We start from the raw sequence: 55155 nt of genomic DNA on the forward strand, positions 1-55155 counted from the left end.
GGCCGCCATATTCCTCCGGCACCGTCACGCCGAGCAGGCCCGCATCGCCCATCTCGCGGAAGATCGACGGATCGGTCTTTTCCTCCATATAGGCCTGCTCGATGCGCGGCGCGAGCTTGTCAGCGGCAAAGGCCGCCGCCGCGTCGCGGATCATGCGCTCGTCTTCGGAAAGCTGATCCTCGAACAGGAAAGGGTCGTCCCAGACGAAGGCTTGTCTGTCGCCGGCCATGCTATGGGTCTCCACATTCATCCAACCCGGCGACTTATCCATCGCCGGGCCAGGAAAATCAAACGAAAGCGAGTAGACCAAGCCGCATTTCAGGCGGCGCTCACTTGCGTTTCAGAGCATCCGCCAAAGCGGCCCCGAACGCGCCCTGCGAGGCAGCCTGCGGAGCCTGCCGCATCGGCGGCATGCGGCCCTTGCCGCCGGCATCGCGCGCGGCAGGCCTTGCCGGCGCACCGCCGCCATGCTTGCGCATGGAAAGCCCGATGCGCTTGCGCTTGATGTCGACCTCAACCACGCGCACCTTGACCACGTCGCCGGCCTTCACCACCTCGTGCGCGTCCTTCACGAAACGGTCGGCAAGCTGCGAGACATGCACCAGCCCGTCTTGGTGCACGCCGATGTCGACGAAGGCGCCGAAGGCGGCGACATTGGTGACGGTTCCTTCCAGCAGCATGCCGGGCTTCAGGTCCTTGATGTCGTCCACGCCGTCGGCAAACGTCGCCGTCTTGAAGCCGGGGCGCGGGTCGCGGCCGGGCTTCTCCAGTTCCGCGATGATGTCGCGCACCGTCGGCAGGCCGAAGCGCTCGTCCACGAACACGCGCGGGTCGAGCGCCTTGAGCGCCGCGGCGTCGCCCATCAGCGCATGCACGTCGCGGCCGCAGGCGGCGACGATCTTCTTGGCCACGCCATAGGCTTCCGGGTGGACGGACGAAGCATCGAGCGGCTCCGCGCCGTCGCGGATGCGCAGGAAGCCGGCGCATTGCTCGAAGGCGCGCGGGCCAAGGCGCGACACTTTCAGCAATTCGCTGCGGCTGGCGAAGGGGCCGATCGCATCGCGATGCGCCACGATCGCCTCGGCCAGCGACGCGCCAAGGCCGGACACGCGCGCCAGCAGCGGCGCGGACGCCGTGTTGAGGTCGACGCCGACGGCGTTCACCGCATCCTCGACCACCGCCTCCAGCGAGCGGCCAAGCCGGTACTGGTCGACATCGTGCTGGTACTGGCCGACGCCGATGGATTTCGGCTCGATCTTGACCAGTTCCGCCAGCGGGTCCTGCAAGCGCCGGGCGATGGAAACCGCCCCGCGCAGCGACACGTCGAGATCGGGAAATTCCGCCGCGGCGGTGGCCGAGGCGGAATAGACGGAAGCGCCCGCCTCGCTGACCACGACCTTGAGCGGCTTTTTCGCCCCGTCCTCGAACGGCATGTCGGCCAGGAGTTCGGCCACCAGCTTCTCGGTCTCGCGGCTGGCGGTGCCGTTGCCGATGGAGATCAGTTCCACCTTATGCGCGCGGATCAGTCTCGCCAGTTCCGCCTGCGCGCCGCGCAGATCGTTCTTGGGCTGGAACGGATAGACGGTGGTCGTCGCCACCAGCTTGCCGGTGCCGTCCACCACCGCGACCTTGACCCCGGTGCGAATGCCGGGGTCGAGCCCCATCGTCGGGCGCGAACCCGCGGGCGCGGCCAGCAGCAGGTCCTTCAGGTTGCGCGCGAACACCTGGATCGCCTCGTCCTCGGCGCGCTCGCGCAATTCCCGCATCAGGTCGAGCGAAAGGTGCAGCGACAGCTTCACCCGCCATGTCCAGCCGGCCACTTCCATCAGCCAGCGGTCGCCCGGCAACTGCCGGCCGATGGCGTAGGCGTCGGCGATCATGCGCTCCACCGGCTTGACCGGCGAGGCGTCGTCGGCATCGACCTCGATGTCGAGCGACAGCACGTCCTCGTTGCGGCCGCGCAGCATGGCGAGCGCCCTGTGCCCGGCCACCGTTGCCCAGCGCTCGGCATGGTCGAAATAGTCGGAGAATTTCGCCCCCGCCTCCTGCTTGCCGTCGACGACGCGCGAGCGCAGGAAGGCGCGGTCCTTCATATAGGCGCGCAGCCTGCCGACCAGATCGGCATTTTCGGCGAACTGTTCGGAGAGAATGTCGCGCGCGCCCTCCAGCGCCGCCTTCGCGTCAGGCACGTCATCGGTGAGGTAGGCGGCCGCCAATTCCGCCGGCACCGCCGCGCGGTCGGCGAGAATGGCCTCCGCCAACGGTCCCAGCCCGCGCTCGCGCGCGATCTCGGCCTTGGTCCGCCGCTTCGGCTTGTAGGGAAGGTAGATGTCCTCGAGTTCCGCCTTGGTCGCCGCCGCCGCGATCCTGGTTTCGAGCTCTTCCGTGAGCTTTCCCTGCTCGCGGATCGAGCCGAGGATGGTGTCGCGCCGCGCATCCAGTTCGCGCAGATAGGCGAGCCGCTCGTCGAGCAGGCGAAGCTGCGTGTCGTCCAGCCCGCCCGTGACCTCCTTGCGATAGCGCGCCACGAACGGCACCGTCGCGCCCTCGTCCAGAAGGCCGATCGCGGCGGAAACCTGCTCCGCGCGGGCGTTGATCTCGGTGGCGATCAGGGCGGCGATGCGGGCGGTCGCGGGGCTCGTTGCAGTGCTCATGAAAACTCGCTGTTGTCAGGGGCCGCGACCATAAACGCCGCTTCGCCAGGGTCCAACCCCATGGATGCAGCCACCCCCGGAGTCCACAGGAAACCCGGCGGATGTCCGCCCCGCAAAGCGTCGAAGTCGAGGATGCTCGCGTTCGGAGTCATATCGTTAACATTTCGTTAAATGTTGTTTGATGTCGGATTCGAGTGCGGGTAAATTAAGCCGAATCAGCCGGTCCGTGGGGGGCACGGCTGCCACCAGCAAGCCCGGCGACACGCTCTTCCGGCTGCCAGGGTCTGGCGTCTTGCCTCCTTTCGGTTACTGACCTGATCCGGTGCGGTCCCGCACCGCGTGTACCATCGTAACGTGATGCGTAAGGGGGTTCGTTGCCGTGATGCGGCACCGGGCATGGGCAGTGATTCTGACTCGATGAAGAAATGAACGGTTCAACCGCGCCAGTCGAAGCCGACCCGCTCAGCAAGGGGACTTCCCGCCTTTCGTCCCGTGGCGACGTCACCGCATTCCTCATGGAATTGTGCGCCGAGATCGGCGCCGACAACTACATGCTCGTCGCCGTCGTCCATGAGCAGGACAGCAACGACGCGCGCATCCTCTGCTCGAACTGGATTTTCGATGCCATCGAACTCGCCGGCAAGCCGCTGATCGCAACGCTGGCGCAGGGGTCGCTGACCGCGGCACCCGGCACCCGACCGCAGCCGCTGGTGACGGACGGCGCGCCGGACACCGACGGCCTGGTCACCGGCGAGGAAGCGCGCCTGCTCGCCGTGCTGGGTCACGCGGAAGTCTATTCGCTGCGCCTCGACGTCGGCCGCCAGCGCCTGTTCTGCCTGTTCTCGTCGGGGAAAGCCGGCAGCATCGATCCGGTCGGCGTCATGCGGGCGCAGCTGAAATGCTGCTACGCGCTGTCGCTGGCCCCGCACCTCTTGGCGCAGGCCTCAATGCGCGACCCGCTTTCCGACCGCGAGCGCGAATGCCTGTTCTGGGTGTCGGAAGGCAAGACCACCGACGAGGTCGCCGTCATCCTCGGCGTCTCCTCCAACACCGTCAACAGCTACATCACCCACGCGATCCAGAAGTTCTCGGCGGCCAACCGGGCGATGGCGATCGCGACCGCGATCAGGAGCGGCATCATTTGACCCACGCCCTTGCCAGCCATGCCGACATCAGGGAAGCCGCCGCTGACCTGTTCAGCCAGGACCGCAACCCCTTCGGCGCCTTTTCCATCGGTTCGCGGACCCACCGGGTGGCCACCATCCCCGATGCGGTGCGGCTTTGCCGCTGGATCGCGATGGATATCAACGCGACCGGCTTCGGCCTGTTCTTCGCCAGCCCGTCGGCCGAACGGGACCGGCTGGTCGCCTGCTTCGACAGCGACTATCCGAGCGTCTCGGTGGCGACGAAATTCATGTCGGGCGCGGGCGGCGAGGACATGGTGCGCCACACCCGCATCTCGACGCAGCCGTGCTGGTGGAGCGACGACGGCGTGCCCGGCTCCGATGCGGCCTTCCGCACCCTTGCCTGGGTCGACAGGACGGCGCCGCTGGTGCCCGGCACCACCGGCATCGCCTTTCCCGTCCATGCCGATCGCGGCCAGTGTGGATTGGCGGTGTTCTTCGGGCCGCACATCGCCTTGCAGCAGGATCAGCTTTACGAAATTCATGCCCGCTGCTTCACGCTGTTTGCCGGCGTGGCGCTGATCCGGCCCGGCGACGCGGGTCGCTCCAGGGCCATCTCGAAGCGCGAACTGGAATGCCTGAAGCTGACCGCCAACGGCTACACCAGCGAAGCCATCGCGAAGCTGCTGAAGCTGTCGGTGCACACCGCCAACCAGTATCTCACCCAATGCGCCCAGAAGCTCAACGCCGTCAGCCGCACCCAGGCGGTGGCCAAGGCGCTGCGGCTCGGCCTGATCGAGTAGGATGGAACCGTCCGGAGATCGGCTTGGGCCGTCCCCCCTTCGGCTGGCCTATCTCACCTTTTCCGGCTTGCGGATGCGCGCCCGCTCGATGGCGGCCTGCAGCAGGGCGGTATTGCGGGACGGGTCCTCGTCCGGCTGCTCGAACGAGACGTAGTTGACCACGACCGACGCCTCATGCTCGGTGAGCGTCAACTGGAAATAGACGGTGATGCCGGGCGGCCTCAGTTCGAGGTCCAGCACGATCCGCGGCTGCCCGCTCCAGTCGACATGCGCCTCGCCGCCATGGCCCAGCCGCAGCATGCCCGGCAGGAAGAACAGTTCGGCCGCCGAATCGACGATATCCGAAAGACAGGCGAAGTGCTCCAGCCGGATGAAGGCGATATAGTCGGCCACCTCGACGAAGCGGAGTTCCCGCACCACCGGTTCGATGGCCCCGGCGACGATGACTTCGCGCGAATCGGCATAAGGCTGTCGGTTCATTCAGCGGTGGACCATCCGTTCATGTTAGCTGCCGACGCTCCGATTTCCTTGAGTAGACGACCCGTACGAGCTCGGCGACAGCCTGGTAGAATTGCGACGGGATCACACTATCCACCGAAACTTGCTTGTACATGGAACGGGCGAGCGCCACGTCCTCGAAGACGGGAATGCCGTGCTCCGCCGCGATCTCGCGGATCTTCAGCGCCACCAGATCCTGCCCCTTGGCGAGCACGAGGGGGGCGGAGTCTTCCTCGCGTACATATTTGAGGGCGATGGAGAAGTGGGTCGGGTTGGCGATAACCAGGGTTGCGCGCGGTACCGCCGCCATCATGCGCCGGCGCGAGCGGTCGCGCGCCAGCGAGCGCAGGCGTGAGCGCACGATCGGGTCGCCTTCGGACTGCTTCAGTTCGTCCTTCACCTCCTGCTTGCTCATGCGCATGTCGCGCTTCCAGCTGAAGCGCGACCAGACGAGGTCGGCGCTGGCGATCAGCGCCATGACGAAGACGATGGCGACCAGGATGTCGACGCCGATACTGCGGATGACCATCGCGAATTCGAGCGGGTTGGTCATCATGCCGGCCAGCAGCCGGCGGTGGTCCTGCGACAGCGTGAACACCAGCACGACGCTCGCGAAGCCGACCTTGGCCAGCGACTTCAGGAATTCGACGAAGCCCTGCAGGCCGAACAGCCGGTTCCAGCCCTTGGCGAGCGAAATGCGCGAAAGCTGCGGCCGGATGCGCTCGCCGACGAACTGCGGCACGTTCTGGAACACGGAGGCCCCGACGCCGGCGATCACCAGCAACGCGAGCAGGCTCGTCACCGCCTGCGCGATCGCCATCATCACCGACTTGTAGAGTTCGATGACGTCGGTCTCGGTGTCGAGCGGCCAGGCTTCCGGCTTCTCCAGGAACACCGACAGGAACAGGCCGAGATCGACGAAGGCGTCGCGGGCGTAAAAGACGGTGTAGATCAAGATGGCGAGGAAGGAGGCCAGAAGAGCGGTCTCACGCGAGTTGGGCAGCTTGCCCTGCTCGATGGTGTCGCGAACCTTCTTCTCGGTCGCTTCCTCGGTCTTTGAGTCCTTGTCGACCGGATCGGCCATGGCTCAGCCGAAGCTCAGGCCGCTTCGGCAGGCTGCGTCGCCGGCAGGTCGAAGGCGCCTTCGCGCGCCATGCGGATCGCGGTGGCGGCGATCTCCTTGCGGGCCTGGAGGATGTCCTTTTGCTGGACGTTCTGCGAACCCTGCCCGAGTTCGGATTCGATCATGCGGCGCGAGCGCGCGCCGATCGAGGAAAGCGCGGCTTCGACCACCTGGGGCTCGGCCCCGCGCAGCGCCACCGTCACCAGTTCGCTCGACAGGCCGTCGAACAGCGCCACGCGCGCCTTCTGGTCGAGCAGCAGCACGTCCTCGAAGGCGAAAAGCCGCGCCTTGATCGCCGCCAGGTCGGGGATGCCCGAGCTTTCCATGTCCCGCATGACCTCTTCGAGCTCGGACTTGTCCATCTCGTTGAGCATGCTGGCGACGCGCGCCTGCCCGGCGGCATTGTCCTTGGACGAGGTTTCGGCCAGCACATGGGTGCGCAACTGGCTTTCCACGATCCGCGTCGCCGTCTCGGGAACATTGGTCAGCGTGACCATGCGGGCGATGATGACGTTGCGCTGCGGGTTTTCCAGCGTCAGCAGCACCTTGGCGGCAGCCGCCGGTGACAGTTTCGACAGCACCATGGCCGCCGTCTGCGCATGTTCGCGCGACAGGAAGGTCCCGAGCCGGGAGGGGTCGAGTTTCTCGAGCTCGGGCCAGATCGGCGGCGCGCCGGCGGCGACTTCCGGCTTCTTGCCGCCCATGAGGGCGTTCATTTCTTCCGCCGACAGCGATTCGTTGAGGATGGTGTCCATCTTGTCGGCGGAATCGAGCAGTCCCGCGCCCTCGGTGAACTCGGCCTCGAACTCGGCGACGATGCGCTCGAGATCGGCCTGCGGAATGGTGCGCAGCAACCGCGCGCCCTCGATCAGCGCCTTCAGTTCCTCCTGCTTGAAGAATTTCAGCAGCCGGCTGGCCGACGGCTTGCCCATCGCCACCAGGATGGCGGCGGCCTTCTGCGGCCGCGTCAGCGTCAGCGGCTGGCTCATGCCGGTCCTCCGCAATCATGGATACGCCGTCCTGCATGGGCTACCCCCGCCCCTAGCCCCTCCCCGCAAGGGGGAGGGGAATCCTGAGGCGCCATTCCGCAATCGAGCTTCGGTCGCGGGAGCGGTGCGGAATAGGTGTCCCCCTCCCCCTTGTGGGGACGGGTTAGGGGTGGGGGTATGAAGCCAGCGGCCAGCCGCATCGTCAGGCGCTCTTTGCGGTGGCGACGATCTCGGTCAGGCGGATGCCGAAGCGCGAGGGGTCGTTGTCGAGCACGGTGATTTCGCCGCGCGCGATGCGGCGGCCGTTGACCACGACGTCGACCGGCTCGCCGATGCGGCGGTCGAGCGCCACCGTCGAGCCCTTCTGCAACGCCATCAGTTCCGACACCGGCATCTCGGTGCTGCCGAGCACGATCTGTACTTCGACGGGAATGTTCATGATGATGCTGGAATTGGCCCCTGCCCCGGCGCGGGAAGCGGCTTCCGGCCGTCTCTGCTCTTCCTTGAGCACGCCGCGCAGTTCCTCGATCGCCCGGTCGAGCTGCTCGTCGGGCATGTCGGTGCCGGCATCCGCTTCGGTCTGGCTCATGCGTCGTCTCCAAGTCGCCTGTCAGCCGGGCAAAAGCCCGTCGATAAAGTCCTGTCCGGCATCGAAGGGATGCCTCACCCGAACGGTGTAGTTCTGCCCGAGCTTGCCGAATTCGCACACGAACAGCGTCTGGCCACGCGCCGAAAGCCGCGCCTGCGTCTGTGCGGCCTCGTCCAGTTCGATGACCTGCCCTTCCTCGAAAGTGGCGAGATCGGCGAGCGTCAGCCGCGACAGCGGCATCGTCGCCTCCAGCGTCACGGTCGAGCGCATGACTTCCTCGGAGAAGCGGTCACGCCATTCGGAGGCCGGCGCCCCTTCTCTTGCCGCCATGCCGGTATCGCCGCGATGCTTCAACAGCACGCGCTGCGGCATCGTCAGCGCCATCGTGCCGCGCGAGGCCGGCGTCGCCAGCGAGAAGCAGACCCGCACAGCCGGCCCGTCACGCAGGATGCGCCGCGCCATGTCCTTGCCGGTGATGGCCAGAGGCAGCGGCAGCTTGAATTCGAAGGCGCGCGGTCCCGACCCATTCATCGCCTGCGCCACCTGCTCGAACACCATCGTCGCGACGTCGATCTCGAGCGGCGACAGATCGCGCTCGATCGGCGGCACCGGCTCCTGCGGATCGCCGCCGAACAGTGTGCCGACCACGACGGCGAGCCCGTCATTGTCGATCGACAGCACCAGCGCATCCGGCGACGAGGCGGAGGCCGCGATCGTCATGGCATGGTTGGCCGCATCCGGGCGCGCCTCGACGAAACGGCAAAGCTCGATGCTGGCGACCTCGATGGCGAGCGGGGTCGCCATGCTTTCTTCCAGCCCGCGCATGATGGCCGGCACGCTACGCTCGGCCAGCGCCCGGGCGGCGGCTTCCACCTGCTCGGGCTCGCCGGTATCGCCGACCAGCCGCTCGACGATTGATGCGCGCGTATCGGCGGGGCTGGCCGGGCTCGTCATGCTCTATATCCGCTCGCGACCGGCATCATGACGTCACGCGGCCTGCTTTTCGGGGGCGCCGGTGTTCATGGTGCTCTGCTCGACGGCATCGATCGAGGGACGGTCGTGGGACGAGATCGTCTTGCGGCCGAATTCGATCGCCACCTGCGGCAGCGAGCCGTTCATGTAGGCCAGCAGCGTCTGCTTGACGATGACGTAGAGCCGGTTGTTCTTTTCACGGATGTTCTTCATCTTGGCCGCGATCGGCCCGACCACCGCATAGGAAAGAAAGATGCCGAGGAAAGTGCCGACCAGCGCCGCGCCGATCAGCTCGCCGAGCACTTCGGGCGACTGGTCGAGCGCGCCCATCGCCTTGACCACGCCGAGCACCGCCGCGACGATGCCGAGCGCCGGCAGGCCGTCGCCCACCGCCACCATGGCGTGATAGGACTTCAGCTTCTCGCTGCGGATTGTCTGGATTTCCTCGTCCATCAGCGCCTCGATCTCGTGCGAGCGGGCGTTGCCGATGATAATGATGCGGCAGTAGTCGCAGATGAAATTCCGGAGGTCGACGTTCTTCATGACCGTCGGAAAGACCTGGAAGATCGCCGATTCCTCGGCATTGTCGATATGCGCCTCGACCTCGCTGCGCGACTTGGAGCGCAGTTCGCGCATCAGCGCGTGCAGGACGCCGAGCGTCTCGAGATAATCCTGCTCCTTCGGCACCGAGCCCTTCAGCGCCTCGACGATCCCCCTGCCGGTGTCCTTCACCGTCTTCATCGAGTTGGCGACGATGAAGGTTCCGAGCGCCGCGCCGCAGATGACGATGGCTTCGTAGGGCTGGATCAGGACGCGCAGATGCCCGCCCATGGCCATGAAGCCGCCAAGGACGCAGCCGAGCGTCACCACCAGTCCGATCAGAATGCCCACGGCCGCCCTTTCGAAGTCAAATCAGCAGTCCAGTGCCATCCACTAGCGCGCCTGCCTTGTGTGAGGCTTGAATCCGCCGCGCAGGCGTGCCGATTCAGCTTCGCGCAAGGAAGTCGGCCTATCTTGCCGGGCTGAAGCCGGGCGGAGATGCGCCATGTTGAACACCTATACGAGCTATCAGCTGATCGCTCGCGACATCCCGAGGGCGATCGGCCAGGTCCAGACGCAACCGGCGGTGAAGCGCGAAACCGACTATTACCTCGCCAATATCGGCAAGGTGAAAACCGTCGACGATTTCGTCAACGACCAGCGCCTGTTCAGCTACGCGATGAAGGCCTTCGGCCTCGGCGATATGACCTACGCCAAGGCCTTCATGGTCAAGGCACTCAAGGAAGGCGTCACCGACCCCAACAGTTTCGCCAACAAGCTGACCGACAAGCGCTATGCGCAGTTCGTCGCCGCCTTCAACTTCACGAAGCTCGGCGAAAGCGCGACGACCTATAATCCGGCCCAACAAGGGATTACCCAGAACTACGTGCTCCAGGTCGGCCTCGGAGGCGTGCAGGACGGGTTCACCGACTACCGGAACGAAACCGCCTACTACCTGACCAACATCTCGTCGGTGAAGTCGATCGACGACCTGATGGGCAACGAGCGCCTGCTCACCTATGCGATGGCGGCGTTCGGGCTCGACGCCGTGACCGAGCCGCCCGAACGCGTGCGCGCGATGCTCGAGGGCGGCGTCAGCGACCCCGGCAGCCCCGCCAACCAGTTGCCCGACAAGAAATACGCGGCTTTCGTCGCCGCCTTCAATTTCGTCGAGCATGGCGACCAGACGACCGCCAGCGACGATGTCCAGGTCGCGGTGCCGAAGGGCTACATGGCCGGCACCGGACTGGTGCTGCCGAAAGTCTCGGCCGACTACATCAAGGCCGAGGCCGATTATTATGCGAAGAACATCGGCAACGTGAAATCGATCGACGGCCTGATGAAGGATCAGCGCCTGCTGTCCTTCGCCATGGCCGCCTACGGGCTCGACGCCTCGACCGAAACGCCGCAGACGATCCGCGCAATGCTGGAAGGCGGCGTCGGCGACCCCGAAAGCCCCGCGAATAAGCTTGCCGACAAGAGCTACGCCAATTTCGTCTCCGCCTTCGACTTCGCCGGGTTCGGCGACCAGGCGACGACGCGCGACGAGGTGCTGAAGCTGACGCCGAAGCTTTACGTCTCCGAATCCCAGTTGGGCCTGATCCGGCCCAACAAGGCCTATATCCAGGCCGAGACAGCCTACTACACGGCCAACATCGTCCATGTGAAATCCATCGACGACCTGTTTGCCGACAGCAGGCTCTATAATTACGCGCTTGCCTCCTACGGCCTCGATCCGGCGAAAGAGGACAAGAACCTCATCCGCCGTGTGCTGGAAGGCGGCATCCGCGACCCCGACAGCGTCGCCAACAAGATGGACAACAAGGTCTATGCCGGCCTGGCCACCGCCTTCAACTTCGAGCAGTATGGCGAGGCCGCGACCACCTACGTGCCGGCACGGCAGGGCACCGTCGACAAATACATGCGCCAGACGTTGGAGGAAAACGCCGGCAAGACCAACGAGGGCGTGCGCCTGGCGCTGAACTTCCAGCGCAAGGCCGGCGACATCACCAACTGGTATGACGTGCTGGCCGACAAGGCGCTGGCCAGCGTGGTGCGCACCGCGCTCGGCCTGCCCGATTCCTTCGCCACTGCCGATATCGACAAGCAGGCGGCCCTGTTCGAGAGCAAACTCGACATCGCCGATTTCACCGACCCGGTGAGGCTTTCCAAGTTCCTCAGCCGTTTCACCACTCTTTACGAAATCGACCATCCGACATCGAGCGCGCAGACCTCGGTCAGCGTCCTGTTCGCCCAGCCGACCGCCATCGGCATCTCGACCGATCTGATGATCGCCATGCAGAATCTGAGGTACTGAAGGCCGATGCAGGACAGTCTCTACGTTTCGCTTTCCGCCCAGATCGCGCTCGAGCGCCGGCTCGATACCATCGCCGACAACGTCGCCAACGCCTCGACCGTCGGTTTCCGCGCCACCGGGGTGAAATTCGAGGACGTCGTTACCGGCACCGGGCAGAAGGCGGTTTCCTTTGCATCTTCCGGCAACACCTATCTTTCCACCCGCCACGGCTCGCTGACGGAAACCGGCAACCCGTTCGACTTCGCCATCCAGGGCGACGCCTGGTTCGGCATCGAGACGCCGGCAGGCACGGTGATGACCCGCGACGGCCGCTTCTCGATGAACGAGAACGGCGAGTTGCGATCGATCGAAGGCTACCGCGTGCTCGACGCCGGCGGCGCGCCGATCCAACTCGACCCGCGCGGCGGCCCGCCCAGGGCCAGCGCTGACGGGTCGCTGCGCCAGGGCGACCACATGGTCGGCGCGATCGGCCTGTTCACCTTCGAGCCCGGCGCGAATTTCGTCCGCTTCGGCAATTCCGGCATCGTTCCGGCACGCGAGCCCGAGCCGGTGGTCGACCGCGCCGATGCCGGCGTGGCGCAAGGCTTCGTCGAGGAATCCAACGTCAATCCCGTGCAGGAAATGACCCGGCTGATCATGGTCCAGCGCGCCTTCGAGAACACGGCGGCGCTGATACGCCAGGCGACGGCGTCCAGCGACGACGCCATCAAGACGCTCGGCTCCAAGTAGCGCCGGCGCGATGGGTCCGGCAAACTCCCCCGTGCGGGCGGGCGAACCGCCATCCGCCGACGAGCCGGAAGGCTCGCTGGCGACGCTCGAGCGCCTGTGGACCCGCTTCCGCGACGATACGACGCTGCTGCGCCACGGCGGCCGCATCGCCGAGGTGTCGGCCACCCACTACAAGGTAAGCGGCCTCTCGCAGGTCGCCCGGCTCGGCGACATCGTCGAACACCGCAGCCATGCCGGGACCCGCAGCGGCGAGATCGTCCAGATCGCGCGCGACGAGGTCGTGGTCGCCCCCTTCGAGCGCAGCGCCGACGCAGGCATCGGCGACGCCGTCTTCCGCCGCGGGCCGTTCACGGTCGAGCCGCACGCCAGTTGGCGCGGCCGCGTCATCGACGCGCTCGCCCGCCCCATCGACGGCGGACCGCCGCTTGTGCGCAGCGGCACCGGGGACGGCGACGGCAGCGCCACGCCGGGGGCGCTCGCCCGCCAGCGCGTCGGCACCGCCTTTTCGACCGGCGTGCGCGTCATCGACATCTTCACGCCGCTATGTTTCGGCCAGCGGCTCGGTGTCTTCGCCGGCTCAGGCGTCGGCAAGTCGACGCTGCTCGCCATGCTCGCCGGCGCCGATGCCTTCGACACGGTGGTCGTGGCGCTGATCGGCGAGCGTGGCCGCGAGGTGCGCGAATTCCTCGAGGACACGATCGGCCAATCGATGGCCAAGACCGTCGCTGTGGTCGCCACCAGCGACGAGAGCGCCATGATGCGGCGGCGCGCGCCCGACACCGCCATGCGGGTTGCCGAACACTTCCGCGACCAGGGCCAGCGCGTGCTGCTGGTGCTGGATTCGATCACCCGTTTCGCCCATGCGCTGCGCGAAGTGGCGACGGGAACGGGCGAGCCACCGGTGGCGCGCGGCTATCCGGCATCCGTCTTCACCGACCTGCCCAAGCTGCTCGAACGCGCCGGTCCGGGCGCCGAGGGAAAGGGCTCCATCACCGCCATCATCTCGGTGCTGATCGACGGCGACGACCACAACGACCCCGTCGCCGATTGCGTGCGCGGCATCCTCGACGGCCATGTCGTGCTCGACCGCGGGATCGCCGAGCAGGGCCGCTATCCGCCGGTCAATCCGCTGTCGTCCATCTCCCGGCTTGCCGGCAAGGCGTGGTCGCCGGAACAGCGCGTGCTGGTGACCAGGTTGAAATCGATGATCTCCCGCTTTGAGGATACGCGCGATATCCGGCTGCTCGGAGCCTACCAGGGCGGCGCCGATGCCGAACTGGACCTCGCCGTGCGCCAGGTTCCCCTGATCTACGAAGCGCTCACGCAGTCGCCGAAAGACCCGCCGTCGGCGGACCCGTTCGCGGATCTGGCGCACCACCTGAGAGGCAACCAGAATGCCGGCTCCTGATCCCGAACGGCAACGCACCGAGCGCCTGCTGCACGAAATGCTCGACGAGGCGCATGCCGCCCAGAACGCGGCCGAGGAGAGCCGCAAGTCGCTTTTGCAGGGGTTGTTTTCGCCAAGGCAGGACGGCGAAGCGAGCCGGGAGAACCCGAAACCTCGGCAGGGTGCGCTCGCGGCGCCGTCGCAATGGCCGCGCCCGCCGCAGGCTCAGTTTCCCAAGCCGGAAAGCAAGGCCGGCCGGCGCAGCGACCTGGTGGTGGCGGCCCTCGGCGTCGCCCTCGGACTGATCTGCGCGCTGTTTCCCTGGTACATTTTCTATAACGACGTCCGCTTCACCACCCACGGCCTTTATGTGGGCGGCACCGGCGAGCGTGGCGGACGCATCGTCAACCCCAACCCGGCGGCCGGCAGCACCGGCCCGGAAACCGCCCAGGACCGATTGCCGCAAAATCTCGACCTATTCGCCACCGGAACGCCGGCCGAGGAGCGCGAGGACCCGGCCAAGGCGCCCGGCCTCGACCAGCAGCCTTTTCCGGCCGATACCAGCTTCCGCCTCGTCCACGTCGCCAACGGCCGCGCCATGATCGAGGACGACGCCGGCCTGTGGATCGTGCAGCCGGGGTCGACCTTGCCGGACAACAGCAAGGTCGCCACCATCGAACGGCGCGGCGGCAAATGGGTGCTGGTCACCAGCACCAACACGGTCATCGAGCCAACTCGATAGCGTCCGCGCGCAAGGCCCGCGCAAGACTGGCACCGTAATCTTCGGCAGTTGCCCGGAGATTCTCATGGAGCCCGTCACCCTTTTCGATCTTGCCAGCAAGCAGGCCGAGTGGCTTGCCGTGCGCCAGTCGTCCGTTGCCGGCAACATCGCCAACGCCAACACCCCCGGCTACACCGCAACCGACGTCGTGCCGTTCGAAAAGGTGCTCGACCAGACGAGCGTATCGCTGCGCGCCACCCAGTCTGGCCATCTCGGCTTCGGCGCCAGCGAGGCCGGCTTTGCCGTCAGGCCGCAGGAATTCGACGGCGCGGTCATGCCCTCGAAGAACACCGTGGTGCTGGAAGACGAACTGCTGAAGGCCGGCGAGGTGCGCCGCGCCTTCGAACTCAACACGGCCATCGTCAAGGCATTCCACGCCATGGTGATGACTGCGGTGAAGGGCTGACCATGGACGCCCTGACCGCCGCCCTCAAGGTTGCCGCTTCCGGCCTCGGCGCCCAGTCGGAGCGCTTGCGCGTCGTCTCCGAAAACCTCGCCAACGCCCAGTCCACGGGCACGACCGCCGGCTCCGACCCCTACCGGCGCAAGACCATCAGCTTCGTTTCCGAACTCGACCGCGCCTCCGGCGTGTCGCTGGTCGGCATCAATGCGATCGATCGCGACCATTCCGCCTTTCCCGTCGAGTTCCAGCCCGGCAACGAGGCGGCCGACGAAAAGGGCTACGTCAAGATGCCCAACGTCAACCCGCTGATCGAAATGGCCGACATGCAGGAGGCCAACCGCTCCTACGAGGCCAATCTGCAGGTCATCAAGCAGGCCCGCGACCTCATTTCCATGACCATCGACCTGATGAGGAGCTGACATGGTTGGAGGCATCGGGATCGGCGGCATCGGCGCCCTTCAGTTCAAGCCGGCACTCGGCGGCGCGGACGGCGCGACCAACCTGTTGCAAGGCGGCGCGGCAGCAACACCCGCGGCCGGCGGCGACGTCGCCGCTTCCTTCGCCGACGCGCTGAGCCAGGCCGCGTCGAAGACGGTCGGCACGCTCGAAAACGCCGAGAAGATGTCGATCCAGGCGCTCAAGGGCGACGCCGACACCCGCCAGGTGGTCGATGCGGTGATGGACGCCCAGCAGGCGCTGCAGACCGCCGTCGCCATCCGCGACAAGATCGTCTCCGCCTATCTCGAAGTCAGCCGCATGGCCATCTGAGGAATTTCCCGTGAAAGCACTCGCCATCGCCGCCACCGGCATGAACGCCCAGCAGACCAACCTGGAAGTCATCGCCAACAACATCGCCAACATCAACACCACCGGCTACAAGCGGGCGCGCGCCGAGTTCTCCGACCTGCTCTACCAGGTCGACCGCACGCAGGGCGTGCCGAACCGCGCCAACACCTCGATCGTGCCGGAAGGCGTCTCGATCGGCCTCGGCGTCAAGACCACCGCGGTGCGCAACGTCCACACCCAGGGGCAACTGGCCAATACCGGCAACAGCTTCGACCTCGCGCTGACCGGCAAGGGCTGGTTCCAGATCGAAGCCGCCGACGGCTCGACGCTCTACAGCCGCGCCGGCGCCTTCAACACCAACGCCGAAGGCCAGCTGGTGACGGTCGACGGCGCCAACGTCGTCCCCGCGATCATGGTGCCGCAGGACGCCGTCGAGGTCATCGTCAACAAGACCGGGCAGGTGTTCGCGCGCGTCGACGGCCAGATTGACCTGCAGAACATCGGCCAGCTGACGCTCGCCAACTTCGCCAACGAAGCGGGCCTTGCCCCGCTCGGCGACAACCTGTTCCAGGAAACGACGGCATCCGGCCCCGCCAATATCGGCGTTCCCGGCGACCCCGGCTTCGCCACGATCGAGCAGGGTTATCTGGAATCCTCCAATGTCGATCCGGTCAAGGAAATCACCGATCTGATCTCGGCGCAGCGCGCCTACGAGATGAATTCCAAGGTCATCCAGGCCGCCGACGACATGGCCTCCGTCGTTTCCAAGAACATCCGGTAACAGGCCGTGTCGCTGTCGCCCCTACGCCCCTTCCTGCTGTGCGCCGCCCTCGCCGCCGCGCTGGCCGGCGTCTGCGCGCCGGCATTCGGAGAGGAGACCGTGGTTGCGGCGAGCCAGCCGGCGGGAGAGGTCGTGCTCATCCCCGACCGCGTCATCTATCCGGGCGAGACCATCGCGCCCGGCGCGCTGAAGGAAGTGACGCTCGTTCCCGGCAAGAAGAAACCCGATGCGGTCGCCACCCGCTTGGAGGAGCTGGACGGCAAGATCGCCAAGCGCACGCTGCTGCCCGGCCACTACATTCCGGTCAACGCCATCCGCGCGCCGTGGCTGGTCGAACAGGGCGCGCCGGTGCAGGTCATCTTCGCCGCCGGCGCGCTGACCATCTCGGCCGCCGCCGTCACGCTCGAACCGGGCTCGGCCGGCGATCTCGTCAAGGTGCGCAACGTCGACAGCGGCAAGATCTTTTCCGGCACGGTGATGGCCGACGGCACCATCCGGATCGGCGCGTCATGAAGCGGACCCTGATCCTCGCCCTCGCCGCGACCATCTTTTGCCTGCAACCAGCCGTCGCCGACGGGTTGTCGGCCAAGGCCAGGCGCGAACTGGCGGCCAAAGGCTTCGACGACCCCAACTACGACGCCAAGACCACGGCGCGCATGTTCCAGGTGTCCACCCGGCCGAGCTCGCTGCCGCCGGGCCAGGTCGCCTCGCGCATCAAGGACATCGCCCAGTTGCAGAGCGCGCGCGACAATCAGCTCGTCGGTTACGGTCTGGTGATCGGCCTGCAGGGCTCGGGTGACTCGTTGCGCAACTCGCCCTTCACAGAGCAGTCGATCCGCGCCATGCTGGAAAACCTCGGCATCGCCACCCAGGGCGGCAGCGCGCGTGCCAAGAATGTTGCCGCCGTCATCGTTACCGCCAACATGCCGCCCTTCGTGCAATCGGGCGCGCGCATCGATATCGACGTCTCCTCGATGGGCGACGCCTCCTCGCTTGCCGGCGGCACGCTGATCATGACCCCGCTGAAGGCGGCGGACGGCCAGATCTATGCCGTCGGCCAGGGTTCGGTCATCGTCTCCGGCTTCAACGCGCAAGGGCAGGCTGAGCAGTTGACCCAGGGCGTGCCGACCTCCGGGCGCGTGCCCAACGGCGCCATCGTCGAGCGCGCGGTCGAGGCCGAGTTCGGCGACCAGCAGGTGCTGACGCTGCAACTGCGCAATCCGGATTTCTCCACCGCCGTGCGCATCGCGGATGCCATCAACGACTATACCGGCCAGCGCTTCGGCGTACGCGTGGCGGCCGAGCGGGACGCGCGCACCGTCTCCGTCAAGAAGCCGAAGAACATCGCCGCCGCCCGCTTCTATGCCGAGATCGAGAATCTCGTCGTCGAATCCGACGCCCCGGCCCGCGTCGTCATCGACGAGCGTACCGGCACCATCGTCATCGGCAACGAGGTCCGGATTTCGCGCGTCGCCATCAGTCACGGCACGTTGACCGTGCGCATCACCGAAGCGCCGCGCGTGGTGCAGCCGGAGCCGTTCTCGAAGGGCGAAACCGCGGTCGAACCCTATACCGCGATCGACGCGAGCCAACCCAACGCGCGCGTCGCCGTGCTCGACGGGCCGAACCTCGAAACGCTGGTTTCCGGCCTGAACCGCCTCGGCGTCAAGCCGGACGGCATCATCGCCATCCTCCAGGGCATCAAGTCGGCCGGCGCGCTGCAAGCCGATCTGGTGGTGCAATGAGGAGCCTGCCGATGATCGCGGGGCAATTGCATGGCAAGTTCAGTGGGCTTCATACCCCCACCCCTGACCCCTCCCCACAAGGGGGAGGGGGATCCGGAGAGGCGTCCACCAGGTTCCCCTCCCCCTTGTGGGGAGGGGCTAGGGGTGGGGGTAGACTGCCCGTCCTCGCGCTCGCCGCCCTGCTCGGCACGGCGACGCTGGCGTTGGCCGACGAGACCGTCCGCCAGGTCCTGCCCGGCGCGCCGGCCGCTCCGGCGGCAGGGGAACTGACGAGGGTGCAGGCTCCCGCGGCAGGCACGTCCCCCTCGGGCGACGAAAGCGAGATCGAGCGCTTCTGCTCCAATATCGCCGACGCCGCCCGCGACCGCCGCTACGCGTTGCAGGCCGCCGAACTGAAACAGTTGCAGGCCGACATCGATGCCCGCATGAAAGCGCTCGACGCCAAGAAGACGGAATACGAAACCTGGCTCAAGCGGCGCGAGGTGTTTCTGGCCCGCGCGCAGGACAGCGTGGTCAAGATCTACGCCGGCATGAAACCGGATGCCGCGGCCGAGCGGCTGGCGATCGTCAACGCCGAGCTCGCCGCCGCCATCCTGATGAAGCTCGACACGCGCAAGGCCAGCGTCATCCTCAACGAGATGGACAACAAGGCAGCCGCCACGCTTACCGGCATCATGGCCAGCGCCGCCCGCAGGACAGACCCGTCATGATCCGCAAGACGCTTTTCCTCCTGGCTGCGATGACGCTCTCCGGCTGCGCATCCGACCTCCGGGAAGTGGGCAAGGAACCGGCGCTGTCCCCGGTCGGCGCCGGCATCGAGGGCGGCAGCGCCTCGGTCTACCAGTACCCGCAGACGCCGGCGGCGCCGGTGCGCAAGTTCTCGCTGTGGGACGACCGCCAGAGCAAGCTGTTCACAGATCCGCGCGCCCTGCGCGCGGGCGACATCCTGACCGTCCGCATCAGGATCAACGACCGCGCCAAGTTCAAGAACCAGAACGACCGCAGCCGCACGGCCTCGCGCTCGCTGGGCTTCGGCGCCGACCTCGGCTGGGACCAGTATTCGACCAGCGGGAAGGGCAAGGGCACGCTCGATTCCAGCACCAAGACCAATGCCGACGGCGCCACCGAGCGTTCCGAGTCGATCGACCTCAACGTCGCCGCCGTCGTCACCGACGTGCTGCCCAACGGCAATTTGATGATCAAGGGGTCGCAGGAGGTGCGCGTCAACGCCGAGTTGAGGATCCTCACCATCGCCGGCATCGTACGCCCCTCCGACATCGGCGCCGAAAACACCATCTCCTATGAACGCATCGCCGAGGCCCGCATTTCCTATGGCGGACGCGGCCGCATCAGCGAGGTCCAGCAACCGGCCTACGGCCAGCAGGTGCTTGACCAGGTGCTTCCTTTCTGACGATGGCGAAGGGACGCGCGGCCGTGGCAACCATGGAAGACACTCCTGCCTCAAAGGGGCCGTCGCCCGTCATCCAGGGCGCTATCTTCGTAGCCATGACGGTCGCGGCACTCGGCATCGGCTGGTTCGCCGGCTCCTACCTGAAGGGCTCGGAAGCGCCGCCGAGCGTTCCAGCCGCGGAGGCAAGTCAGGGCCAGGCCGCCCCGGCCAAGGACAGCGACGCCGATCCGAACGCCGGGCCGCTCCTGGTGCCGATCGCCCCCATGACCACCAACCTCGCTTCGCCGGCCTCGATCTGGGTGCGGCTCGACGCCTCGCTCGTGCTCGACACGCCGCAGCCTCCCGACCTGGTCGAGGCGGTGCACCAGGACCTTCTCGCCTATCTGCGCACGCTCAAGATGCACCAGATCGAAGGCGCCAGCGGCTATCAGCATCTCCGGGCCGACCTCAACGAGCGCGCGGCGATCCGCAGCGACGGCCACGTCAGGGAAGTGCTCGTAAGGACCCTTCTGTTCGAATGAGAACGCGTTTCGCCACGGCGGTCGCAACCGCCGCCGCCCTCGCCGCCACCGTCTCGGCCGCTGCCGCCCAGCAGATCGACCTCGGCGCGCTGAGCCAGGCCGACGGTGCCACGACCGGCACCATCATCCAGTTGTTCGGCCTGCTCACCGTTCTGTCGGTGGCGCCGGGCCTGCTGATCATGGTGACCAGCTTCACCCGCTTCGTGATCGCCTTTTCGATCCTGCGCGCCGGCATCGGCCTGCAATCGACGCCGGCCAACCTGATCCTGATCTCGCTGTCGCTGTTCATGACCTTCTACGTCATGGCTCCGACCTTCGACCAGGCGTGGAACAACGGCGTCAAGCCGCTGATGGACAACCAGATCAGCCAGCCGGTGGCGCTGGAACGGATTTCCGACCCGTTCCGCACCTTCATGCTGCGCAATGTCCGCGACAAGGACTTCGACCTGTTCGCCGACCTCGCGCGCGACCGCGGCCAGCAGGTGGCGCGCGACACGGTCGACCTGCGCATCCTCGTTCCCGCCTTCATGATCTCGGAAATAAGGCGCGGTTTCGAGATCGGCTTCCTGATCGTGTTGCCCTTCCTCGTCATCGACCTCATCGTCGCTACGGTGACCATGGCCATGGGCATGATGATGCTGCCGCCGACGGTGGTGTCGCTGCCGTTCAAGATCATGTTCTTCGTGCTGATCGACGGCTGGAACCTCCTGGTCGGCAGCCTCGTGCGCTCGTTCCACTGACCGGCGACTTTACCGCCGGGAGCAATTTCACCTTCCATTAACCATAAGGCTTAGGCCTTTTTCAGGAACTGCCTGCCATGGTCGCGGACGATGGCGGGTGGCCTCTTCAGGCCATTGGCATGATGCCGTACCGTCACACCGGCCGATCCGGTATGTATCCGAGTTTTGTGTAAGAACGGGTACGTGTATCCATGTCCAGTATCATGACCAACGCCTCGGCGTTGACGGCTCTGCAGAGCCTGAATGCCACCAACAAGAACCNNCCACGACGATGCGCTCGGACAACCAGGCGCTGTCGTCCGTGCAGGACGCGCTCGGCCTCGGCGCCTCGAAGGTCGACACCGCCTATACCGGCATGAACAAGGCCGTCGACACCATCAACCAGATCAAGACCAAGCTGGTTTCCGCCTACGGTGCGACCGACGCCGACAAGGCCAAGATCCAGACTGAAATCGCCTCGCTGCAGGCGCAGATGCAGTCTTACGCCGATGGCGCCACCTTCTCCGGCACCAACATGCTGTCGGTGTCGAATGCGTCGGGAGCTTCCGGAGACGTCAAGATCGTCTCGGCCTTCAACCGCTCCTCGACCGGCGCCGCCTCGATCTCGACCATCGACATCAAGGTCGAGGACATCAAGCTCTACGACAGCGGCGCCTCGCCCACGAAGAAGGGCATCCTCGACTCCGCCCGTCTGGGCACCACCGGCGCGGTCGTGGCCGCAACGTCCGGCACGCTCGGCACCGACGCAGCCGGTGACGCATTTGCCGTCTCCTCGATGAAGCTGACGGACGGCACACTGTTTGCCACCGACACGCAGATCAGCAAGATGATAACGGCCACGGAAGCCGCGCTGAAGGACATGACGACGGCGGCTACGACGCTCGGCGCCAGCAAGAGCCGCATCGACCTGCAGAAGACCTTCACGCAGAGCCTGATGGACTCCATCGACCGTGGCGTGGGCCAGCTCGTCGACGCCGACATGAACAAGGAATCCACCCGGCTGCAGGCCCTCCAGGTTCAGCAGCAGCTCGGCATCCAGGCGCTGTCGATCGCCAACGGTTCCTCGCAGTCGATCCTGTCGCTGTTCCGCTAAACTTCTGAACGGCGGGCCATGCATGGCGCCTGGCCCGCCATTGTCAGTCCAGAATGACGGGTGACCCCTTCGGGTCATTGGCATGATGCCGAACCGTCATACCGGCCGATCCGGTATGTATCCGAGTTTTGTGTAAGAACGGGTACGTGTATCCATGTCCAGTATCATGACCAACGCCTCGGCGTTGACGGCTCTGCAGAGCCTGAATGCCACCAACAAGAACCTCGAAACCACCCAGTCGCGCATCTCGACCGGCTACCGCGTCAACGATGCGTCCGACAACGCCGCCTACTGGTCGATCGCCACGACGATGCGCTCGGACAACCAGGCGCTGTCGTCCGTGCAGGACGCGCTCGGCCTCGGCGCCTCGAAGGTCGACACCGCCTATACCGGCATGAACAAGGCCGTCGACACCATCAACCAGATAAAGACCAAGCTGGTTTCCGCCTATGGTGCGACCGACGCCGACAAGGCCAAGATCCAGACTGAAATCGGCTCGCTGCAAGCGCAGTTGAAGTCTTACGCCGATGGGGCCACCTTCTCCGGCACCAACATGCTGTCGGTCACGTCGACCAAGAACGCGGCCGGCGGCGCCGCAGCCGCCGACACGGGTGTCCAGGCCGATATCAAGATCGTCTCGGCCTTCAACCGCTCCTCGACCGGTTCCGCCTCGATCTCGACCATCGACATCAAGGTCGAGGGCATCAAGCTGTTCGATTCGGGCACGGCCGCAAATCTGAAGAACGCCGGCCTGCTCGACAGAGCGACGTCGATCTACAGCTCGGCCAAAGCCCAGGACGCCTTCGAGGCCGCCTTCGCCAGTGCTGTCGCCGGCGGCGCCACGGACACGGCCGCTAAGACCGCCGCCGCTACTGCCGCCACCACGGCAGACGGCACGGCCACGATCGTTTCTACCAAGTCCGTCTTCAACCTCGACATCACGGGCGCGGCGGACGCGACGATCGGAGCGATGCTCAGCAAGGTCGAGACCGTCCTCGGCCAGATGACGACGGCCGCGACCACGCTCGGTGCCGCCAAGAGCCGCATCGACCTGCAGAAGACCTTCACGCAGAGCCTGATGGACTCCATCGACCGTGGCGTCGGCCAGCTCGTCGACGCCGACATGAACAAGGAATCCACCCGGCTGCAGGCCCTCCAGGTCCAACAGCAGCTCGGCATCCAGGCGCTGTCGATCGCCAACGGTTCCTCTCAGTCGATCCTGTCGCTGTTCCGCTAGGCGTAGACCAGCCTCTCGAAAACCGATCGGGCCGCGCCGCCAGCGCGGCCCGATTTCTTTTTCTTCCCCGTTATCGACACGGCTTTTAATCGGCTGTTAACCATACGCGCCTAGTAATGGTTAACAATTGGATGATTCGCCCGCCACCGGGTCGTCGTCCAAAGATCGCCGATCCGGCATGCGTGGCGTGCACCATTCGATAAAGGGGGAGTTCCTTGGCGAGCATCATGACGAACGCTTCGGCGTTGACCGCGCTTCAAAGCCTCAGCGCCACGAACAAGGCGCTCGAACAGACCCAGGCGCGCATCTCCACCGGCTACCGCGTCGCCGACGCGGTGGATAACGCCGCCTACTGGTCGATCGCGACCACCATGCGCTCCGACAACCAGTCGCTTTCCACCGTACAGGACGCGCTCGGCCTCGGCGCCTCCAAGGTCGATACCGCCTACACCGGCATGAACAAGGTGCTGACGGCCGTCGACGACCTGAAGCAGAAGCTGGTCACCGCCTATGGCGCCAGCGCCGCCGACAAGGCCAAGATCCAGACCGAGATCGACGCGCTGCAGGGACAGATGAAGTCCTTCGCCGGCGCCGCCACCTTCTCCGGCTCCAACTTCCTGTCCGTGACCTCGACGCGGGTCGCCGCCGACAACGACGGCGTCCAGCCCGACGTCAAGATCGTGGCCGCCTTCAACCGCAGCTCAGGCGGCGTGGTGTCGCTCGGCACCATCGACATCGACATCGAGAGCGTGAAGCTGTTCGACAACGGTGCGGCCAACGCGGTCAAGAACGCGGGCCTGCTCGACCGCCAAACCACGGTCTATGCCACGGCTGCGGACCAGGCCACCTACGACGCCGCCTATGCGACGGCGATCGCCGCCGGCAAGTCCGACGTCGATGCCAACACCGATGCCGAAGCCGCCGTGGGAACGCCGGCCCCTGCGAACATAGCCAAGATTTCCGTCCATAATCTCGACATCACCGCAGCCGGCGTGACTGACGACGTCATCACCCAGATGATCTCGAAGGTGGATAATGTGCTGAAGGCGCTGACCGATGCCGCCACCGTGCTCGGCGCCGCCAAGAAGCAGATCGACCTGCAGAAGACCTTCACGCAGAGCCTGATGGACTCCATCGACAAGGGCGTCGGCCAGCTTGTCGATGCCGACATGAACAAGGAATCGACGCGGCTCCAGGCCCTCCAGGTCCAGCAGCAGCTCGGCATCCAGGCGCTGTCGATCGCCAACGCCAATTCGCAGAACATCCTCTCGCTGTTCAAGGGCTGATCCAGCCCTTCCGCACCGGCTGAAACCGGGCCGCCCCGCAACCGGGCGGCCCGATTTCATTTTCGCACAAGCTTCGCGCATTAGGGTTGCCGCGGGCAATGATGCGGGAGCCGTCGATCCGTGCCGGAACAGATCCAGACACTCATCTCGAACCTCAAGGGGTTCGGCACCAAACGGCTTGCCATCATGGCCGGCATCGCCGCCATCGTCATGGCCGTCATCGGCGTCGGCGCGCTCTACCTCAACCGCCCCGCCTATGAGACGCTCTATGTCGGGCTCGAACGCTCCGACGTGAACCAGATCGGCATGGTGCTGGGCGAAGCCGGCATCGACTTCGACGTCGGCGCGGACGGAACCACCGTGCTGGTCGCCGCCGGCGCGACGGCGCGGGCGCGCATGCTGCTGGCAGAAAAGGGCCTGCCGACCAGCGCCAATGCCGGCTACGAGCTTTTCGACAATGTCGGCTCGCTCGGCCTCACCTCCTTCATGCAGCAGATCACCCGCGTGCGCGCGTTGGAAGGCGAGATTTCGCGCACCATCCAGTCGATCTCGGGCGTCAAGGCGGCGCGTGTCCATATCGTGCTGTCGGAACGCGCCAATTTCCGCCGCGAAGAACAGCAACCCTCGGCCTCCGTCGTCATCCGCTACAGCGGCATCGACGCCGGCAGGACCGCCATGTCGATCCGCCATCTGGTGGCCGCCGCCGTGCCGGCGCTGTCGGCCGACCGGGTGACGGTGCTGGATTCGGCCGGCAGCCTGCTTGCTTCCGGCGACGACCCCTCCAACACCAGCGCGGCGCGCACGCTCGGCATCGAGCAATCGGTCGAGGCCCAGATCGGCGATAATATCCGGCGCGCGCTGACGCCCTATCTCGGCCCCGACAATTTCCGCGCCAGCGTCAAGGCCGACATCAACACCGACACCCGCCAGATCGAGGAAACGATCTACGATCCCGACTCGCGCGTCGAGCGCTCGGTGCAGTCGGTGCGCAACAACGAAAGCAATGCCCAGACGCAGGCCTCGACCCCGGCGAGCGTCGAGCAGAACCTGCCGGAAACCCAGGCCCAGGCGACCGCCGGGCCGCAGTCCTCCTCGCAGAACGACCGCAAGGAAGAGATCACCAACTACGAGATCAATTCCAAGCGTGTCGCCACCGTCTCCAACGGCTATTCGCTCACCCGCATGTCGATCGCGGTGGTGGTCAACCGCGATCGGCTGACGGCGATCCTCGGCAAGGACGCGACACCGGAGCAGGTCACCGCCCGGGTGGCTGAAATCAAGAAGATGGTGGCCTCGGCCACCGGCTTCGACGAGAAGCGCGGCGACAACATCGACGTATCGTCGGTGGAGTTCATCGACGGGCTCGACGGTACGCCGGTCGAGGGACCGAGCATGCTGGAATCGCTCGGCCGCTACACCGGCAGTCTCATCAATGCCGGCGCCTTCATCATCGTGGTGTTCCTCGTCGCCTTCTTCGGCTTGCGGCCGATGGCGAGCGCGCTGATCGCCGGCCCCGCCCCGGCGGCGCTGGCCGAGCCGAGCTTCGAGGAAGTGCAGCGTGCGCTGCCGACACCGGACGGCGAAGCGGCAGGCGCGCAGGCCACGGCAGCCCTGCCCGGTCGCGGCGGCCCGACCCCACTCGACGACCTGCGCCAGAAGCTGCGGCCCGCACCGCAGGAGCGGCTGGCGCGCATGGTCGACCTCAACGAGGAGCGGACCGCGCAGATCCTGCGTAAATGGGCCGCCCAGGAAGCGGTCGGCTGATGGCTCACGCGGCCCTTTACGACCTGCTGCCGGATTTTGGCGCCGCACCGCCGCGCGCCAATGCGCAGGCACCTGCGGCACGTCCCGCCCCGCCGCCGGAAACGCCGAAGGTCGACGTCGAAGCCCTGGTCGCCCGTGCCGTCGCCGATGCCGAAGCGGCGCTGGAAGCGCGGCTGGCGTCGGCGCACGAACAGGCGCTGGAGACCGAGCGCCGAAGGAGCGCCGAGACGATGCAGGCCTTCCTGCAAGGCGTGGGCACCGATATCGGCGAGGCGATCGCCGGGCGCATCGACGCGCTGGAAACCCATGTCAACGAACGGGTCGGCGCGGCCGTCGCGCGCATCGTCGGCGATATGCTCGGCGCGGACCTGCGGGAGCGTTCGTTGCGAGCGCTCGCCCGCACCGTCAGCGACAGCATCGGCGACCGCGAGGCCCTGCGGATCGGCGTGCGCGGCCCGCAATCCATGTTCGAGACGCTTCAGGCGGCGCTCGGCCCGCGCGCCGCCCATCTCGATTTCACCGAGGCTGAAGGCTTCGACCTGACCGTCACGCTGGACGATACCGTGTTCGAAACCCGCATGGCCGAATGGACAGGTGCCCTCGCCCAGGTGCTGGCCGAGGGTCGGGCATGAGCACGGTGGAAAACAGCGAGCACGCGCGCGAGATCATCATCGTGCGCCACCGGGGCGGCGATCATGACGACGCGCCGCATGGCGGCGTGTGGAAGATCGCCTTCGCCGATTTCATGACCGCCATGATGTGCTTTTTTCTGGTCATGTGGCTGATCAACGCCGCCAACGAGCAGACCAAGGCTGCGGTCGCCAGCTACTTCAACCCGGTCAGGCTGATCGACCGCAACGCCAGCCGCAAGGGACTGGAAGACCTCGGCGACGGACCGCGCGATGCCGGCCTGACGGCCGACAGTCCCGAGGAGAACACCGACAAGTCCGGCCAGGGCAACGACGGCGCCTCGTCGTCGTCGCAAAAGCAGAAGTCGAAGGCCGCGGCCAAGCCATCGGACAGCGCAGAACGGCGCCTGTTCGCCGACCCCTACGCCGTGCTTGCCGAGATCGCCACCGATACGGCCGCACTGCAGAACGTCAGCGAGAAGGGCGACGGCGGCGCACAGGCGGCCGGCCCCGCCACCGGTGCTTCCGGCGGCACCTCCTACCGCGATCCGTTCGCGCCCGATTTCTGGTCGCAGCAGATGGCGACGCCTCTCGCCGAAACCAGCGCCGAGCGCGCCCGCATCGAGGGCGATCCGGCAAAGCCTGGCGACAAGGTGGCCGAGGCCGAGAACCCGAAGGTCAAGGCCGTCGCCCAACCAGCCCCGGTGCCGAACACCGCCCCGCTGGAAGCGCTCGCCAAGGGCGAAACCACCGACGCCTGGAAGAAGCCACCGCCGGAGACCCAGGCATCCGACAAAAAGGCCGAAGAAGAAAAAGCACCCGTACCGAAGAGCGGAAACGCAACCTCCGGCACGGCGCTCAAGGCCGCCGCCGAGATCAGGCAGCAACTTGCGCAGGCGTTCAAGGCCGGCGACACGCTCCATGACGGCGTCTCGGTCGAGGCGACCGACAAGGGCGTCGTCATCTCTATCACCGACCGCATGGATTTCGGCATGTTCAAGATCGGCTCGGCGCTGCCGAATCGCGACCTGGTGCTGGCCATGGACAAGATTGGCCGCATCGTCAACGGACAGAAAGGCAAGATCAGCATCAAGGGGCATACGGACGCCCGCCCCTTCCGCAGCGAGAACTACGACAACTGGCGGCTATCCACCGCGCGCGCGCAGTCCGCCTATTACATGCTGGTACGCGGCGGCGTCGACGAGCGCCGCATCGTCGAGGTCGCCGGCTTCGCCGACCGCCAGCCGAAGGACGCCGCCGACCCGCTCGCCGCCGTCAACCGCCGCATCGAGATTTTCCTGGAGACCGGCGGATGAGAAGGCGGCCGCATCCGGAAGACCGCTTCCCGCGAGAGGGCCATGTCCCCTCTCCGTCCCCGCACGACGGAGGGGATTCGCATATGGTTCAACCTCAACCCCCACCCCTGACCCCTCCCCACAAGGGGGAGGGGGACAGGAGGCCGCTGCGCCATCCAAATGGAAACACTCCACAACTCGGCACTATCGGCCGTGCAGGCAATCCCCCTCCCCCTTGTGGGGAGGGGTCAGGGGTGGGGGTCCTGAAGCCCACAACACGAATCGATCCTTCCAAAACGATCATCCCGCGCCGGATAGAAATCCAGGCCCTCCTGTGCGGCTTCGCTGCGCTTGTGTTTACGGCAGTGGCCACGCCCGGCCGGGCCGCCGAGACGTTGCAGCCCTACCAGATGGTGCGCTCGCTGCAGCTGGTGCAGGACCGCATCGCGGCGGGCGACCACGCGGCGCTGCCGATGCAGGCAAAGCTGCTCGAAATGGTCGACGCGCGCCTGCGCTCGGCAACGCCCGAGACCTTCAAGGAACCGAAGAATTTTCGTGCCCTGCTGGTCTACGGCATGAGCGGCGGCAACCCGGTCACGGTGCAGGCCACGGCCTCGCGGCTCGAACTGGAGCCGCAGGACCAGGCCATCGCCGGCGGCATCGTCGCCTATCTCAACGGCCGGCCGGCCGCCGCGATCGAGGCGCTCGACGCGGTCGATCCGAGGCGGCTGCCCGCCGATCTCGGTGCGTTCGTGGCCCTGGTCAAGGGCTCGCTGCTGGCGGCGGAACGCCCGGTCGAGGCGCTGGCGCTGCTCGACCAGGCCCGCCTGCTCAGCCCCGGCACGCTGGTCGAGGAAGCGGCCCTTCGCCGCTCGGTCGCCATCGACGCCAGGCAGGCCGATGCCGCCCGCTTCGCGCTGGCCTCCACCCAGTATGTCGAGCGCTATCTCTATTCGCCCTATGCCAGCCAGTTCGCCGACGCCTTCGTCAGCGGCGTGATCGCCATGCATGGGGCGATCAGCCAGGACAGGCTCGCCGACATCACCTCGATGATGGACGCCGAGCGCGAGAAGGTGATCTACCTGCGCATCGCCCGCCGCGCCGCGATCGACGGGCTGGCCGACCTTTCGGCCTTCGCCTCGGCAAAGGCCGAACAAGGCCGGGACGGCAAGGCCAATGACGATGATCCCCGCGCCCAGCTTTACGCCAGCCTGTCCACGGTCACGTCGGCCACCGTGGATACGGTGCGCGAAAAGCTGAAAGCGATCGACCGCGACCAGCTTTCGGAAAACGACCGCTCGCTGCTGGATGCCGCGCGCGCCGTGGTACGCGAAATGGTGGCCACGCCGCCATCCGCCAAGACCGATCCGGCAGCGGGGCAGACCGAAACCGTCGCACCCGGCAAACAGGCCTCGGTGGAAACGGACCTGCCGCCCGTCGAAGGAATCGCGGGGGAAGCCCCCGCCGCACCGGTGCCGGCGTCGGTCGCAACCGCGGAGACGAAAGACGCTGCCGTCGCTCCCGATCCGACCGACAAGGCCATCGCCGCAACCCGCCATACGCTGGATTCGATTGACCAGATGCTTGGAGTTTCTCCGCAATGAGAGTGAGTGCCGACCCGGCCCTGTCCGCCGCCCTGTCGAAGGGCGAGCGTCCCACCGCGCCGGCGGCCGGCGAGGAGACTCAGAAGTTCGAGCGCCTGCTGCGACAGGCGAAGAAGCCGCGCGGGCCGGAATCCTCGCCCGCCGACGCCGCGCCGCGCCGGATGAACTGGTCCTCGATCGCCGCGGCGCTGTCGGGCAAGGCTGGAAGCGAAGACGCCACCGATGCCGCCGATCCCGACAACGACGACAAGCTGGCGGAGCGCAAGGCTGGCGACGGCCAGCCGACCTGCGACGACGCCCACGCACCGGCACCGCCAATGCAGAATGGCGGGCAATGGCTGCTTGCCGCCCACGACCCGGATCGCGGGCCTGTTCCGCCTGCCTCGACCGGTTCGCGTCACGACAGCGAAGGCAAGACACAAGGCTCGGGCCGCACCATCCTTGCCAACATGGACGCCGCCGTGGCTGGGGACGCGCCTCTGGCGAGCGCCAAAATGCCGGCAACGACGGCCACACCCGTTGCGGCCGGCCAGCCTCGCGCCACGCCGTCATTCGAGACGCCGCTTGACCCAGCGGCAATGAACGAGGCCACCCGCACCGTTTCCGTCGAACCGGCCTCGATCTCGACAAAGAGACCTGACGCGACACCACCGGCAGACAAGGCCCTGGCAGCGGTCGCCGACAAACCGAGCAGCAAGCCCGTCACCGTTACCGCCGCGCAAAGCTTTCCCGCCCCCGCGCCTGTCCCGGTAAGCCAGACGATAACCGCGCTGGCGGGCGCCATTGCAAGCGATGGCGGCATGGCCCCCGCGCTGGCGGCTTCCGCCGGACTCGCCCAGCCGGGCCAGGCTGTTGCAGCCGCATCACACCTCCTCAAGATCGAATTGCATCCGGCCGAGCTTGGAGTGGTCACCGCCAATCTGCGCCTGTCCGGCGGCCAGCTTTCGATCGAACTGAAGCCCGAAAATCAGGAGGCCCACCGCCGGCTTTCGGCGGACAGCGAGGCGCTAGCCAAGTCGCTGCAAGGCCTCGGCTTCGCCGTCGACAAGATCACCGTCCTACAACCTTCGGTAGCAGCCACAGCCACCCCGCGCATGGACGCCGCACCCGGCTCGGCGGGGCGGGATGCCTCGTCGTTTCAACCGGGAAACTCGGGCGGCAACGGCGAATCTTCGGGCGGCCAGCACTTCGGAAGGAACCGTGGCAATGAAGGTCAACATGGCGGCACGCCTCTGCGCGACCGTGCTGGCGGCGGCCTGTTTATCTAGCCTTCCCGACAGCCCAGCCAGGGCGGCGGCAAACCCGTGCGAGGCCGAAATCCTGCGCGCCGCCGACCGCTACGGGATTCCGGCCGGCATCCTCTATGCGGTCGGCCTGACGGAAACCGGCAATAAGGGAAGCCTCCAGCCCAACGCCTTGAATATAGAAGGAAAAGCTGTATTTCCTAGGAACCGCGCCGAGGCGCTGGCCGCCTTCGGCAGGGCGCGCGGCGACGGCAAGACGCTGATCGATCTCGGCTGCATGCAGATCAACCACCGCTATCACGGATCGCACTTCCGCAGCGTCGATGACATGCTCGACCCGCGCCAGAACGTCGACTACGCTGCGCGCTTCCTCGCCCAGCTGCATGCCCGCCACGAGACATGGTCGATGGCGGTCGCCCGCTATCATGCCGGCCCCGACAACGACCCGGCGCAGAAGATTTACGTCTGCCGCGTCATCGCCAACATGGTCGCCGTCGGCTTCGGCAAATGGACGGCGAACGCCCGAGCCTTTTGCAACCCATAAGCGTTTTAGCGGTAACGAATAAGCGAAGTCAGCGACCGCCGCAAACACCTGCGAGCATTTTTGTGGGCTTATCCCCACCAGGGACTCGACTCCCAATATTCTAGCTACAAGAATTGACGGTTGCCGCCGATTCCCGCCAGCGACTACCCCTTTCCTCACGGGGCAGATGAACTGATTCGGAGGGCGGGCCGATGATCGTGGTCGTTGACGAGCGCGAACTGGTAACCGAGGGTTACAATTCACTATTCGATCGGGAGGGTGTGGCCTGCGCGGGTTTCGCGCCCGGCGAATTCGACGAATGGGTGTCGAGTGCGGCCGACGACGATCTCAAGTCGGTCCGTGCCTTCCTCATCGGCGACTGCCGAGAGGGCAGCATCTCGCCGCGCCAGATTCGCGACCGCACCGGTGCGCCGGTCATCGCGCTCAGCGAGCAGAACTCGCTCGAGAATACGCTGAGGCTGTTCGAATCCGGCGTCGACGACGTCGTGCGCAAGCCGGTCCACATCCGCGAGATCCTCGCCCGCATCACGGCGATCCGCCGCCGCGCCCACGAGGACGTGTCCTACACCGAGATCGGCGCAATGCGCATCTTCATGGACGGCCGCGACCCGGAGATCGACGGCGAGCCGCTGCCGCTGCCGCGCCGCGAACGTCGTATCCTCGAATATCTGGCGAGCAACCGTGGCCGCCGCGTCACCAAGACCCAGGTGTTCAACGCCATCTACGGCATCTTCGACGAACAGGTCGAGGAGAACGTCGTCGAAAGCCATATCAGCAAGCTGCGCAAGAAGCTGCGCGAAAGGCTCGGCAGCGACCCGATCGATTCCAAGCGCTTCCTCGGCTACCGGCTGGTCTGCTGATGGGCGTGCCCGGCGACGGCCGTTCCCGCGCCAGCCTCGCGCAAGAAAAGCTCTCTATCCTCGCCGCCACCTGTGCTGGAACCGAGGAGACGCCCCGATGAGCCTTTACGGAATGATGCGGACCGGCGTTTCCGGCATGAACGCGCAGGCCAACCGCCTGTCCGCCACTGCCGACAACATCGCCAATGCCGACACCACGGGCTACAAGCGCGCTTTCACCGAGTTCTCGACGCTCGTCATGCCGACCACGGGCGGTGCCTATAACTCCGGCGGCGTCACCACCACGATCATGAACTCGATCAGTTCCCAGGGCGTCCTGCAATACACCACGTCCGTATCCGACCTCGCGGTCGACGGGAACGGCTTCTTCGTGGTGCAGAGCCCGAGCGGAACGCCCTTCCTGACGCGCGCCGGGGCCTTCGTTCCCGACAGCGCAGGCCGTCTGGTCAACGCCGCCGGCTACCAGCTCATGGCCTACAGCTATGACAACGGCGTCCCTTCCGCGACCGTCAACGGCTTCGAGGGGCTGGTGCCGGTGGTGATTTCCGACAAGGACATGTCGGCCACCCCCAGCACCGAAGGCTTCTATACCGGCAACCTCGCCGCCGACGCCACTGCGGTCGCGGCCGCCGACCTGCCGTCGGCCAACGCCGCCACCGCCCAGTATTCGGCCAAGTCGTCGATCATCGCCTACGACAATCTCGGCAACAAGAAGCTGCTCGACGTCTACTTCACCAACACCGGCCCGGGCGCCTGGGAGGTCACGGTGTTCGATCAGGCCGGCGCCACACCGGGCAGTTCCTTCCCCTACACCGGCGGCCCGATCGGCACGGCCGACCTGACCTTCGACACCACCACCGGCAAGCTGACCGGCGCCGTCACCAGCGTCACGGCAAACGTGCCCGGCGGCGCGTCCCTCAAGATCGACCTTTCCGGCATGAAGCAGCTTGGCACCGGCTTCATGATTTCGGACGGCGCCGTCAACGGCAGCGCGCCTGGGACCATCGACAAGGTCCAGATCAGCACCGATGGCACCATCTACGCGCAGTACAAGGACGGCTCCACGAAAGCGCTCTACAAGATCCCGCTGGCCGACGTGCAGAGCCCGGACAACCTCACTGTCCTGCCCGGAAACGTCTATGCGCAGGGTACCGATTCCGGCTCCATCCGCATCGGTTTCGCCAATGAGGGCCGGCAGGGCTCCATCGTCTCCGGCGCGCTCGAAAATTCCAATGTCGACATCGCCGAAGAGCTCACCGACATGATCGCGGCCCAGCGCAGCTACACCGCCAATTCGAAAGTGTTCCAGACCGGTTCCGACCTCATGGACGTCCTCGTCAACCTCAAGAGATAAGGAAAAGCCCGGGCCGGACAGCCCGCCCGGGCTTTTGAAAACCGAGCATGTCGCTGAGTTCCGCCCTGAACATTGCCCAGTCCGCGCTTCAAAGCACGTCGCGCCAGACCGGCATCGTTTCACGCAATGTAGCGGATGCCTCCAACCCGGATTATTCGCGCCGCACCGCCAACGTCGTCTCGACGGCGCCCGGCGCGCGGGCCATCGACATCCAGCGCGCCACCAACGAGCTGCTGTTTCGCCAGAACCTCGCGGCTCTTTCGTCATGGGCGGGGCAGAGCGCGCTTTCCAGCGGCATGGATCGGCTGGAACTGGCGGTCAACGGCGTCGACAACGCCTCCTCGGCTTCCGCGGCCATCGGCAAGCTGGCGCAGGCGCTCCAACTCTACGCCACCTCGCCCGCCAACCAGAACATGGGCACCAGCGTCATCGACGCGGCGAAAGCGGTCGTTCGTTCCCTGAACGACGGCACCCGGGCCATCCAGGATTTCCGTGCGCAGGCCGACGGCGAAATCGCGACCAGCGTCGACGACCTCAACACCCTGCTCGGCCAGTTCCAGGACGCCAACGCCGCCGTGGTCTCCGGCACCCGCTCCGGCACCGATGTCTCGGACGCGCTCGACAAGCGCGACGCGCTATTGAAGAAGATCGCCGAATACGTGCCGGTCTCGACCTACACGCGCGGCGCCAACGACATGGTCATCACCACCGCGAACGGCACGACGCTGTTCGAGACGGTGCCCCGCTCGGTGACGTTTTCGCCCTCTTCCGCCTATGGCGCGGGCGTGGCCGGAAACACCGTCTATATCGACAACGTTCCGGTCACGGGCGGCAGTGGCGGCAATACCGACGCGGCCGGCAAGATCGCCGGGCTGATCCAGCTTCGCGACGGCGTCGCCTCGACCATGCAAAGCCAGCTGGACGAGATCGCGCGCGGCCTGATCACCGCGTTTTCCGAGACGTCCTCGCCGCCCAATCCCGACCTCGCGGGCCTGTTCACCTGGAGCGGCGCGCCGACGATTCCGGCGGCCGGAACGCTGGTCAACGGGCTGGCCGGCCAGATCAGCGTCAACGGCGCCATGGACCCGGCCAAGGGCGGCGACGTGACGAAGCTGCGCGACGGCCTGAACTACGTCGCCAACCCCGACCACAACGCAGCCTTCGCCGACCTTCTCATCAAATATGGCGATGCGCTGGACAAGCCGATGATGTTCAGCCCGGCAGCCGGCATCGCCAGCAATTCCAGCGTCACGACCTATTCGGCCAATGCCATCGGCTGGTTCGAGGGCATGCGCCAGCAGGCCGCCACCGCCGCCGACACCAAGGAAGCGCTGGCCACCCGCACGGCGGAGGCCCTGTCCAACGAAACCGGCGTCAACGTCGATACCGAAATGTCGCTCCTGCTCGACCTGGAGCACACCTACCAGGCGTCGGCCCGCATCCTCAGTACCGTCAACCAGATGTTGGACTCCCTCCTCCAGGCTGTGCGATAAGCCATGAAAACCACTTCCGTCTCCTCCGCCGGCCTTTCCAACGCCCTGCGCTACTCGCAGATGCGCATGCAGGTCGACCTGGTGAAGGGGCAGAAGGAGATGGACACCGGCCGGGTTGCTGACCTCGGCCTTGCGCTCGGCGCGCGCACCGCCCAGTCGGTCACCTTCGCGCGCGACCTCGACCGGCTGAAGACCATCATCGATTCCAACGGGCTGGTCGCCTCCAGGCTGACCGCCACCCAGGACGCGCTCAGCCAGCTGAGCGACCAGGCGCAGACCCTGCTGTCCAGCCTGATGAGCAACACCTCGGGCGACCTCACCAACACGCTCACCGGCAACACCGGCAAGGCGACGCTGCAGGCGCTGACCTCGATCCTCAACACCAGCGTCAACGGCGAGTTCCTGTTCGCCGGCACCAACACGGACGTCAAGCCGATCAACGACTTCGACGCGTCCGGCTCGCCGGCCAAGGCCGCGTTCGATGCCTCCTTCCTCGCCTATTTCCACTTCACGCCGGACGATCCCGCGGCCGCCACCATCAGCGCCGCCGACATGGACGCCTTCCTGACCACCGAAATCGAGCCACAGTTCCTTGGTGCGGATTGGGCGAACTGGTCGAACGCGACAGACCAGCCCATCGTCAGCCGCATCGCCCTCAACGAGACGACTGAAACCTCGGTCAGCGCCAACGCCAGCGGCGCGCGCAAGCTGGCGATGGCGGCGACCATGGTGTCGCAACTTCTGGCGGGCAATGTCAGCCAGGAGGCAAGGCAGATGCTCGTCAGCCGCGCGCTGACGCTGGTCGGCGAATCGCTGAGCGACCTCGGCCAGACCCGCGCGCAGACCGGCATCGCCCAGCAGCGCGTGGCCGACGCCAACACCCGCATGAACACGCAGATCGACCTGTTCAACCGCCACGTCCTCGATCTCGAGGGCGTCGACCCGTACGAGGCCGCCAACCGCGTCAACGACCTGGTGTCGCACATCCAGACTTCGTTCGCGCTCACCGCGCGCATCCAGCAGCTCAGCCTGCTGAATTTCCTGTCCCCCTGATCCAGCCCAACGGAACCAGTGATGTACCAATTCTCCTACGCCGACATTCAAACCGACTCGGTGGCCGACGCGAAGGATCGCGAGCGGCAGTTGCTCAGCCGGTCGATCGACATGCTGGCGGCGGCGGCGGCGGCCGGAAGCCGGTCGATGGAGGCGGTCGAGGCCCTGCATTTCACCAACCGCGTCTGGACCAACCTGATCGAGGATCTCGGCTCGAGCGACAACGCGCTGCCGAAGGAATTGCGCGCCAACCTCATCTCCATCGGCCTGTGGCTGCTGCGCGAGGCCGAGGACATCCGCCAGGGCCGCACCGACGATTTCGAAGGCATCATCGAGGTTTCCCAGATCATCCGGGATGGCATCCAATGACCAAGAACACCCTGAAGCTGTCGCTCAAGCCCAACGAGAAGCTCTACCTCAACGGCGCCGTCATCCGCGTCGACCGCAAGGTGACGCTGGAACTGCTCAACGACGTGCAGTTCCTGCTCGAAAACCATGTGCTGCAGCCCGAGGACGCCTCGACGCCGCTGCGGCAGCTCTATTTCATCCTCCAGGTCATGCTGATGAACCCGCAGGGCGCGGTCGAGGCCTGCGAGATGTTCCGCCGCTCGCTGCCGCTGATGCTGGCAAACTTCACCGACGAGCGCATCCGCACCGCGTTGAAGAACGTCGACCGCATGGTCGGCGAGGACAAGGTCTTCGACGCGCTGCGGGCGATCCGCGCGCTCTACCCGCTGGAAAAGGCCATCCTGTCCGGCGTGGAAACGGACGCGTCGCCGGTGCAGGCAGAGGACGCGAAGCGGCCGCTGGCCATGGGAGCGCACTGACATGAACGTGGACATGACGACGACGATCCCCGCCGGCGCCAGCCAGAAGGCGGACCCCAAATCCAAGACCTCGGTGGACTACAATTCCTTCCTGCGGCTGCTGGTGGCCCAGTTGAAGAACCAGGACCCGACCCAGCCGATGGATTCGACGCAGTACGTCGCCCAGTTGGCCACCTTCTCGCAGGTCGAGCAGGCCGTGCAGTCCAACGCCAAGCTCGACCAGATCCTGCAATCATCGGCGCTGTCCCAGGCCGACAGCATCATCGGGCGCTCCATCACCTCCGCCGACGGCGTGACCACCGGCACGGTGGCCGAAGTGCGCCTCGCCAGTTCGGGCCTGATCGCCATTCTCGGCGACGGCACCGAAATACCGGTCGGCCCCGGCGTCACAGTAAAGCCCGCGGGCTGACCCATGAACGAAGCCGATGCGCTCGACATCGTCCAGTTCGCGGTGTGGACGGTCCTGACCGCCTCCGCGCCGGTCGTGCTGGTGGCCATGATCGTCGGCATCGGCATCGCGCTCATCCAGGCGTTGACCCAGGTCCAGGAAATCACGCTGACCTTCGTGCCCAAGATCGTCGCCATCATGCTGGTGGTGGCGCTGACCGGGCCGTTCATCGGCAGCCAGATATCGGCCTTCACCAACGTCATCTTCGAGCGGATCGAAACCGGCTTCTGAAAAACCGCGTCATCGCGAAAAAACATTCGCCTTTTCCGGGGCATAATCTACTTTGCCGGCAGAGTTCGGCGAACCGGATGGCGAATCGACCGCATGACTGACCTGCCCAGATGATCGACGACGACGAGCCCGGCAACGAGCAAGGCTCGACCCTGGCGCCGTTCCGGCACGGCACTTTCCGCGCAGTCTGGACGGCGAGCCTGTTTTCCAATTTCGGCGGCCTGATCCAGGGCGTCGGCGCTGCCTGGCTGATGACCTCGATCTCCTCGTCGTCGGACATGGTGGCGCTGGTCCAAGCCTCCACCGCGCTGCCGGTGATGCTGTTTTCGCTGACGGCCGGCGCCATCGCCGACAGTTTCGGGCGGCGACAGGTAATGCTGGTCGCGCAGACCTTCATGCTCGTCGTCTCGGCACTGCTCACGGTGTTCGCCTATCTCGGGCTGATAACGCCCTGGCTGCTGCTTGCCTTCACCTTCCTGATCGGGTGCGGCACCGCGCTCAACAACCCGTCCTGGCAGGCCTCGGTGGGGGACATGGTGCCGCGCAGCGACCTGCCCGCCGCCGTCGCCCTGAATTCCATGGGCTTCAACCTGACGCGCAGCGTCGGCCCCGCAATCGGCGGCATCATCGTGGCGGCGGCAGGGGCCGCGGCCGCCTTTGCCGCCAATGCCCTGAGCTACGTCGCGCTGATCACGGTGCTGTTTCGCTGGAAGCCGCAACTGCCGCCCGCCACCCTGCCCCGCGAATCGCTCGGCGCGGCCATGGGCGCCGGGCTGCGCTATGTCGCCATGTCGCCCAATATCGGCAAGGTGCTGATCAGGGCGTCTGCCTTCGGCTTCACCGCGGGCGCCATCCTCGCCCTGCTGCCGCTGGTGGCGCGCGACCTGGTCGGCGGCGGGCCGCTCACCTACGGCGTGATGCTCGGCGCCTTCGGCGTCGGCGCCGTCAGCGGCGCCCTCATCAGCGGCCGCCTGCGCCGCATGCTGGCGAGCGAGACCATGGTGCGCTGCGCCTTCCTCGGCTTCGCGATCTGCGCCTGGATAGCGGCTTTCAGCCCGCAGGCGTGGCAGACCCTGATCGGCCTTCTCGTCGGCGGCGCCTGCTGGGTCATCGCGCTGTCGCACTTCAACACCACCGTGCAAATGTCGACGCCGCGCTGGGTGGTGGGGCGCGCGCTTTCCATCTACCAGACCGCCACCTTCGGCGGCATCGCGCTGGGCAGCTGGGTGTGGGGCGTGGTGGCCGAATCCTACGGCGTGCAAACCGCGCTGGTCGTCTCCGGCTTCACCATGCTGGCGGGCGGCGCGCTCGGGCTCATCGTTCCGCTGCCGCAGAACATCCCCATCAACCTCGACCCGCTGAACCGCTGGACCGAACCCTCGCTGTCCCTCGACCTGAAGCCGCGCAGCGGCCCGATCGACATCATGATCGAATACGAGATCAAGGACGAGGACCTGGCCGAATTCATCGCCCTGATGGCCGAGCGCAGGCGCATCCGCCGCCGCGACGGCGCCCGCAACTGGACGCTGTCGCGCGACCTCGGCAACCCGCGGATATGGATGGAAAGCTACTACACGCCGACCTGGCTGGACTACATCCGCCACAACACGCGCATGACCAAGGCCGACGCCGAGATCAGCGAGCGCATCCGCGCGCTGCACAGCGGCGGGGGCCGCCCGCGCGTGCGTCGCATGATCGAGCGTCCGACGGCGGCGAACCACGCCATCGTCACCCCGCGCGGGCCGATCGACCTGCACTGACGCGGCCTCCTCCCACCCTCGCGCAAGCTTGACCGTCTAGGGTCCGGGCTTCCGGGCTGCCCGCTGCACCCGGCAAGACGTTGCGCGCGGAGCACAGATGGCGATCAGCGAGACACTTTCGGCCGGCACGCTGCCCAGGAACGGCCGCGACGTCTTCTTCGCGCTCGGCATCGTCTTCATCCTGGCCGTGCTGTTCCTGCCGATCCCGGCCTTCCTCATCGACGTCGGCCTCGCCTTCTCGATCGCGCTTTCCGTGCTGATCCTGATGGTCGCACTGTGGATCGGCCGGCCGCTCGATTTCTCCTCCTTCCCGACCGTGCTGCTCATCGCCACGATGCTGAGGCTGTCGCTCAACATCGCCACCACGCGCATGATCCTGTCGCACGGCAACGAAGGCACCTATGCCGCCGGCTACGTCATCTCCGGCTTTTCCAAGCTGGTGATGTCGAGCGATTTCGTCATCGGCCTGATCGTCTTCCTGATCCTGATCGTGGTGAATTTCATCGTAATCACCAAGGGCGCGACCCGCATCGCCGAGGTCGGCGCGCGCTTTACCCTCGATGCCATTCCCGGCAAGCAGATGTCGATCGACGCCGACCTCTCCGCCGGCATGATCGACGACAAGACCGCCCAGCTTCGCCGCCGCGAACTGGAGGAGGAGAGCTCCTTCTTCGGCTCTATGGACGGTGCCTCGAAATTCGTGCGCGGCGACGCCATCGCCGGCCTGATCATCACCGCCATCAACATCGTCGGCGGCATCGCCATCGGCTACCTGCGCCACGGCATGGGCATCGGCGAGGCGGCAGACGTCTTCATCAAGCTTTCGGTCGGCGACGGCCTCGTCACCCAGATCCCGGCGCTCATCGTCTCGCTCGCCGCCGGCCTGCTCGTTTCCAAGGGCGGCACCCGCGGTTCCGCCGACCAGGCGGTCTTCGGCCAGTTGGGCGCCTACCCCCGCGCGCTCTACGTCGCCGCCTCGCTGCTCCTCTTGCTCGGCCTTATGCCCGGCCTGCCGCTGTTTCCGTTCCTGGTGATGGCCGCCGCCATGGCCAGCCTCGGCTATGTCATTCCGCTGCGCGAAAGCCGGCGCGCCGCCGCCGACCAGGCCGCGAAGAAGCTGGAAACGGCGGAGAAGGCGGAAGAGGAGAAGAACTCCGTCAAGGCCTCGCTCGCCACCGCCGAGATCGAGCTGCTGATCGGCAAGCAGCTTTCGACCCGCCTGGTCTCCTCGCATCAGGAACTGGCCTTCCGCATGGCCAAGATGCGCAAGAAGTTCGCGGTCCAGTACGGTTTCGTCGTGCCGGAGGTGAAGCTCACCGACGATTTCGCCATTCCGCCGAAAAGCTACCAGATCAAGGTGCACGGCACGGTCGTGGCCGAGTACCAGATGCGGGTCGGGGAGATCATGGTGCTGCTCGGCACCCGCGACATTCCCGACATTCCGGGCGAGGAAGTGCGCGAGCCGGCCTTCGGCATGCGCGCCTACTCGGTCATGGACACCTTTGCCGAAGACCTCAAGCGCGAGCACTTCACCTTCGCCGACAACATGTCGGTGCTGCTCACGCATCTGTCGGAAGTGATCCGCAACAACCTGCCGCAGCTTCTGTCCTACAAGGACATGAAGGCGCTGCTGGAGCGGCAGGACCCGGAATACCGCAAGCTCGCCGACGAGATCTGCACCAGCCACATTTCCTACCCCGGCCTGCAGGCGGTGCTGAAACTGCTCCTGGCCGAGCGCGTGTCGATACGCAACCTGCACCTCATCATCGAGGCGATCGCCGAGATCGCGCCGCATGTGCGCCGCACCGAGCAGATCGTCGAGCATGTGCGCGTGCGCATGGCGCAGCAGATTTGCGGCGACCTTTCCGAAAGCGGCGTGCTCAAGGTGCTGCGCCTCGGCAACCGCTGGGACCTCGCTTTCCACCAGGCGCTCAAGCGCGACGCCAAGGGCGAGGTGCGCGAATTCGACATCGACCCGCGCCAGCTCGAAGAATTCGGCCAAGATGCCGGCAAGGCCGTGCGCAAGCACCTTGAAGCCGGCGAGCGCTTCGTGCTGGTCACCGCCCCCGACGCGCGCCCCTATGTGCGCATGATCATCGAGCGCCTGTTCCCGACCCTGCCCGTGCTCTCCCACGTGGAGATCGCCAAGGGCGTGGAGGTCAGGGTGCTGGGCACCATTTCGTGAACGGGGCGGGCGGAGCAGTACCCATTTCCTTGCGGGCAAGGAAAGTGCTCGCAAGGTTCGACCCCGACTCCGTCGCGCTACGCGCGCCACCTCTCCCCCGATCGACGGGGGAGAGGAACCGCTCACCGCAGGCACCGCTCCCTTCCTCTCCCCTTTTGAGGGGGAGAGGTGGTTTGCGAAGCAAACCGGAGTGGGAGTCTGTCGCACCATCCGCCGCTAGCCTAGCCTCGCGGCCAGGGATCGGGGACGGCAGCCCACCCCGAGGCGTCGGCGACACCGCGCCATGATCAACCTCTCCATCCTCTCGCAAGACGTCATCATCGCGGCGTTCCTGGCCTTCTGCCGCATCGGCGCCTGCTTCATGCTGATGCCGGCGACATCGAGCCAGCGCGTGCCGTTGCAGGTCCGGCTGTTCGTGGCGATCGCCGTGACCGCCGGCATGCTGACCTTCCTGTGGGACAGGATCTATCCCTTCGCCGACCCGCGCCCGGCCGTGCTGGCGCCTATGATCGCTTCCGAGCTTCTCGTCGGCGGGCTGATCGGCGCCATGACGCGCCTCTACATGGAAGCCCTGCGTTTCATCGGCGCGGCGATCGCCATGCAGATCGGCCTCACCAGCATCGCCGGCCCGGCCATCGAGGAAGCGGAACCGCAGGCCGCCCTTGCCGAGATCGTCTCGCTCTCGGCGCTGCTGTTCCTGTTCGTCTTCGATTTCCACCATGAGGTGATCCGGGCGCTGGTGGCGTCGTACACGGTCGCGCCCGTCAACGTGTTCTTCAACCCGCAGGCGGCCCTCGTCGACGTCACCGACACGCTGTCGGACTCGTTCTTCCTGGTGCTGCGCCTGGGCAGCCCCTTCGTCGCCTACGCGATCCTGGTCAACCTGACGATCGGCTTCGTCAACAAGCTGACGCCGCAGATTCCGATCTACTTCATCTCGCTGCCCTTCGTCATCGCCGGCGGCGTGATCCTGTTCTATTTCGGCGTCGGCACGATGCTGTCGCTGTTTGCCGACAGCTTTGCCGACATGACGCTGGCACGGTGATGCGATGACGACGCGCCAGCAGAGGCTGAAGAAACTGGTTGCCGTGCAGGAGCAACTGAAGGCGCTGCACGAAACGCGGCGCGCCACCCTTCTGGCCGACGCCCATGCCGCCGAAGCCGAGGCACGCGCGCTGGCGGAACGCTTCGACGAGCCCAATTCGCTCTCGGGACTGTTTCCCGACCTCTACAATCGCCGCATCGCCGGCGCCGTGCAGCGCCAGCAGCAGAGCCTCGACGACGCGCGCCGCGAGGCCGGGCTGGTTGCCGCCGCAACCGCGCGCGCCAACATGGTCGAGCGCGCCTACAAGGAAGTCAGCCGCCGCGACGAGCGGGAGCGCTCCGACCGCGACCGGCTGGACCTGATCGCCAACAGGCGTCCCACCGGGCCGGACGCCTCGTAAGCCTGCCACAAGCTTGTTTTGCCATGATCGAGGCTGAGAAACAGGATAAAGGCGCAATCTTTGGCGATCTCCCCTCCCAGTGACATCGTGCTCGACGTCGCCCGCGCGGCCGGCCCGGCCGACATAGCGGAAGCGCGCGCCGCGCTGGCAAAGCGCGCCGGAGGGGCCGGCGCACCGTTTTCGGTCGGTGAGGCCCGCGCCCTTTCGCGCGCCGACGGCGAAGGTCGCACGGACGCCCGCGACGCCGCCCAGTTCAAGCGCTTCGAGGCGATGGTGCTCACCACCTTCATCCAGAACATGCTGCCGAAGGACAGCGAAGGCGTCTACGGCAAGGGCCTCGCCGGCGACATGTGGAAGTCGCAACTGGCCGGGCATCTGGCCGACGTGATGGCCGATCGCGGCGGCATCGGCATCGCCCGATCGCTGCTGGGAGACCACTACCTCGACGGCAAGCGCAAGGTGCCGATCGGTCCGGTCTCGAACGGCCCGGAACGAGCCGAACTGGACCGCCAGACGGCGCTTTCCACCTCGCTGGTGCAGGATGTAGAGCGCCGCATGGCCAAGTCGATGACCGGCGAAACCGAGACGATAGCGGGTAAGAAAGTCCAGGCATGACTGATTTTTCGGAATTCACGTCCCATCTGCCGGCGCTGGCGCGGACACCGGAAAGCCCGGCCGCCACCGCCTATGCCAGCAATCTCGATGCCCTGATCGGTCGCATCGAAGAAGCGGTCGAGGAAGAGACGGCCGCCATCCGCGCCAACCCCCGCTTCGACCTGAAGGCTTCGAACGCGCGCAAGAGCCGCTGTCTTTACGAGTTGAACCGCGCCATGAAGGGCATGGGCCAGGTAGAGTTCGCCGAGCGTCATCGCGAGGGCCTGATACGTCTGCAGGAAAAACTGTCGCGCAACGAGCAGGCGATCCTCGCCCATCTCAGCGCCGTCACCGAAGTCGCCAACCTGTTGAAGAACGCCATCCAGCAGGCGGAGGCCGACGGAACCTACTCGGCCGGCGAATTCGGCTGGGCGCAGCCCTGAGCCCGCGATGCTGAAATTCATTGCCGCCGCCATCTGGATCTGCGTCATCACCGTCGGCGCCGTGTTCTATTCGTTCCAGGCGGCAGGCGAGCGCGGCGCCGGCCAGCCGCCCAAGCCGCTGCTCGGCGGACTCGACTACGTCAAGACCGACATCATTTCGGTGCCGCTGGTGCGCGACTCGGCCGTCCAGGGCTATTTCCTGACCAACCTCGTCTATACGGTCGATCCCGCGCAGATTAAGAAACTGTCGGTGCCCGCACCGGCGCTGATCACCGACCAGATCTATTCCTACCTCTACCAGAACCCGCAGATCGACTTCACCAAGGTGGCGAAGCTCGACGTCGATGCCTTCCGCAAGAACATCCGCGATACCGTCAACGCCCGCGTCGGCGAGCAACTCATCCACGAGGTGCTGATCGACCAGATCAACTTCCTCTCCAAGGACGATATCCGCAACAACACTATCCGCCGCCGCAGCGGCGACACCACCGGGTCCGTCGCCAAGCCCAAGGCCGAGTGAGCCGGCCGCGCCACTTCCGGTTGACGTAAACGTCAAACAACCTGTAGGTTCGCCGCGACGAAGCCCGGCGGGGCTCTAACCCGATGCGAGACGAGGAGAACCCGATGGGTATTCAGGACGTTGCCGAGAAGATCAGGGCGCAGGTCGAAAGCGGTGGCTTCGAGCATTCGGTGAAATTCGACACCGGTGCCGATGGCGTCATCGTCATCGACGGCGCCACGATTTCGACCACGGACGGCCCTGCCGACTGCACCATCACGCTGTCGCTGGACGACCTCGAGTCGCTTATCTCCGGCGACCTAAACCCGACGATGGCATTCATGAGCGGCAAGCTGAAGATCGACGGCGACATGTCGGTCGCCATGGCGCTCAGCCAGTTGATCGCCTGACGTTTTCAGGAAGAATTTTCGGCGGGCGCAGGTTCCAGGACCAAAGGTCAGGGGACATAGGCGAATCCGAGGCGTTTTCGGGCCTCATTACCCCCACCCCTGACCCCTCCCCACAAGGGGGAGGGGAATCCTGCAGCGGTATCGCAGCGATACACATAAGCAATTCTCGGAAAAAAGCGGCATTCAAGTTCCCTCCCCCTTGTGGGGAGGGGTCAGGGGTGGGGGTATCAAGCCCACCACCAAGCCAAAATTTCCCGTAACTCAGGCCGCCAGTTTCTCGCGCCGGCCACCGGCCTTGAGCTTGCGGCCGGTGGCTTCCAGCGTGCCGTGCGCGCTGTCGAGCGTGCCCGGTACCAGTTCCAGCGCCAGCAGGCGATGCCGCTCGTAGGGGCCGGGCATGGAAAGGCCGCCGGTCTTTTCGGCCGAGAAGCCGAAGCGGCCATAATAGGGCGCATCGCCGACCAGGAGGATCGCCCTGTGGCCGAGCCGCCGGGCTTCCGCCACCGCATGGCGCATCAGCGCCGAGCCGATGCCAGCCCCCTTCAGCGACGGATCGACGGCGAGCGGGCCGAGCAGCAGGGCGGCCGGACCGCCCTCGCCCAGCCGCACGTCCCAGAGCCGGACCGTGCCCAGGACCGCGCCCGCAGCACCGCGCGCGACAAAGACGAGGCCTTCGCAGGGCCGCCGGCCGCGGCGCAGCTTTTCCGACGACTTGCGCTTGCGCCCCGGACCCATGGCACGGTCGAGCAGCGCCTCGCGCGCGGCGACGTCGGCGGCGGCCTCGGCGACGATGTCGAAGGCGATTTCAGATTTCGGGATTTCGACGAACATGATCATGATCCTTCACGAGCGGAATTTTCCACAAGCGAGTCCGTTGCCGGCGCGAACACCGGCAACGGGCTGATCTGGCGGCTCGGGCGAGCCGTCAGATCACGTAGGATCGCAGGGGCTCGAAGCCGTTGAAGGCGACCGCCGAATAGGTGGTCGTGTAGGCGCCGGTGCCCTCGATCAGCACCTCGTCGCCGATGGTCAGCGACAGGGGCAGCGGATAAGGCGTCTTCTCATAGAGCACATCGGCCGAATCGCAGGTCGGGCCGGCGAGCACGCAGGGCGCGGTCGCGTCGCCGTCATGACGGGTGACCAACGGGTAGCGGATCGCCTCGTCCATGGTTTCGGCGAGGCCGCCGAACTTGCCGATGTCGAGGAAGACCCAGCGCACATTGTCGTTGTCGGCCTTCTTGGAAATCAGCACGACCTCGGACTTGATGACGCCGGCATTGCCGACCATGCCACGGCCCGGCTCGATGATCGTCTCGGGAATGGCGTTGCCGAAATGCTTGCGCAGCGCATCGAAGATGGCCTGGCCATAGGCTTCCGCCGCCGGCACGTCGCGCAGGTAGCGCGTCGGGAAACCACCGCCGAGGTTCACCATCCTGAGCACGATGCCCTCTTCCGCCAGTGCGGCGAAAACCTGCCTGGCGTCGCCCAGCGCGCGGTCCCAGGCGGCCAGATCGGTCTGCTGCGAGCCGACATGGAACGACACGCCATAGGCTTCGAGGCCGAGCGCATGCGCGCGGCGCAGCACGTCCACCGCCATGACCGGCACGCAGCCGAACTTGCGCGACAGCGGCCACTCGGCACCCGCGCCATCGGTCAGCACGCGGCAGAACACGCGCGAGCCGGCGGCCACGCGGGCGATCTTCTCGACCTCTTCCACGCAGTCCACGGCAAACAGGCGCACGCCGAGCTGGTAGGCGCGGGCGATGTCGCGCTCCTTCTTGATGGTGTTGCCGAAGGAAATGCGGCTGGCCGGAGCCCCGGCGTTCATCGCCATCTCGACCTCGGCCACCGAGGCGGCGTCGAAGGACGAGCCCATCTTCGCCAGCATGCGCAGGATCTCCGGCGCCGGGTTGGCCTTGATCGCATAATAGATGCGGGAATCGGGAAGCGCCCGCTCGAAGGCGCGGAAATTGTCGGCCACGACATCGAGGTCGACGACGAGGCAGGGGCCGTCGGGACGTCGGGTGGCGAGGAAATCGATAATGCGCTGCGTGGCCATCGGGGTCTCTCCAAAGCGCACGGCAGGGTGCGCGCGAACGGTTGCGCTCCACGGGCCTCGGCCTCGCGAACACGCAGGTCAAACAAAGGCGGGACAGACTTCCATGGAACCAGCCGGTGGAGACACCGGAACCATGAAGCGCCGTCTCGCGGCGATGGGTCATGGCCATTTGCCCGGCCAGGACCCGCTTTGTCTGCCTTGGCTTGGATTGGGAGAGTCCCGTTCCGCACTGCCGGCAATGAAGGTGTGCCTCTTTGAGTAACCCCGACTTTTGGACAGCCGGAAGAGAACCAGAAAGGCCCGCACCGTCGTTGCTTCAAGGTGTCCTCGACTTGGTGGTTGGCCACCAGGCCGACTGGAGGGTCTGACTCCAGCTACCTTACCGATTGCCCTCGCCATTCGAGGATCGGCGGACACCCACAGGCACGTGCGACTTTGGGCAGGCGCGATATAGGCAGAGAATCATGTCGGATCAATGACTAAATTCGTTTTCTGCATTTATTTTCCGCAGCCTGCGGAAATACCCGGAAAACCGGGCCGGGACCGCCGTTTCGGCCGCCCATGCTTTCATCGGGCGGGCGGCTCGGCTATAACCCTGCACGCTTTTTGAATGATTTTCGCCGAACCGGCCCGCACGGTTTTCGTGATTCGCCGCCCCGCCCGAAAGGTCACGCCATGGACACCCTGACCCGCATGCGCGCTTTCATCGACGTGGTCGAGGCCGAGGGGTTTTCGGCCGCCGCGCGCAAGATCGGCCGCTCCAAGGCGCTTCTGTCCAAATATGTGCGCGAACTGGAAGACGAACTGGGCGCGCTGCTGCTCAACCGCACGACGCGGCAGTTCTCGCTGACGGAAGCCGGCCACACCTATTACCGGCGGGCCTCCGAAATCATCCGCGAGGTCGACAGCCTGTCCGACGCGGTGCGCGAATCGTCCGGGGACGTGCGCGGGCGCATCAAGCTGTCGGCACCGCGCACCTTCGCCGACGCGCCGATTGGCCAGTCGCTGATCGATTTCGCCAGGCAATATCCGGACATCGTGCTCGACATCCAGCTCGACGACCGCTTCGTCGACCTGGTGGAGGAAGGCTTCGACCTGGCGATCCGCATCTCGCGGCTGGAAAATTCCTCGCTGATCGCGCGCCGGCTGGCGCCGTTTTCCGTGCGGCTGTGCGCGGCGCCCGAACTCGTCGCCAAATACGGCCTGCCGGCGCGCCCGCAGGACCTGTCACGCATTCCCTGCATCATCGACACCAACGGGCGCTGGCTCTCCAACTGGCCGTTCAAGGGTGACAACGGCGACCCGATCAGCGTCGCCGTTTCCGGCCCGCTGGAGGTCAACAGCCCGATGACCGCCCGGGCGGCGGCGGTTGCCGGCCTCGGCTTTTCCGTGCTGCCGGACTTCATCGCCGCCCCCGACATCGAAAGCGGACGGCTGGTGACGGCGCTCGACGACCGCATCCTGTCGGGCGGCGGCATCTTCGCCGTCTATCCGCATCGCCGCTACCTGCCCGCCAAGGTCCGCGTGCTGGTCGACTACCTGGCACAGTGGTTCAAGTCGGGCGAAGGTTCGGCCGCGGCCTAGGCGGCGTCCGAATTTCGCCGCCTTTCTGGTCACTCTCCGGCTTTGCCGCCCGCGCCGATCATCCTGTGGACGAGAATGCACCCTAGAGCCTTCCCCTTCCTGACCGCCGCATCCATCCTGCTTTTCGGCAGCGGGACGGCATCGGCGCATCCGCATGTCTTCGCCGAGGCCCGGCTCGACGTCGTGCTCGACGCCGGCCACCAGCACGTGACCGCGCTACGCCATTTGTGGCGCTTCGACGATCTGTTCTCCAGCACCGTGCTGATGGAGTTCGACAAGAACGCGGACCAGAAGCTCGACGACGAGGAACTGAAGGAGGTTTCCGACACCATCCACTCGTCGCTGGCCGACTATAATTATTTCCAGCTCGTGACGGCCGACGGCAAGGACGTGAAGATGAAGCCGCCGGCGCAACTGATCGCAACCTTCGATAACCAGCAACTCCTCGTCTTGTTCGAATCGGAACTGGAAACCCCGATCCCGCTTGCCGGCAAGGTGGATTTCGGCGTCTACGACCCGACCTTCTACACCGCGATCGACTTCACCGAGGACGCCAACATGGCCGTCGAGGGCCTGCCCGACACCTGTACCCGCCAGGTCATCCGCCCCGACCCCGACACGGCCTTGGCGCAGAACCAGAAGACGCTGACCGAGGCGTTCTTCAACGATCCGGCCGGCACCGACATGAGCAAGATTTTTGCGACCAAGCTGGAACTCGATTGCCAGCCGAAGGGATAGGCGAATGACGCGGACCAGGCTGCATATCGGCTGCGCGCTATTGGCCGTTACCGTCGCGCTGGTGCATCTGCCCGGCCTCGCGCACGCCCAGAGCTCGCTCGGCATCGGCACCAACGACGCCATGCCGCCCGCCACCGGCCTGTTCGCGCACCAGCTTGCCTGGATCAACCTGAAGCAGCAGGAATTCTACCGGGCGCTGGCCGGCGCCATCAAGGCGATGCGCCAGGACGGCAGCCGCGTATGGCTGCTGATCGGGCTTTCCTTCGCCTACGGCATTTTCCACGCCGCCGGTCCCGGCCACGGCAAGGCGGTGATCTCGTCCTACATGGTGGCCAACGAGGTGGCGCTCAGGCGCGGCGTCCTGCTGTCCTTCGTCTCCGCCTTCCTGCAGGCAGTTACCGCCATCGTCGTCATGGTGCTGGCCTGGTTCGTGCTGCGCGGCACCTCAGTCTCCATGACCGACGCCGCCTGGTTCCTCGAAATCTCCAGCTATGTCTTCGTCACCGCCTTCGGCGCGTGGCTCTTGTGGAAAAAGGCGGCTCCGCCGCTCCTCCGCCTGCTTGGCGGCGGCACCCGGACCGACGGCCATTACCACGCCGATGGCTCCTATTGTACGCAAGCCCACGGCCGGCTGCGCTACGCCGTGCCGGTCGCCTCCCTACAGGCCGCAGGGGAACCTGGCGGCAAGTTCTCCGAATCCCCCTCCCCCTTGTGGGAAGGGGTTAGGGGTGGGGGTAACCATCCCAGCCAGCCATTCACGGCCGATGTCTGCGCAACCTGCGGCCACAGCCACGCGCCGGACCCGTCGATGCTGTCGGGCGACCGGTTCGACTGGCACACGGCCGCGGCGGCGGTGGCCGCGGTCGGCATCCGCCCCTGCTCCGGCGCGCTCATCGTGCTGTCCTTCGCGTTGCTCAACGGGCTGTGGATGGGCGGCATCCTGTCGGTTCTCGCCATGGCGCTCGGCACGGCGGTCACCGTATCGGCGCTGGCGATCCTGGCGGTGACGGCCAAGAACTGGGCCGTCTTCTTCGCCGGCGACGGAAGCTGGGGCGCGCGCATCCACTCGATCGTCGAAATCGGCGGCGCGGCCTTCGTGTTCCTGTTCGGCCTGCTTCTGCTTTCCGCCAGCCTGGCGGCCTAGGCGATCTTTCCCGCCAGTTCGTCCTCGATATATGCGCGGATAATGGCGTCGAAATCCGTCTCGGCGACGAAGCCCAGTTCCCGCGCGCGGCGCGCGTCGAAGCGGGTCGGCCAGTTCTTCACGATCGCCCAGATCGTCTCGTCCGGCTCCTCGCGGATCAATCCGACCGCTTCCGGTCCGGCGATGCGCCCGAGCGCCTCGATCTGCTCGGCGACGCTGACGCCGACACCCGGCATGTTGAGGTTGCGGCGCGGGCCGACGGCCTCGCCGTCGATCTCGGCCGCGCGAAGGAGGAAGCCGACCGCAGAGCGCGGGCTGGCATGGGTATGTACCACCGAGCGCGGCACCGGCAGGATCGCTGGCTTGCCGTTCAGCGGCTCGCGGATGATGCCGGAGAAGAAGCCGGAGGCGGCGCGGTTCGGCCTGCCGGGCCGCACACAGATGGTCGGCAGCCGGATGCCGACGCCGTCGAAGAAACCGCGCCGCGTATAGTCGGCAAGCAGCGCCTCGCTCATCACTTTCTGCGTGCCGTAGGAGGTCAGCGGCGTGGCATGGAAATCGTCGGCGATGACCTCCGGAAACGGCGCGCCGAACACCGAGATGGACGAGGTGAACACCACGCGCGGCCCGTGCCCGGCAAGCCGCAACGCATCGAACAGCGCGCGCGTGCCGTCGAGATTGACGCGATAGCCGAGATCGAAATCCGCTTCGGCCTCGCCGGAAACGATACTGGCGAGATGGAATACCACGTCCGGGCGCGAGGCCGCCAGCCGGGCCGCCGCGCCCGCTTCGGCCAGGTCGCCGACATGGGTGCGCACCGCCACGCCTGGCATCGACGGCGCCTCCATGGCGACGATATCGTGCAGGTCGAGTTCGGTGATCGTCTCGCCGCGCAGGGTTCCGTCGCTGGCCAGCCGCTCGGTCAGCTTGCGGCCGACCATGCCGCCCGCGCCTGTAACCAGCACGCGCAACTCAGTCGTCCCGGTCGCGCTGGGAGCGTGCCCGCAGCCAGAAGATGGCGAACAGCCCCAGCATGAACGCGGCCACCACCAGGACCGCAAGCACGGTCGATATATTCCCCGCCGCGATCATGATGACCGGCAGATAGTAGGCGAAGGAAAAGAACAGCACCAGGATCACAAGGGCTGCTATCGCCGAATTCCTGTCGTTGCGATTCATGGGCGTATCCCGGTCCGAAGTTGCGTGGCCGCCCGGTCTCTTAGCCGGCCCGATCGGCTAATGATAGTGCCGGGACGGCTGGCCGCCTTTCTCGTGGCCGTGCTCATGACCATGGTCATGGCCGTGACCGTGACCATTCCCATGATGGAGATCGTGATCCGAATGGCCGTCGGCGCAACGCCCGAACTCCGGCTCCACGGTGGCGTGGTCGATGCCATGTTCGGCCGTCAGCCGCTGCTTGACCGCCAGCACGGCGTCGTAGGGATCGGTGCCTTCGGCAAGGCAGGCGTGCAGCGTCGCCATGGTGCTGCTGCCGTCGAGCGACCACACATGCATATGGTGGACCTCGCGCAGGCCGGGCACGTTCCTCACCAGGTCGGCGGCGACGCTGTCGCGGTCGATGCTGGGTGGCACGCCTTCGAGCAGCACATGCGCGGCCTCGCGCATCAGCCGCCATGCGCTGGTCAGGATCAGCACCGCCACCAGCACCGACAGGATCGGGTCGATCGGCGTCCAGCCGGTGTAAATGATGACGATCGCCGCGGCGATCGCCGCCACGGAGCCCAGAAGGTCGCCGAGGACGTGCAGCAGCGCGCCGCGCATGTTGAGGTTCTCGCGGTCGCCGCCATGCAGGATCAGAAAGCCGACGACGTTGACCAGCAGGCCGAGGCCGGCGACGACCAGCATCGGCCCGCCAAGGACCGGCGCCGGCGCCTCGAAGCGCTGCCAGGCTTCGTAGCAGATCCACAGCGCCACCACGAAGATGGCAAGCCCGTTGGTATAGGCGACCAGCGTTTTGACCCGGCTGAAGCCGTAGGTGTGGCGGCCGGTGGCCGGCTTGTCGCCGAGATGGAACGCATACCAGGCAAGCGCCAGCGCCACCGAATCGGTCAACATGTGGCCGGCGTCGGCCAGCAGCGCCAGCGAGCCGGTCAGCCAGCCGCCGACCGCCTCCGCCACCATGAAGCCTCCGGTGAGGCAGGCGGCGAGCAGGACCCGCTTCTTGTCGGTTCCCGCGTGGACATGAGCGCCGCCCGCACCGTGATCGTGGCTGTGTCCGGCGGCGCCATGGTCGTGGGCGTGGGTCATCACAAAGCCTTCCGCTGTGATAAAATAACCTTACGTCTCAATTACTTACGGAAATCCTCGAGGCGTTTTTCCTGTACGCCTTCGCCGTCGAAGTTGCTAGGGTCAAGCCAGCTTTCATAGGCTTTTTTGAGCGCCGGCCATTCCTTGTCGATGATCGAGTACCAGGCGGTGTCGCGATTGCCGCCCTTGGCGATCATGTGCTGGCGGAACAGCCCTTCATAGGTGAAGCCGAAGCGTTCGGCCGCCCGCTTGGACGGGCCGTTGTCGTTGTGGCACTTCCACTCGTAGCGGCGATAGCCAAGGTCGTCGAACACATGGCGGGCGAACAGGTACTGCGCCTCGGTCGCCGCCGGCTTGCGCGAAATGAGCGGCCCCCAGTAGATGCTGCCGATCTCGATGACGCCGTGGTTCTGGTCGATGCGCATCAGCGTCTGGCGGCCTGCCACCCTGCCGCTCGCCTTGTCCATGACCGCATAATAGACCGGGTCCTGGCTGGCTTCGACCTTGGCCAGCCATGCGTCGAACTCGGCGCGGCTCTGCGGCGGGCTTTCGAACAGCCAGGCAAAGCGCTGGTCGGCATCCGGCACGGTCGAGGCTTCGTGGAGGCCGTCGCCATGCTTTTTGGCGTCGAGCGGCTCCAGCCGCACATAACGCCCCTCCATCGTCTTGCGTTCCGGCCGTGGCCGCGGCTGCCAATTGTTCAGATCGTCCGACACGGGAAATTCCTTTGGTTTGACAGAGGCGGCAGAGCCTTTCAAATATGCCGCCACCCTATTAGCTCCAAACTGGTCCAGGAAAATGATCCAAACAATCGCCGCTTTCGATCGCCTCGGCGAGGAAAACGCCTTCGCCGTGCTGGCACGCGCCACAGCCCTTGCCCACCAGGGACGCGACATCGTCAACCTCGGCATCGGCCAGCCGGATTTCCAGACGCCGGCACATATCGTCGAAGCGGCGATCAAGGCGTTGCAGGACGGCCATCACGGCTACACGCCGGCCAACGGGCTGCTGGCGCTGCGCGAGGCGGTGGCGCGCCGCACGCTGGCCACCACCGGCGTCGAGGTGTCGCCCGAATCAATCATGATCCTGCCCGGCGGCAAGCCGACCATGTTCGCCGCCATCCTGATGTTCGGCGAACCCGACGCGGAAATCCTCTATCCCGATCCCGGCTTCCCGATCTACCGCTCGATGATCGAGTTCACCGGCGCCAGCCCGGTCGCGGTGCCGATCCGCGAGGAAAACGGCTTTGCCTTCTCCGCCGAGGAAACGCTGGCGCTGATCACGCCGCGGACGCGGCTTTTGATCCTCAACTCGCCGGCCAATCCGACCGGCGGCGTCACCCCGCGCGCCGAAATCGACAAGCTGGTGAAGGGGCTGGAGGCGCATCCGAACGTCGCCATCCTCTCCGACGAGATCTACGACGTCATGACCTATGACGGGGAAAAGCACACCTCGCTGCTGCAATTCCCGGCGATCCGCGACCGGCTGATCGTACTCAACGGCTGGTCCAAGACCTGGGCGATGACCGGCTGGCGGCTCGGCTGGTCGATCTGGCCCACCGGCGACAAGGGCGCCAACCTCTACGACAAGGTGCGCAAGCTCGCGGTCAACAGTTGGTCCTGCGTCAACGCGCCGGCGCAATATGCCGGCCTCGCGGCCATCGATGGCCCGCAGGACGAGGTGGAGAAGATGATGCGGGCCTTCGACAGCCGCCGCAGGATCGTGGTCGAGGGCCTGAACGCGATCCCCGGCATCTCCTGCGTCACGCCGAAGGGCGCGTTCTACGCCTTCCCCAACATCTCGGGCACCGGGCGCAAGGCCAAGCAACTGGCCTCCGCCCTGCTTGAGGAAGCCGGCGTGGCGCTGATCGGCGGCCCCGATTTCGGCACGCTCGGCGAAGGCTATGTGCGGCTTTCCTACGCCAACTCCGAGGAAAACATCCTGCGCGCGCTGGAGCGGATCGAGGCGTTCCTGAGGTGCTGAACCGAGAGTTCGCGCACTTCGACGCCCCACCCCTAACCCCTCACCACAAGGGAGAGTGGAATAGAGGCCGTTGCGCCATTCGAACGGAAACGCCTCAGAATGTGACGCACCGGTGGTGCGCAGAATCCCCTCCCCCTTGTGGGGCAGTGTTTACATTGGACTCGTGATGAGGTGTCTGTTGAAGAACA

General features: G+C 66.1%; 58 protein-coding genes and 1 pseudogene (1 of these 59 only partly in view). 45 read left to right on the forward strand and 14 right to left on the reverse strand.

Going from position 1 to position 55155, the window contains the following annotated elements; genetic code table 11:
• On the reverse strand, positions 1-229 hold the 5' end (the start) of the coding sequence (locus ACFOHJ_RS03570) for an acyl-CoA dehydrogenase (RefSeq protein WP_378218597.1). The gene continues 968 nt to the left of window position 1, outside the view; 229 of the gene's 1197 nt are visible here — the first part of the coding sequence; its start codon is at positions 227-229; the stop codon falls past the left edge of the window.
• A 100-nt stretch (positions 230-329) separates the two neighbouring features.
• Positions 330-2654: a Tex family protein gene (locus tag ACFOHJ_RS03575; RefSeq protein WP_378218599.1), complete on the reverse strand. Its 2325-nt coding sequence runs from the start codon at positions 2652-2654 to the stop codon at positions 330-332.
• A gap of 425 nt (positions 2655-3079) precedes the next feature.
• Between ACFOHJ_RS03575 and ACFOHJ_RS03580 the strand changes: the two genes are divergently transcribed.
• Entirely contained in the window at positions 3080-3799 is a 720-nt protein-coding gene (locus ACFOHJ_RS03580) for a helix-turn-helix transcriptional regulator (protein ID WP_378218602.1), read from the forward strand.
• Positions 3796-4581, forward strand: a complete 786-nt coding sequence (locus ACFOHJ_RS03585) for a helix-turn-helix transcriptional regulator (RefSeq protein WP_378218604.1) — start codon at positions 3796-3798, stop codon at positions 4579-4581. Before ACFOHJ_RS03580 ends, ACFOHJ_RS03585 begins: the two co-directional genes overlap by 4 nt.
• Positions 4582-4629: 48 nt before the next feature.
• Here ACFOHJ_RS03585 and ACFOHJ_RS03590 read toward each other — a convergent pair whose 3' ends face one another.
• From ACFOHJ_RS03590 to motA, 6 genes are all read right to left on the reverse strand, one after another.
• Positions 4630-5061, reverse strand: a complete 432-nt coding sequence (locus ACFOHJ_RS03590) for a hypothetical protein (RefSeq protein ID WP_378218606.1) — start codon at positions 5059-5061, stop codon at positions 4630-4632.
• A gap of 19 nt (positions 5062-5080) precedes the next feature.
• Complete coding sequence (flhB, locus tag ACFOHJ_RS03595) at positions 5081-6163, reverse strand: flagellar biosynthesis protein FlhB (RefSeq protein ID WP_378218608.1); 1083 nt, start codon at positions 6161-6163, stop codon at positions 5081-5083.
• A gap of 14 nt (positions 6164-6177) precedes the next feature.
• Complete coding sequence (locus ACFOHJ_RS03600) at positions 6178-7191, reverse strand: flagellar motor switch protein FliG (RefSeq protein ID WP_378218610.1); 1014 nt, start codon at positions 7189-7191, stop codon at positions 6178-6180.
• 202 nt (positions 7192-7393) lie between these two features.
• Complete coding sequence (fliN, locus tag ACFOHJ_RS03605; RefSeq protein ID WP_378218612.1) at positions 7394-7780, reverse strand: flagellar motor switch protein FliN; 387 nt, start codon at positions 7778-7780, stop codon at positions 7394-7396.
• Positions 7781-7801: 21 nt separating this feature from the next.
• Positions 7802-8734 (reverse strand): FliM/FliN family flagellar motor switch protein, encoded by a 933-nt coding sequence (locus tag ACFOHJ_RS03610; RefSeq protein ID WP_378218614.1) that lies wholly within the window; start codon positions 8732-8734, stop codon positions 7802-7804.
• A 33-nt stretch (positions 8735-8767) separates the two neighbouring features.
• A complete protein-coding gene (motA, locus tag ACFOHJ_RS03615) occupies positions 8768-9643 on the reverse strand; it encodes a flagellar motor stator protein MotA (RefSeq protein ID WP_378218616.1) in 876 nt (291 codons plus the stop codon).
• Positions 9644-9797: 154 nt separating this feature from the next.
• Between motA and ACFOHJ_RS03620 the strand changes: the two genes are divergently transcribed.
• From ACFOHJ_RS03620 to ACFOHJ_RS03810, 39 genes and pseudogenes are all read left to right on the forward strand, one after another.
• Positions 9798-11609 (forward strand): DUF1217 domain-containing protein, encoded by a 1812-nt coding sequence (locus ACFOHJ_RS03620; RefSeq protein ID WP_378218618.1) that lies wholly within the window; start codon positions 9798-9800, stop codon positions 11607-11609.
• A 6-nt stretch (positions 11610-11615) separates the two neighbouring features.
• A complete protein-coding gene (gene flgF, locus ACFOHJ_RS03625; RefSeq protein ID WP_378218620.1) occupies positions 11616-12338 on the forward strand; it encodes a flagellar basal-body rod protein FlgF in 723 nt (240 codons plus the stop codon).
• A gap of 10 nt (positions 12339-12348) precedes the next feature.
• Positions 12349-13746, forward strand: a complete 1398-nt coding sequence (gene fliI / locus ACFOHJ_RS03630) for a flagellar protein export ATPase FliI (RefSeq protein ID WP_378218622.1) — start codon at positions 12349-12351, stop codon at positions 13744-13746.
• Positions 13733-14467, forward strand: coding sequence for a hypothetical protein (locus ACFOHJ_RS03635; RefSeq protein ID WP_378218624.1), 735 nt, complete (start codon positions 13733-13735; stop codon positions 14465-14467). The genes fliI and ACFOHJ_RS03635 overlap by 14 nt, the downstream gene beginning before the upstream one ends.
• A 64-nt stretch (positions 14468-14531) precedes the next feature.
• A complete protein-coding gene (gene flgB, locus ACFOHJ_RS03640; protein ID WP_378218626.1) occupies positions 14532-14912 on the forward strand; it encodes a flagellar basal body rod protein FlgB in 381 nt (126 codons plus the stop codon).
• Positions 14913-14914: 2 nt separating this feature from the next.
• A complete protein-coding gene (gene flgC, locus ACFOHJ_RS03645; protein ID WP_378218628.1) occupies positions 14915-15328 on the forward strand; it encodes a flagellar basal body rod protein FlgC in 414 nt (137 codons plus the stop codon).
• 13 nt (positions 15329-15341) lie between these two features.
• Positions 15342-15677 (forward strand): flagellar hook-basal body complex protein FliE, encoded by a 336-nt coding sequence (locus tag ACFOHJ_RS03650; protein ID WP_378218713.1) that lies wholly within the window; start codon positions 15342-15344, stop codon positions 15675-15677.
• Between the two features lie 10 nt (positions 15678-15687).
• The gene (flgG, locus tag ACFOHJ_RS03655; RefSeq protein ID WP_378218631.1) at positions 15688-16476 is read left to right on the forward strand and encodes a flagellar basal-body rod protein FlgG; all 789 of its coding nucleotides are present in this window, start codon (positions 15688-15690) and stop codon (positions 16474-16476) included.
• A gap of 6 nt (positions 16477-16482) precedes the next feature.
• Positions 16483-16989 carry a flagellar basal body P-ring formation chaperone FlgA gene (flgA, locus tag ACFOHJ_RS03660; protein WP_378218633.1) on the forward strand — a complete coding sequence of 169 codons (507 nt, stop codon included), beginning with the start codon at positions 16483-16485 and terminating at the stop codon, positions 16987-16989.
• Positions 16986-18221 (forward strand): flagellar basal body P-ring protein FlgI, encoded by a 1236-nt coding sequence (locus ACFOHJ_RS03665; protein ID WP_378218635.1) that lies wholly within the window; start codon positions 16986-16988, stop codon positions 18219-18221. Before flgA ends, ACFOHJ_RS03665 begins: the two co-directional genes overlap by 4 nt.
• Before the next feature lie 125 nt (positions 18222-18346).
• Positions 18347-18931: a MotE family protein gene (locus tag ACFOHJ_RS03670; RefSeq protein ID WP_378218638.1), complete on the forward strand. Its 585-nt coding sequence runs from the start codon at positions 18347-18349 to the stop codon at positions 18929-18931.
• A complete protein-coding gene (flgH, locus tag ACFOHJ_RS03675; protein WP_378218640.1) occupies positions 18928-19632 on the forward strand; it encodes a flagellar basal body L-ring protein FlgH in 705 nt (234 codons plus the stop codon). The genes ACFOHJ_RS03670 and flgH overlap by 4 nt, the downstream gene beginning before the upstream one ends.
• A 32-nt stretch (positions 19633-19664) precedes the next feature.
• Positions 19665-20153: a flagellar basal body-associated FliL family protein gene (locus ACFOHJ_RS03680; protein WP_378218642.1), complete on the forward strand. Its 489-nt coding sequence runs from the start codon at positions 19665-19667 to the stop codon at positions 20151-20153.
• Positions 20150-20893 carry a flagellar type III secretion system pore protein FliP gene (gene fliP, locus ACFOHJ_RS03685; protein WP_378218644.1) on the forward strand — a complete coding sequence of 248 codons (744 nt, stop codon included), beginning with the start codon at positions 20150-20152 and terminating at the stop codon, positions 20891-20893. Before ACFOHJ_RS03680 ends, fliP begins: the two co-directional genes overlap by 4 nt.
• Before the next feature lie 191 nt (positions 20894-21084).
• A pseudogene (locus ACFOHJ_RS03690) lies at positions 21085-21986 on the forward strand (flagellin).
• Positions 21987-22140: 154 nt separating this feature from the next.
• Entirely contained in the window at positions 22141-23223 is a 1083-nt protein-coding gene (locus tag ACFOHJ_RS03695; RefSeq protein WP_378218646.1) for a flagellin N-terminal helical domain-containing protein, read from the forward strand.
• 215 nt (positions 23224-23438) lie between these two features.
• Positions 23439-24509: a flagellin N-terminal helical domain-containing protein gene (locus ACFOHJ_RS03700; RefSeq protein WP_378218648.1), complete on the forward strand. Its 1071-nt coding sequence runs from the start codon at positions 23439-23441 to the stop codon at positions 24507-24509.
• Positions 24510-24629: 120 nt separating this feature from the next.
• Entirely contained in the window at positions 24630-26273 is a 1644-nt protein-coding gene (fliF, locus tag ACFOHJ_RS03705) for a flagellar basal-body MS-ring/collar protein FliF (protein WP_378218650.1), read from the forward strand.
• Positions 26273-26905 (forward strand): hypothetical protein, encoded by a 633-nt coding sequence (locus ACFOHJ_RS03710; RefSeq protein WP_378218652.1) that lies wholly within the window; start codon positions 26273-26275, stop codon positions 26903-26905. Before fliF ends, ACFOHJ_RS03710 begins: the two co-directional genes overlap by 1 nt.
• Positions 26902-28218: a MotB family protein gene (locus tag ACFOHJ_RS03715; RefSeq protein ID WP_378218654.1), complete on the forward strand. Its 1317-nt coding sequence runs from the start codon at positions 26902-26904 to the stop codon at positions 28216-28218. The genes ACFOHJ_RS03710 and ACFOHJ_RS03715 overlap by 4 nt, the downstream gene beginning before the upstream one ends.
• 233 nt (positions 28219-28451) lie before the next feature.
• Positions 28452-29801, forward strand: a complete 1350-nt coding sequence (locus ACFOHJ_RS03720) for a chemotaxis protein MotC (protein ID WP_378218656.1) — start codon at positions 28452-28454, stop codon at positions 29799-29801.
• Positions 29798-31069, forward strand: coding sequence for a flagellar hook-length control protein FliK (locus tag ACFOHJ_RS03725; protein WP_378218658.1), 1272 nt, complete (start codon positions 29798-29800; stop codon positions 31067-31069). Before ACFOHJ_RS03720 ends, ACFOHJ_RS03725 begins: the two co-directional genes overlap by 4 nt.
• The gene (locus ACFOHJ_RS03730; RefSeq protein WP_378218660.1) at positions 31020-31589 is read left to right on the forward strand and encodes a transglycosylase SLT domain-containing protein; all 570 of its coding nucleotides are present in this window, start codon (positions 31020-31022) and stop codon (positions 31587-31589) included. The genes ACFOHJ_RS03725 and ACFOHJ_RS03730 overlap by 50 nt, the downstream gene beginning before the upstream one ends.
• A gap of 191 nt (positions 31590-31780) precedes the next feature.
• Positions 31781-32449 carry a response regulator transcription factor gene (locus tag ACFOHJ_RS03735; RefSeq protein ID WP_378218661.1) on the forward strand — a complete coding sequence of 223 codons (669 nt, stop codon included), beginning with the start codon at positions 31781-31783 and terminating at the stop codon, positions 32447-32449.
• A gap of 97 nt (positions 32450-32546) precedes the next feature.
• Positions 32547-33803, forward strand: coding sequence for a flagellar hook protein FlgE (locus ACFOHJ_RS03740; protein WP_378218663.1), 1257 nt, complete (start codon positions 32547-32549; stop codon positions 33801-33803).
• 47 nt (positions 33804-33850) lie between these two features.
• Positions 33851-35296, forward strand: coding sequence for a flagellar hook-associated protein FlgK (flgK, locus tag ACFOHJ_RS03745; protein ID WP_378218665.1), 1446 nt, complete (start codon positions 33851-33853; stop codon positions 35294-35296).
• Between the two features lie 3 nt (positions 35297-35299).
• Complete coding sequence (locus ACFOHJ_RS03750; protein WP_378218667.1) at positions 35300-36349, forward strand: flagellar hook-associated family protein; 1050 nt, start codon at positions 35300-35302, stop codon at positions 36347-36349.
• Between the two features lie 21 nt (positions 36350-36370).
• Positions 36371-36718, forward strand: a complete 348-nt coding sequence (gene flaF, locus ACFOHJ_RS03755) for a flagellar biosynthesis regulator FlaF (RefSeq protein WP_378218669.1) — start codon at positions 36371-36373, stop codon at positions 36716-36718.
• Positions 36715-37176, forward strand: a complete 462-nt coding sequence (gene flbT, locus ACFOHJ_RS03760) for a flagellar biosynthesis repressor FlbT (protein WP_378218671.1) — start codon at positions 36715-36717, stop codon at positions 37174-37176. The genes flaF and flbT overlap by 4 nt, the downstream gene beginning before the upstream one ends.
• Before the next feature lies 1 nt (position 37177).
• Positions 37178-37585, forward strand: coding sequence for a flagellar hook assembly protein FlgD (flgD, locus tag ACFOHJ_RS03765; protein ID WP_378218672.1), 408 nt, complete (start codon positions 37178-37180; stop codon positions 37583-37585).
• 3 nt (positions 37586-37588) lie between these two features.
• Complete coding sequence (gene fliQ, locus ACFOHJ_RS03770) at positions 37589-37855, forward strand: flagellar biosynthesis protein FliQ (protein WP_378218674.1); 267 nt, start codon at positions 37589-37591, stop codon at positions 37853-37855.
• Positions 37856-37965: 110 nt separating this feature from the next.
• Entirely contained in the window at positions 37966-39615 is a 1650-nt protein-coding gene (locus tag ACFOHJ_RS03775) for an MFS transporter (RefSeq protein WP_378218676.1), read from the forward strand.
• Between the two features lie 97 nt (positions 39616-39712).
• A complete protein-coding gene (flhA, locus tag ACFOHJ_RS03780) occupies positions 39713-41800 on the forward strand; it encodes a flagellar biosynthesis protein FlhA (protein ID WP_378218678.1) in 2088 nt (695 codons plus the stop codon).
• 283 nt (positions 41801-42083) lie between these two features.
• On the forward strand, positions 42084-42845 hold the full coding sequence (gene fliR / locus ACFOHJ_RS03785; protein WP_378218680.1) for a flagellar biosynthetic protein FliR: 762 nt from the start codon (positions 42084-42086) through the stop codon (positions 42843-42845).
• A 4-nt stretch (positions 42846-42849) separates the two neighbouring features.
• Entirely contained in the window at positions 42850-43245 is a 396-nt protein-coding gene (locus ACFOHJ_RS03790) for a hypothetical protein (protein ID WP_378218682.1), read from the forward strand.
• A 60-nt stretch (positions 43246-43305) separates the two neighbouring features.
• Positions 43306-43860, forward strand: a complete 555-nt coding sequence (locus ACFOHJ_RS03795; protein WP_378218684.1) for a rod-binding protein — start codon at positions 43306-43308, stop codon at positions 43858-43860.
• Positions 43857-44282 carry a hypothetical protein gene (locus tag ACFOHJ_RS03800; RefSeq protein WP_378218686.1) on the forward strand — a complete coding sequence of 142 codons (426 nt, stop codon included), beginning with the start codon at positions 43857-43859 and terminating at the stop codon, positions 44280-44282. The genes ACFOHJ_RS03795 and ACFOHJ_RS03800 overlap by 4 nt, the downstream gene beginning before the upstream one ends.
• Positions 44283-44289: 7 nt before the next feature.
• Entirely contained in the window at positions 44290-44802 is a 513-nt protein-coding gene (locus ACFOHJ_RS03805; RefSeq protein ID WP_378218687.1) for a hypothetical protein, read from the forward strand.
• A gap of 104 nt (positions 44803-44906) precedes the next feature.
• Positions 44907-45191 carry an SCP2 sterol-binding domain-containing protein gene (locus ACFOHJ_RS03810; RefSeq protein ID WP_378218689.1) on the forward strand — a complete coding sequence of 95 codons (285 nt, stop codon included), beginning with the start codon at positions 44907-44909 and terminating at the stop codon, positions 45189-45191.
• A 261-nt stretch (positions 45192-45452) separates the two neighbouring features.
• Here the strand turns inward: ACFOHJ_RS03810 and ACFOHJ_RS03815 are convergent, their stop codons facing one another.
• A complete protein-coding gene (locus ACFOHJ_RS03815; protein ID WP_378218691.1) occupies positions 45453-46028 on the reverse strand; it encodes a GNAT family N-acetyltransferase in 576 nt (191 codons plus the stop codon).
• An 88-nt stretch (positions 46029-46116) separates the two neighbouring features.
• A complete protein-coding gene (gene odc2, locus ACFOHJ_RS03820) occupies positions 46117-47250 on the reverse strand; it encodes an ornithine/lysine decarboxylase (protein WP_378218693.1) in 1134 nt (377 codons plus the stop codon).
• A 675-nt stretch (positions 47251-47925) separates the two neighbouring features.
• Here odc2 and ACFOHJ_RS03825 point away from each other — a divergent pair.
• The 3 genes from ACFOHJ_RS03825 (at position 47926) to ACFOHJ_RS03835 (ending at position 50716) form a co-directional block, all read left to right on the forward strand.
• Positions 47926-48834 carry a LysR family transcriptional regulator gene (locus ACFOHJ_RS03825; protein WP_378218695.1) on the forward strand — a complete coding sequence of 303 codons (909 nt, stop codon included), beginning with the start codon at positions 47926-47928 and terminating at the stop codon, positions 48832-48834.
• A 75-nt stretch (positions 48835-48909) separates the two neighbouring features.
• The gene (locus ACFOHJ_RS03830; RefSeq protein WP_378218697.1) at positions 48910-49572 is read left to right on the forward strand and encodes a DUF1007 family protein; all 663 of its coding nucleotides are present in this window, start codon (positions 48910-48912) and stop codon (positions 49570-49572) included.
• Between the two features lie 4 nt (positions 49573-49576).
• On the forward strand, positions 49577-50716 hold the full coding sequence (locus ACFOHJ_RS03835) for a nickel/cobalt transporter (RefSeq protein ID WP_378218698.1): 1140 nt from the start codon (positions 49577-49579) through the stop codon (positions 50714-50716).
• Here ACFOHJ_RS03835 and denD read toward each other — a convergent pair.
• The 4 genes from denD to ACFOHJ_RS03855 are packed head-to-tail and all read right to left on the reverse strand — an operon-like array spanning position 50713 to position 53646.
• A complete protein-coding gene (gene denD, locus ACFOHJ_RS03840) occupies positions 50713-51687 on the reverse strand; it encodes a D-erythronate dehydrogenase (protein ID WP_378218700.1) in 975 nt (324 codons plus the stop codon). The genes ACFOHJ_RS03835 and denD overlap by 4 nt on opposite strands.
• A 1-nt stretch (position 51688) precedes the next feature.
• Positions 51689-51895: a hypothetical protein gene (locus ACFOHJ_RS03845; RefSeq protein WP_378218702.1), complete on the reverse strand. Its 207-nt coding sequence runs from the start codon at positions 51893-51895 to the stop codon at positions 51689-51691.
• Between the two features lie 57 nt (positions 51896-51952).
• Positions 51953-52984, reverse strand: coding sequence for a cation diffusion facilitator family transporter (locus tag ACFOHJ_RS03850; protein WP_378218704.1), 1032 nt, complete (start codon positions 52982-52984; stop codon positions 51953-51955).
• A gap of 41 nt (positions 52985-53025) precedes the next feature.
• Entirely contained in the window at positions 53026-53646 is a 621-nt protein-coding gene (locus ACFOHJ_RS03855; protein WP_378218715.1) for a GNAT family N-acetyltransferase, read from the reverse strand.
• Positions 53647-53782: 136 nt separating this feature from the next.
• Here ACFOHJ_RS03855 and ACFOHJ_RS03860 point away from each other — a divergent pair, with 136 nt between their 5' ends.
• A complete protein-coding gene (locus ACFOHJ_RS03860) occupies positions 53783-54967 on the forward strand; it encodes a pyridoxal phosphate-dependent aminotransferase (protein WP_378218706.1) in 1185 nt (394 codons plus the stop codon).
• Positions 54968-55155: the final 188 nt, after the last annotated feature.

The organism is Aquamicrobium soli, assembly GCF_042646345.1.
In the GTDB taxonomy this organism is placed as follows: Bacteria; Pseudomonadota; Alphaproteobacteria; order Rhizobiales; family Rhizobiaceae; genus Mesorhizobium; species Mesorhizobium soli_A.

Excerpts from the sequence above, each read along its gene's own strand:
- ACFOHJ_RS03575 (WP_378218599.1), bottom strand. The coding sequence starts at position 2,654 with ATGAGCACTGCAACGAGCCCCGCGACCGCCCGCATCGCCGCCCTGATC.
- ACFOHJ_RS03580 (WP_378218602.1), top strand. The coding sequence starts at position 3,080 with ATGAACGGTTCAACCGCGCCAGTCGAAGCCGACCCGCTCAGCAAGGGG.
- ACFOHJ_RS03590 (WP_378218606.1), bottom strand. The coding sequence starts at position 5,061 with ATGAACCGACAGCCTTATGCCGATTCGCGCGAAGTCATCGTCGCCGGG.
- flhB (WP_378218608.1), bottom strand. The coding sequence starts at position 6,163 with ATGGCCGATCCGGTCGACAAGGACTCAAAGACCGAGGAAGCGACCGAG.
- ACFOHJ_RS03600 (WP_378218610.1), bottom strand. The coding sequence starts at position 7,191 with ATGAGCCAGCCGCTGACGCTGACGCGGCCGCAGAAGGCCGCCGCCATC.
- fliN (WP_378218612.1), bottom strand. The coding sequence starts at position 7,780 with ATGAGCCAGACCGAAGCGGATGCCGGCACCGACATGCCCGACGAGCAG.
- ACFOHJ_RS03610 (WP_378218614.1), bottom strand. The coding sequence starts at position 8,734 with ATGACGAGCCCGGCCAGCCCCGCCGATACGCGCGCATCAATCGTCGAG.
- ACFOHJ_RS03620 (WP_378218618.1), top strand. The coding sequence starts at position 9,798 with ATGTTGAACACCTATACGAGCTATCAGCTGATCGCTCGCGACATCCCG.
- flgF (WP_378218620.1), top strand. The coding sequence starts at position 11,616 with ATGCAGGACAGTCTCTACGTTTCGCTTTCCGCCCAGATCGCGCTCGAG.
- fliI (WP_378218622.1), top strand. The coding sequence starts at position 12,349 with ATGGGTCCGGCAAACTCCCCCGTGCGGGCGGGCGAACCGCCATCCGCC.
- ACFOHJ_RS03635 (WP_378218624.1), top strand. The coding sequence starts at position 13,733 with ATGCCGGCTCCTGATCCCGAACGGCAACGCACCGAGCGCCTGCTGCAC.
- flgB (WP_378218626.1), top strand. The coding sequence starts at position 14,532 with ATGGAGCCCGTCACCCTTTTCGATCTTGCCAGCAAGCAGGCCGAGTGG.
- flgC (WP_378218628.1), top strand. The coding sequence starts at position 14,915 with ATGGACGCCCTGACCGCCGCCCTCAAGGTTGCCGCTTCCGGCCTCGGC.
- ACFOHJ_RS03665 (WP_378218635.1), top strand. The coding sequence starts at position 16,986 with ATGAAGCGGACCCTGATCCTCGCCCTCGCCGCGACCATCTTTTGCCTG.
- flgH (WP_378218640.1), top strand. The coding sequence starts at position 18,928 with ATGATCCGCAAGACGCTTTTCCTCCTGGCTGCGATGACGCTCTCCGGC.
- ACFOHJ_RS03680 (WP_378218642.1), top strand. The coding sequence starts at position 19,665 with ATGGAAGACACTCCTGCCTCAAAGGGGCCGTCGCCCGTCATCCAGGGC.
- fliP (WP_378218644.1), top strand. The coding sequence starts at position 20,150 with ATGAGAACGCGTTTCGCCACGGCGGTCGCAACCGCCGCCGCCCTCGCC.
- ACFOHJ_RS03695 (WP_378218646.1), top strand. The coding sequence starts at position 22,141 with ATGTCCAGTATCATGACCAACGCCTCGGCGTTGACGGCTCTGCAGAGC.
- ACFOHJ_RS03710 (WP_378218652.1), top strand. The coding sequence starts at position 26,273 with ATGGCTCACGCGGCCCTTTACGACCTGCTGCCGGATTTTGGCGCCGCA.
- ACFOHJ_RS03715 (WP_378218654.1), top strand. The coding sequence starts at position 26,902 with ATGAGCACGGTGGAAAACAGCGAGCACGCGCGCGAGATCATCATCGTG.
- ACFOHJ_RS03725 (WP_378218658.1), top strand. The coding sequence starts at position 29,798 with ATGAGAGTGAGTGCCGACCCGGCCCTGTCCGCCGCCCTGTCGAAGGGC.
- ACFOHJ_RS03730 (WP_378218660.1), top strand. The coding sequence starts at position 31,020 with ATGGCGGCACGCCTCTGCGCGACCGTGCTGGCGGCGGCCTGTTTATCT.
- ACFOHJ_RS03735 (WP_378218661.1), top strand. The coding sequence starts at position 31,781 with ATGATCGTGGTCGTTGACGAGCGCGAACTGGTAACCGAGGGTTACAAT.
- ACFOHJ_RS03740 (WP_378218663.1), top strand. The coding sequence starts at position 32,547 with ATGAGCCTTTACGGAATGATGCGGACCGGCGTTTCCGGCATGAACGCG.
- flgK (WP_378218665.1), top strand. The coding sequence starts at position 33,851 with ATGTCGCTGAGTTCCGCCCTGAACATTGCCCAGTCCGCGCTTCAAAGC.
- ACFOHJ_RS03750 (WP_378218667.1), top strand. The coding sequence starts at position 35,300 with ATGAAAACCACTTCCGTCTCCTCCGCCGGCCTTTCCAACGCCCTGCGC.
- flaF (WP_378218669.1), top strand. The coding sequence starts at position 36,371 with ATGTACCAATTCTCCTACGCCGACATTCAAACCGACTCGGTGGCCGAC.
- flbT (WP_378218671.1), top strand. The coding sequence starts at position 36,715 with ATGACCAAGAACACCCTGAAGCTGTCGCTCAAGCCCAACGAGAAGCTC.
- flgD (WP_378218672.1), top strand. The coding sequence starts at position 37,178 with ATGAACGTGGACATGACGACGACGATCCCCGCCGGCGCCAGCCAGAAG.
- fliQ (WP_378218674.1), top strand. The coding sequence starts at position 37,589 with ATGAACGAAGCCGATGCGCTCGACATCGTCCAGTTCGCGGTGTGGACG.
- ACFOHJ_RS03775 (WP_378218676.1), top strand. The coding sequence starts at position 37,966 with ATGATCGACGACGACGAGCCCGGCAACGAGCAAGGCTCGACCCTGGCG.
- flhA (WP_378218678.1), top strand. The coding sequence starts at position 39,713 with ATGGCGATCAGCGAGACACTTTCGGCCGGCACGCTGCCCAGGAACGGC.
- fliR (WP_378218680.1), top strand. The coding sequence starts at position 42,084 with ATGATCAACCTCTCCATCCTCTCGCAAGACGTCATCATCGCGGCGTTC.
- ACFOHJ_RS03790 (WP_378218682.1), top strand. The coding sequence starts at position 42,850 with ATGACGACGCGCCAGCAGAGGCTGAAGAAACTGGTTGCCGTGCAGGAG.
- ACFOHJ_RS03800 (WP_378218686.1), top strand. The coding sequence starts at position 43,857 with ATGACTGATTTTTCGGAATTCACGTCCCATCTGCCGGCGCTGGCGCGG.
- ACFOHJ_RS03805 (WP_378218687.1), top strand. The coding sequence starts at position 44,290 with ATGCTGAAATTCATTGCCGCCGCCATCTGGATCTGCGTCATCACCGTC.
- ACFOHJ_RS03810 (WP_378218689.1), top strand. The coding sequence starts at position 44,907 with ATGGGTATTCAGGACGTTGCCGAGAAGATCAGGGCGCAGGTCGAAAGC.
- ACFOHJ_RS03815 (WP_378218691.1), bottom strand. The coding sequence starts at position 46,028 with ATGATCATGTTCGTCGAAATCCCGAAATCTGAAATCGCCTTCGACATC.
- odc2 (WP_378218693.1), bottom strand. The coding sequence starts at position 47,250 with ATGGCCACGCAGCGCATTATCGATTTCCTCGCCACCCGACGTCCCGAC.
- ACFOHJ_RS03825 (WP_378218695.1), top strand. The coding sequence starts at position 47,926 with ATGGACACCCTGACCCGCATGCGCGCTTTCATCGACGTGGTCGAGGCC.
- ACFOHJ_RS03830 (WP_378218697.1), top strand. The coding sequence starts at position 48,910 with ATGCACCCTAGAGCCTTCCCCTTCCTGACCGCCGCATCCATCCTGCTT.
- ACFOHJ_RS03835 (WP_378218698.1), top strand. The coding sequence starts at position 49,577 with ATGACGCGGACCAGGCTGCATATCGGCTGCGCGCTATTGGCCGTTACC.
- ACFOHJ_RS03845 (WP_378218702.1), bottom strand. The coding sequence starts at position 51,895 with ATGAATCGCAACGACAGGAATTCGGCGATAGCAGCCCTTGTGATCCTG.
- ACFOHJ_RS03850 (WP_378218704.1), bottom strand. The coding sequence starts at position 52,984 with ATGACCCACGCCCACGACCATGGCGCCGCCGGACACAGCCACGATCAC.
- ACFOHJ_RS03855 (WP_378218715.1), bottom strand. The coding sequence starts at position 53,646 with ATGGAGGGGCGTTATGTGCGGCTGGAGCCGCTCGACGCCAAAAAGCAT.
- ACFOHJ_RS03860 (WP_378218706.1), top strand. The coding sequence starts at position 53,783 with ATGATCCAAACAATCGCCGCTTTCGATCGCCTCGGCGAGGAAAACGCC.